The following is a 56,662-nucleotide window of genomic DNA, read 5'->3' on the forward strand; positions in this document are numbered from 1 at the left end:
GCGTCGTCGGTGGCCACCGAGCCGGAGCTCGGGCCGCTCGAGTCCGGGCCGCCGGGAGAGTCCGGGTCGAAGCCGGCCGCGCGGTACGCCCGCTGCAGCAGCGCCAGCCGAAACGCCTGCGGCGTCTGCACCGCGCGCAGGGCGGACCGGTCGGCGGTACCGATCACCGCGCCGGCCACATCGACTTCCTTGATCGTGTCGGCCACCGGCAGCACCGGGACCACGGCGTCCGCCCCACCGGCAACCGCCGCGACGAGCGCACTGACCAACGCCGGCGGCGTGAGCGAACGCGCGGCGTCATGAACCAGTACGGTGTCCGCCTCGGGATACCTGCGCGCACCGAACCACAGCGCGGCGGCCACCGAGGAACCCCGGTCCGCCCCGCCGGCGACCACCTCGATCCGGGACAGCTCACCGGACGGACGATCACCCGACCGGTCGGCGAACAACTCCCGGACATCAGCCATATCAGCTTTTCGTACCGCCACCAGGACATGGTCGACCGAGCCCGAGTCCAACAACCCTCGGACTGCGCGGACCACGAGTGGGACACCGCCGAGCTGCACCAATGCCTTTGGCATGCCCGCGCCCAGCCGAACGCCGTCGCCAGCGGCCGGGACGAGCGCGAGCACGCTCAAAGTCAGGAGGCGGTAGCCAGCACTTCGTCGAGCAGTAGTTCGGCCTTTTCCTCGTCAGTACCCTCGGCGAGCGCGAGTTCGCTGACCAGAATCTGCCGAGCCTTGGCCAGCATGCGCTTCTCGCCAGCCGAGAGGCCGCGATCCTTCTCACGGCGCCAGAGGTCACGAACGACCTCAGCAACCTTGTTCACGTCGCCAGACGCGAGCTTTTCGAGGTTGGCCTTATAGCGTCGAGACCAGTTAGTCGGCTCCTCGGTATGCGGCGCCCTGAGAACGTCGAACACCCGGTCCAGGCCCTCCTGGCCGACCACGTCGCGGACGCCGACGAACTCGGCATTGTCCGCTGGCACGCGAACCGTCAGGTCTCCCTGGGCGACCTTCAGGACGAGGTACTGCTTTTCCTCGCCTTTGATCATCCGTGTTTCGATAGCCTCGATGAGCGCAGCACCGTGGTGCGGGTAGACGACGGTCTCTCCGACCTTGAAAACCATATGTCCTCTGCCCCTTTCGGTGACTCCAGGTTAACACGCCGAGTCATGGCCAGGCTCACTGGGATGGCTCGTCCTCGCAGGTCAGGGGGTTGACATTGACGCAAGATCATGCAAGCAAGGTCAACCGACAATGGTCCGCGAGTACCGCACCGGAACACTGACGGAACACGCCGACCACCGCGATGACCAACCGGAAGTGGTCGAGGCTAGGCTTCTGGCCAGGTCATCCGGTACGCACCGGGCGACCGCACCGCACACCTAGCCGCTCACCGGCCGGACGCCACGGTCGCGCACACCGGACGAGCAGCCGCACGAAGGGACCCGCACAGTCGTGAAGCGACGCGCCGCCGCAGTAGCCACGCTCGCCCTCTCCGCCGCGCTGGGGCTCGCCACGCTGACCGGCTGCGGTGCCGGGCAGATCACCCAGACCGACACCCAGGCCTCCGCGGTGAACGGCTACCAGGGCCAGGCCGGGCGCATCATGGTGCGCAACGCCAGCATCGCCTACACCGGACAGGCGAAAACCGGGGCGATCTACACCGCCGGCGGGGCCGCCGACCTGAACATGACGCTGGTGAACGTGAGCCCGATCGCGGACCAGCTGATCTCGGTGAGCAGCCCGATCGCGGCGGCCGGGCTGATCCAGGGCGACGCGGTGATCGGCGGCGGCCGTGCGCTGCAGGTCGGCAACGGCGACTCCCCCTCCGACGCCGCGGCGCTGGCCGACAAGACGATCAGTGTCCGGCTGGTCGGGCTCAAGCAGGACATCACCGCCGGGCTGAACTACCCCGTGGTGCTCACCTTCCAGCGCGGCGGCGTCGTCAACGCCGAGATCCCGGTCGGCTACCCGACCGGCGACCTGGCCATCCGCTCCAGCTCGAACTGAAGTCGGGCGGGGCACTGAACCGGCCGGACCGCCGGGCCGGCGGCAGCCGGGGCGTGGCCACCCACCGCTGCACGGAGTGCGGCCACCAGGTCGCCAAGTGGGTCGGCCGCTGCCCCGAGTGCCAGAGCTGGGGCAGCATCGAGCAGAGCGCCGTCGTGCGGGCCCCGGACCGTCGCGTCGCCGCGGGGGCACCGGCCACCGCGGCGCTGCCGATCTCCGCCGTCGAGCTGGACTCCGCGCGCGCCAAGCCGACCGGCGTGCCCGAGCTCGACCGGGTCCTCGGCGGCGGGCTGGTGCCCGGCGTCGTGGTGTTGCTGGCCGGTGAGCCGGGCGCCGGCAAGTCCACCCTGCTGCTCGAGGTCGCCGCGCGCGCCGCGGCGAGTGGCGGGCCGGTGCTCTACGCCACCGGGGAGGAGTCGGCCGGGCAGGTACGGCTGCGCGCCGAGCGCACCGGCGCGGTGAGCGACGCGCTGTACCTCGCCGCGGAGTCCGACCTGGGCTCGATCATCGGCCATCTGGACGCGCTCAAGCCGACGCTGCTGGTGGTCGACTCGGTGCAGACGGTGTCCTCCGCCGAGGTCGACGGCGCGCCCGGCGGGGTCACCCAGGTGCGCGCGGTGACCGTCGCGTTGACGGCGCTGGCCAAGGAGCGCGGGCTGCCGGTGATCCTGGTCGGGCACGTCACCAAGGACGGCTCGGTGGCCGGCCCCCGGGTGCTGGAGCACCTGGTCGACGTGGTGCTCAACTTCGAGGGCGACCGGCACTCCACGCTGCGGCTGGTGCGCGGGATCAAGAACCGGTTCGGCCCGGCCGACGAGGTCGGCTGTTTCGAGCTGCGCGACGACGGCATCCACGGGGTGGCCGACCCGTCCGGGCTGTTCCTGGCCGACGCCTCGCTGCGGCGCAACAGGCTGGTGCCCGGTACCGCGATCACCGTGGCGGTGGAGGGCAAGCGGCCGCTGCTGGCCGAGGTGCAGGCGCTGGTGGCCGGCAAGGACATCCCGTCGCCCCGGCGCGCGGTGAGCGGGCTGGACTCGTCCCGGGTGGCGATGATCCTGGCCGTGCTGGAACGGCGGGCCCGGGTGCGCCTGGTCGACGCCGAGGTCTACACCGCGACCGTCGGCGGCATGCGGATGACCGAGCCGGCCGCCGACCTCGCGGTCGCGCTGGCTGTCGCCTCGGCGAAGCTGGACGCCCCGCTGCCGGCCGGGCTGGTGGTACTCGGCGAGCTCGGGCTGACCGGCGAGATCCGGCGCATCGCCGGCCTGGAGCGCCGGCTGACCGAGGCCGCCCGGCTCGGCTTCAGCGCCGCGGTGGTGCCCGCCGACTCCGGGCTCACCAAGCGCGACCGGAGCGGCGCGCTCGCCGGCCTGCGCATCGTCGAGGTGACCCACCTGGTCGAAGCCCTGGACCAACTGATTAGTCCGAACTGACCGGCACCGCCGAACCTCACCCCGCCACTTCCCGCGAGTCGGGGATCTCAGCACACCGAGTCGGGCCTCTCAGCACATCCGCCGACAGGCTGGCCGCCGTCCCCCGGACGGTCCGGAGGCGGCGGCCAGCCCGACGGGCCGAGTGTGACTACGACAGTGTGAACGGGGCCGGGCCACTACTCAGTGGACCGAGCTTGCCGACCAGCTGGTAGGTACCGGGGCCGACCGCCTGCCGCGTGCCACCGCAACCCGGGTGCGAGGTGCGCCCCGCCCAGCTGAGCGAGAACACCACCGGCTTGCCCGGGTCCAGCACCCGGACGTCCGGCTTGTGGTTGGCGTCGCAGTCGTTGCTCGCCCACATCTGCCCGGCCTTGCCGTTGATCACCAGACCCTGCAGCCCGGGGTCCAGGTCCCGGCTGCACGGCTTGTCTCCGATGTTGGCGATGACCAGCCGGAACATCGGCTTCTGGCCCACCTTGTAGTTCGCCGCCGCAACCTGCGAGACCAGCGCGAGGTCCTGGTCGGAGCACTTGGCGACAACAGGTACAGCATTCGGCTTCGGGCTGTGTGCGCCACCGTGTCCGGGCTTGGTGGCTCCGGAGCCGATCGCGGCGGGGTCGGTGTCGCCCGGGGCCGTTGCGTAGCCCGGGGTCGCCGCGTTGCCCGGGACCGCCGCGTGGGGGCCGTCGGGCGCCATCGGGGCGGGCGGGACGACGCTGGGCGGCGGGGCGGCGCCGACCTGTCCCCGGTTGAAGTCGCTGTTCGAGCCGGCCGGGTAGCCGGGCCTGGCCGCCGTACCAGGACTGGTCAGCGCACCGGGGCGCGCCGAACGAGGCGAGCCGGGCTGCGTGGCTCCGGGCTGCGTGGCTCCGGGCTGCGTGGCGCCGGGTTGCGTGGCGCCGGGTTGTATGGCTCCGGGCTGTGTGGCCCCGCGCTGCGTCGAGCCGGGCTGCGAGCCGGGCCGCGACCCGGGTTGCGCCGACCCGGCCCGCGACCCGGACAGGGCGGACTGCGGGGGCAGCGACGAGCCGTACGCACCGGCCGGCGGCACCGAGGCACCGCTCGGCAACGTCGAGCCGGACTGTCCCGCGGCCAGGCCGGGAGCGCCCGAACCACCGGCCGTCATCCCGGGGTTGGCGGCGTTCAGGCCGGGGTCGGAACTGGCCAGGCCGGGGTTGCCGGCGGCCAGCGTGGCATCACCGGGCGCCGCGGGTGCGCCAGGAAGCGCGGAAGGCCGCGGGGCCGCGGGGTCCAGCCCGGTACCCGGCGCCGCACCCGGCAGACCGGAACCGGGCAGGGGTGCTCCGGTCGCCAGCCCGCTCGGCAGTCCGGCGCCGGGCAGGGCGGCCTGGGACGGCGCGGGCTGCGCCGACGGTGGGGCGACCGGTTCGCCGGCCGCCGCCGGTGGTGTGAACGCGAGCGGCTCTGAGCCAGCTGTGTTCATCTCCGCGCCGGTCTGAGGCGCTGCCGGCTGGCTCGGGCCGGACACCGCCCAAACGACCAGCAGCACAACGCCGAGGACGGCCGCTACGGCAATGGCCCGCCGCCGCCAATACACCAGTTCCGCTGGGTCGATCATGCGGTGAACGTTAACTGGAGGTTGAGGGATTCTTCGGTAACCGAGCACGGCGAGTCACGAGATTCTTGCGCATCCACCCAAATGAGTCAGTCGCCCTCCGGTTCTTGCGCCCGAACGGTACCGAGGGTCTACTCATCGTGTGATGCGCATGTGCCTCGAGTTCTTCTGGCCGAGCCGCCGTGTCGCGCACTTCGACGAATTCTGTCGTCGCGCCGGCTGACACCCGGCCTCCAGCTGCTGCCCGGCCCGGGCTGTTCCAGGTCGAGTCCGCCAGCGCCGCAGTCCGCCCGCGTACCCCGCTCGACGCTGTTCGAGCTCGTCAACGCCCCTACCCCTGGGCTATCCCGAGGCCTGATCCGAAGGCCCGCTTCCGAGTCCGACCCAAGGAGACCGCTGTGTCCGTCACCGATCAGCTACTCGAGAACAACGCCGCCTATGCAGCCACCTTCGAGGGCCCGCTGCCGCTGCCACCCTCGAAGCACGTCGCCGTGGTGGCCTGCATGGACGCCCGGCTCAACGTCTACGGCATCCTCGGCCTCAATGACGGCGAGGCGCACGTCATCCGCAACGCCGGTGGCGTGGTCACCGACGACGAGATCCGCTCGCTCGCGATCAGCCAGCGGCTGCTCGGCACCGAGGAGATCATCCTGATCCACCACACCGACTGCGGCATGCTGACCTTCACCGACGACGCGTTCAAGGCGTCCATCCAGGACGAGACCGGGATCAAGCCGCCGTGGTCGGCCGAGGCGTTCCCCGACCTGGACGCCGATGTCCGGCAGTCCATCGCGCGGATCAAGGCCAGCCCGTTCGTACCCAAGACGGACGCGGTGCGCGGCTTCGTGTTCGACGTGGCCACCGGCAAGCTCAACGAGGTCGTCTAGCAGGGTGCCGAACCCAGGGCCGGGAGGCGGCCGGCACACTAGCGGCGTGGCTGCCTCCCTACCCGAACTGCTGCTGCCCTGGTTCGACGAGCACGCCCGCGACCTGCCGTGGCGCCGCCCGGGTACCACGCCGTGGGGGGTGCTGGTCAGCGAATTCATGCTGCAGCAGACGCCGGTGAGCCGGGTCGCACCGCTGTGGACGGAGTGGCTGGCGCGCTGGCCGACGCCGTCCGCGCTGGCCGCCGCGCCCCAGGCCGACGTGCTGCGCGCCTGGGGCAAGCTCGGCTACCCCCGCCGGGCACTGCGGCTGCACGCGGCCGCCACCGCGATCGCCGAGCAGCACGGCGACGTAGTGCCGGCCGATCTGGACGCACTGCTCGCGCTGCCCGGCGTCGGCGCATACACCGCCAGGGCCGTGCTGGCGTTCGGCTACCGACGCCGTGCCCCGGTGGTGGACACCAACGTCCGCCGGGTGATCGCCCGCGTGGTGCACGGCGCGGGGGACGCCGGCCCGGCCCGCACGACCGCCGACCTGGCCGACGCCGAGGCGCTGCTGCCGGCCGGGGACGCCGAGGCCGCCCGGTTCTCCGCCGCGATGATGGAGTTGGGCGCGGTGCTCTGCATCGCCGGCACGACACCCCGGTGCGGAGGCTGCCCGGCGCTGCACGAGTGCGCCTGGCACGCGAATGGCCGCCCCGCCTACACGGGTCCGGCCCGCGCGGTGCAGCGCTACGCCGGCACCGACCGCCAGGTCCGGGGACGGCTGTTGGACGTGTTGCGCGGGGCGCCGGGGCCGGTGGAGCGGACCGCGCTGGACGTGGTGTGGTCGGACGCCGTGCAGCGGGACCGGTGCCTGCTCTCGCTGCTGGAGGACGGGCTGGTCGAGCAGCTCGACGACGTGCGCTTCGCGCTACCCGGGCAGGCCTGACCCGCCTCCCCGATTACGCTCGCACGCGTGTCTGAGATCGCGCCGACGGTGCCGGAACGGCCCTCCCTGGACGGAATGGATGCCCACTGGGCGGCGCGCTGGGAGTCCGACGGCGTATACCGGTTCCGCCCGCCGGCCAGCCGGGCCGAGGTGTTCTCCATCGACACGCCGCCGCCGACGGTCAGCGGGTCGCTGCACGTGGGGCACGTGTTCTCGTACACGCACACCGACATCGTGGCGCGGTTCCAGCGAATGCGCGGCAAGCGGATGTTCTACCCGATGGGCTGGGACGACAACGGCCTGCCGACCGAGCGCCGGGTGCAGAACTACTTCGGGGTGCGCTGCGAGCCGTCGCTGCCGTATGACCCCGAGCTGCCCGTGCCCGAGCCGGCGAGCCCCAAGGCGCGCCCGGTCGACGTGTCCCGGCGCAACTTCGTCGAGCTGTGCGAGCGACTGACGGGCGAGGACGAGCTGGTGTTCGAGCAGGTCTGGCGCCGGCTCGGGCTGTCCGTGGACTGGTCGATGACGTACACCACGATCGGCCGCCCGGCGCAGCGGATCTCCCAGTTGGCGTTCCTGCGGCTGCTGGGCGCCGGCGAGGCGTACCAGGCCGAGGCGCCGACGCTGTGGGACGTCGGCTTCCGCACCGCCGTCGCGCAGGCCGAGCTGGAGGACCGCGAGTTCGCCGGGGCCTGGCACCGGATCGCCTTCCACGGCCCCGCCGGCCCGGTGTACATCGAGACCACCCGTCCCGAACTGCTGCCGGCCTGCGTGGCACTGGTCGCGCACCCGGACGACGAGCGCTACCAACAGCTGTTCGGCACGACCGTGCGCACCCCGGTGTTCGGCGTCGAGGTGCCGGTGCTGGCCCACCCGGGCGCCGAGCGCGACCGGGGCGCGGGCATCGCGATGTGCTGCACCTTCGGCGACCTCACCGACGTGCAGTGGTGGCGCGAGCTGAAGCTGCCCACCCGCACGGTGATCGGCCGGGACGGGCGTTTCCTGCCCGAACCGCCGGCCGGCCTGGACGATTCCGCCGGCCGCGCCGCCTACGCCGAGCTGGTCGGAGCCACGGTGCACACCGCCCGGGAGCGCGTGGTGGCGAAACTGCGCGAGACCGGTGACCTGGACGGCGAGCCCCGCCGCACGGTGCGCCCGGTGAAGTTCTACGAGAAGGGCGACAAGCCGCTGGAGATCGTGTCCAGCCGGCAGTGGTTCATCCGCTCGGTGGCACACCAGGACGCCCTGCTCGAGCGCGGCGCCCAGCTGGACTGGCACCCGGCCTACATGCGAGCCCGCTACGAGGACTGGGTGCGCGGCCTGAACGGCGACTGGCTGGTCAGCCGGCAGCGGTTCTTCGGCGTGCCGTTCCCGCTCTGGTACCCCCTCGACGCGGCCGGCGAGCCGGACTACACGGCGCCGATCACGCCGGCCGAGGACGCGCTGCCGGTCGACCCGTCCTCGGACACCCCGCCCGGCTACCGGGAGGACCAGCGCGGACGGCCCGGTGGCTTCGTCGGCGACCCGGACGTGATGGACACCTGGGCCACCTCGTCGCTCACCCCGCAGCTGGTCTGCGGCTGGGAGAGCGACCCGGATCGGTTCGCGCTGACGTTCCCGATGGACCTGCGCCCGCAGGGCCACGACATCATCCGCACCTGGCTGTTCGCCACCGTGCTGCGCGCCGAGCTGATCGCCGGCACGCTGCCATGGCGGCACGCGGCGCTGTCCGGCTGGATCCTGGACCCGGACCGCAAGAAGATGAGCAAGTCCAAGGGCAACGTGGTCACCCCGATGGATCTGCTCGAGCAGTTCAGCCCGGACGCGGTGCGCTACTGGGCGGCGAGTGGGCGGCCGGGCACCGACACCGCGTTCGACCAGGGCCAGATGAAGATCGGCCGGCGACTGGCCACCAAGTTGCTGAACGCCAGCAAGTTCGTGCTCAGCTTCCCGTCGCCCGCCGCTTCGGCGGCCGTTTCCGAGACGCTGGACCTTGCCGTGCTGAGCGTGCTGGACGAGGTCGTCGGGCAGGTCACCGCCGCGCTCGAGGACTTCGAGTACACCACGGCGCTGGAGCGCATCGAGCGGTTCTTCTGGATGTTCTGCGACGACTACCTGGAGCTGGTCAAGGACCGCGCCTACGGTTCGCCCGACGTCACCGAGGGAGCCACCGACTCGGCGCGGCTGACGCTGCGAACCGCGCTGTCCGTGCTGCAGCGGTTGCTGGCGCCGTACCTGCCGTTCGCCGCCGAGGAGGCCTGGTCGTGGTGGCACGACGACTCGGTGCACACCGGTGACTGGCCGGTACCGGCTCGGCCCTCGGGCGCCGGGCCCGGCGCCGAGGTGATCGCGCTGGCCAGCGGGGTGATCGGGGCGGTCCGCAAGGCCAAGTCGGACGCCAAGCGCTCGATGCGCTCCCCGGTGCGGGTTGCGCGGGTGTCCGCCCCGGCCGGGTCGCTGGCCGCGGCGCGGGCGATCAGCGCCGATCTGCGCGCCGCCGGCAACGTGGCCACCCTGCTGGTGGAACCGGCGGCGGACCAACAGCTCCGGGTCGACGTGACCCTGGCCGAGGACTGACAGCGTGGCCGAGGCGCTGGACTTCTTCGTGGACGACGCCGCGGCCAGCCAGGTGATGGAGCTGCGCGCCCGGCTGGCGCTGGCCGGCGTACCGGTGCCCTCGGCCGCCCCGTCCGTCCGGTTCGCCCGCGGCGCGGCCATCCCGGCCAAGGTGCGCGGCAAGCTGGCCGAGGACCTGCGGCTGCTGGTACTGCCGGAGCTGTGGCTGGCCACGCTCGGCACCATCCTGACCGCCGAGCCCAGGCTGGTGCTCGGCGCCGTGGTGGACACCGAGCTGCTGGCCACCCACAGCGGTGTGCACGACGCGCTGGCCGGGCGGGTGCGCGAACCGTCCGGAAGCTACCTGCCCGGCTCCTGGGTGCCGCACTGCGTACTCAGCCGCGAGCTCGGTGCCGACGCACTGCTGAGCGCCCTGGCGAGCTTGGACCCGGTCCGGCCGATCCGCGCGAAGATCGTCTCGATCGGCATCACCGACACCCGGACCGGGCAGGTCACCCCGGTAGTCCGGTGAGGAACCCGGTGACCAGCTCGCGGTAGCGCCGCGGCGCGTCGTCGTGCAGCAGGTGGCCGGTGCCCGGGACCCGGAAGTGCCGGGCGTGCGGCATCAGCTTGGCCATCGCGGCCATCTGCTCGGACGCGATCGGCGACTCCTCGGCCTCCAGCAGCAGGGTCGGGCAGTGCACCCGGGCGACCGAGTCCCAGAAGTCGCGCTCGCCCCACTCGCCGGCGATCGCGGCCGCCATGGCGTGCTCGGTGAGCAGCCGGTACCCGTCCGGTGCCTCCCGCACGCACTCCGCGATGTAGTCGCCGACGCTGGGCCGTGGCCAGCCGAACGCGTCGCGCACGGCGGCGATCGACTCATACGCCGCCGGCATCGCCTCGAACCAGGACACCCACGGCGCCGCGGTCCGACCCCGGTGATCCGGTGCCATGTCCTCCACCACCAGCGCGCTGACCAGGTCCGGGCGCGCGGCGGCCAGCTCCCAGCCGTGCAGCCCGCCCATCGAGTGCCCGATGACCACCGCCGGGCCGAGCTCCAGGGCCTCGATCACCTCGACGGCGTCGGCCACGAACCGCTCGGTCGGCCACGGGCCGGGGGTGGGCGTCGTGGTGTCGCCGTGCGCCCTGGCGTCGACGGCCACCACCCGCCCGTGGTCGGCCAACCACCGCGACGCCTGCCACCAGGTACTGGCCCGGCCCATCAACCCGTGCAGCAGCAGGATCGACCGCCCGGTACCGCCGTACCCGCGCACCGCGATGCACGCCCCGTCGGACACTGTCACGCCGCTCCGCATGCCTGTGTCGTAGCCTAGCCACATGGCTGTGGTCAAGATCAACGCAATCGAAGTTCCGGAAGGCGCTGGACCCGAGCTGGAGCGGCGGTTCTCGAACCGGCTGCACGCGGTGGACGGTCAGCCGGGTTTCATCTCCTTCGAGCTGCTCCGCCCCGTCTCCGGCGAGACCCGCTACTTCGTGCTGACCCACTGGGAGGACGAGGAGTCGTTCCAGGCGTGGCGCACCGGTCCGGCGATCGAGGCGCACGCCGGCGAGCGTGGCCGTCCGGTCGGCGAAGGACACGGGCACGGGCAGGGACCGGTCTCCACCGGCGCCAGCCTGCTCGAGTTCGAGGTGGTGCAGTTCTCCGAAGCCACCAAGTCCGCCGACTGACCGCCGCCCACCGTTCCTGACGCCGATTCCGGCGAGTCGGGGATTTTGTCAGTGCGAGTCGGGGATTTCGGCCGGGCGAGTCGGGAGATTTTGCAACGTGAGCCGTGGATTCCGTCAGCCCTGATCCGCGCGCCGAGCTGGACCGCGCGGCCGAGCTGATCGCCGGTGCCGACGCGCTGCTGTACTGCGCCGGCGCCGGGATCGGGGTCGACTCAGGGCTGCCGGACTTCCGGGGTACCGAGGGATTCTGGCGCGCCTACCCGCCGTACCAGCGGCTCGGGCTCGCCTTCGAGGAGCTCGCCGACCCGGTGCACTTCGTCGACGACCCGGAGCTGGCCTGGGGCTTCTACGGCCAGCGGCTCGCGCAGTACCGGGCGACCGTCCCGCACGCCGGCTTCGACGCGTTGCTGCACTGGGCCACCGCCGAGCGCCCGGCGCGGGTGTTCACCTCCAACGTGGACGGCCAGTTCCAGTGCGCCGGCTTCGCGGACGACTACGTCGTGGAGTGCCACGGCTCGATCCACCACCTGCAGTGCCTCTCCGGTGGCTGCCCGGAGATCTGGCCGGTCGACGACATCGAGGTACGGGTCGACGAGTCGAGCAAACGCGCGGTGCCGCCGCTGCCCAGCTGTCCCCACTGCGGCGGGCTCGCCAGGCCCAACATCCTGATGTTCGGCGACGGCGACTGGCGGTCCGCGCGCACCGACGCCGTGGCCCGACGGCACGTCCAGTGGCTGCGCGGGCTGCGGGCGGACGGGGCGCGGCTGGTCGTCCTGGAGATCGGCGCCGGTACCGCCGTGCCGACCGTCCGCCGCCACGCCGAGCTCGCGGCGGCCGGCAGCGGCGAGCTGATCCGGATCAACACCCGCGAGCCCGCCGTGCGGCACGGCCGGGGCGTGAGCATCGCAGCACCGGCCGGCCAGGCGCTCCCCGCGCTGGCCGGCCTTGTCCGGTAGTACGCCGGCCTGGTCCCGTAGTACGCCGGCGCGTGGTACGCCGATCAGCCGGCGTCGGCGATCAGCCGCCGGCGTCGGAGTGCACCGGCGGCTCCGCCGCGGAGTCCCGGGCACCGCGCCGCGTGATGAGCACGCCGACGACCACAACCGCGATGGCGATGACGGCCGTCATGGCCAGGTCCAGCTGGGAGCTGGGCCGGGTGGCCATGTACACCAGCATCACCGGGATGACGATCACCACCAGCCAGGTCAGGTACGGGAACGCCCACATCCGCACCGGCATGGCGGCCCCGGCCCGCTCCAGCTTGGCGCGCAGCCGCAGCTGGGAGATCGCGATGGTCAGGTAGACCAGCAGTGCGATCGCGCCCGAGGTGGCTAGCAGCGTGGCGAACACCTTCTCCGGGAACACGTAGTTGGCGATCACCGTGAGGAACCCGACCGCGGTCGAGGCCAGCACGGCGACCCTGGGCACGCCCTTCGAGGTGGTCCGCACGACGGCGGCCGGCGCCTGGCCCCGGCGGCCGAGGGAGTAGATCATCCGGGACGCCGTGTACAGCGACGAGTTCAGGCAGCTGGCCACCGCGACCAGCACGACCACGTCCACGATGCCCTTCGCCCCGGGCACCCCGAGCACGTCGAGCGCGGACTGGTACGAGCCGTTCTTCTTCAGCGCCGGGTCGTTCCACGGCACGATCGCCACCACGAGCAGGATCGAGGCCAGGTAGAACACCGAGATCCGCCAGATCACCGAGCGGGTGGCGCGGCCGATCTTCTCCTCCGGGTGGTCGGACTCGGCCGCGGCGATGGTCACGATCTCGGTGCCCATGAAGCTGAACATGGTGGTGAGCACCGCCGCGACCACCGCGCCGAACCCGCTGGGCAGGAAGCCGCCCGAGTCCACCAGGTGCGACACGCCGCTGACCCCGCTGCCCGGCAGCAGTCCGAAGATCGCGAGCAGCCCGAGGACGATGAAGGCGACGATGGCGACGACCTTGAGCAGCGCGAACCAGAACTCGAACTCGCCGTAGTTGGCCACGCTGAACAGGTTGGTCACGGTGAGCAACACCGTGACCACCAGCGCCCAGGTCCACTGCGGGACCGACGGCACCCAGGAGTTCAGGATCGTCGCGGCCGCCGTGGCCTCGACGGGGATGACCAGCACCCAGAACCACCAGTACAGCCAGCCGACGGTGAACCCGGCCCACGGCCCGATCGCCCGGTCGGCGTAGGTGGAGAAGGAACCGGAGTCCGGGGTGGCCGCCGCCATCTCGCCGAGCATCCGCATGACCAGGACGACGAGCAGTCCGGCGATCGCGTAGGAGATCAGCACACCGGGCCCGGCGGTGGCGATCGCGTTCGCCGAGCCGACGAAGAGGCCGGCGCCGATCACACCGGCGATGCTGATCATGGTGACGTGCCGGTCCCGCAGGCCGGCTTTCAGCTCCGTACCCGGCTGCCCCGCCCGGGCCGGTCCGTCCGTCGCACTGGTCGCCATCAGCGTTCCCCCTGATCCCGCTAACGCCTCGGCCACCCGTCGGCCGGCATCCGGGGAATCGTCACACCATCGTGGCTGAGAAACCAGGGGTAGTGGTCAACTTGCGGACACACGTTTTCCGGTTGGGTCGGACCCGCCCGGCCGGGCGACGCCCAGCCGGGCGGGCGCCCAGCCGGGCGGGCGCCCAGCCGGGCAGGGCTCAGTCGGGCATGGCTCAGTCGGGCAGGGCGCCCAGCTGGGCGGCGCCCAGTTGTCGGGCAGGCTCAGTCGGGCAGGGCGCCGGTGTCCGGCACCACGACGGCGAACAGGTCGGCCACGGCGGCCAGGCTGGCGGCCTGCATCGCGGCCGCGGAAACCGGGTCGGCGCCCAGGCCGGGCAGCGCGCGGGTCGCGGTAGCGGCGGCGACCACGGTCGGCGCGTACCCCAGGTTGAACGCCCCTCGGGCGGTGGAGTTCACACACATGTGCGTCATGAACCCCGCGAGCACGAGGTTCGACGCCTTGCCTGCCTTCAGCCGCTCGTCCAGATCGGTCTCCACGAACGAGTTCGGGTAGTTCTTCACCACCACCGGCTCGCCGTCGCGCGGCGCCACCCGGTCCACGATCGCACCGAGCTCGGCCCTGATGTCGTACAGGCCGCCCTCACCGTCGTCGTGCTGGATGTGGATGATCGGGATGCCGGCCGAACGGGCCCTATCGAGCAGCGCGGCGGCCTCGTCCAGCGCCGCCTGCACCCCCTCGAGCTCCATGACGCCCCGGGTGTACGTGTTTTGACAGTCGATCATGATCAGGGTCGACTCCGCCAGACTGACCGGCCCCACGGGCAAACCGGCCAATGTGCGCAGGGTGGTGGGCTCAGCCACAGCTACCTCCAGGTCAGGGGTCGTGAGTGGCGAGTGGTCCCGGGGGACCACTCGCCACTCACGGGGAACTCCTCAGCCGTTCAGCGCCGCTGACTCCTCGTCGCTGAACAGCCGGGATCGGATCATGAACCGCACGCCCTCCGGCGCCTCGACCGAGAACCCGCTGCCCCGGCCCTTCACCACATCCACCGTCAGATGGGTGTGCTTCCAGTACTCGAACTGCGAGCGCGACATGTAGAACCCGATCGGCGCCAACCCTTCCACAGCCAGGTCGCCGAGATGTATATCCGATCCGCCGATCTTGAAGTCACCGTCCGGATAACACATCGGCGAGCTGCCGTCACAACATCCGCCGGACTGGTGGAACATCAGCGGACCGTGGATCTCGGTCAGCTTCACCAGCCAGTCGGCGGCGGCCGGGGTCAGCGCGACCCGGGCCGTCCCCGAACCCGGCATCTCGGGCACCGGCGGCTCCGGGGCGGCGGCCGCCTCGGGAGCACTGCTCATCAGAAGAAGCCCTGTGCGTTCTGCGAGTAGCTGACCAGCAGGTTCTTCGTCTGCTGGTAGTGGTCCAGCATCATCTTGTGGTTCTCCCGACCGACACCGGACTGCTTGTAGCCGCCGAATGCCGCGTGCGCCGGGTAGGAGTGGTAGTTGTTCACCCACACCCGGCCGGCCTGGATGTCGCGCCCGGCCCGGTAGGCGGTGTTGCCGTCCCGGGACCAGACCGCCGCACCGAGGCCATAGAGCGTGTCGTTGGCCGTCTTGATGGCGTCGTCGTAATCGGTGAACCGGGCCACCGAGACGACCGGCCCGAAGATCTCCTCCTGGAAGATGCGCATCGAGTTGTTGCCCTCGAAGATCGTCGGCTGGATGTAGTAGCCGCCGGACAACTCGCCGCCGAGGTCGGCCCGCTCACCGCCGGTGAGGACCTTCGCGCCCTCCTGCCGACCGATGTCGATGTAGGACAGGATCTTCTCGAACTGGTCGTTGGACGCCTGCGCTCCCATCATCGTCTCGGTGTCCAGCGGGTGGCCCATCTTGATCTGCTCGGTGCGCTTGACGGCCTGGGCCAGGAAGTCGTTGTACATGCCGCCCTGGATGAGCGCGCGGGACGGGCAGGTGCAGACCTCGCCCTGGTTCAGCGCGAACATCGCGAAGCCCTCGAGGGCCTTGTCGTAGAAGGCGTCCTGCTGGCTGGCAACGTCGTCGAAGAACACGTTGGGGCTCTTGCCGCCCAGTTCCAGAGTAACCGGGATCAGGTTCTCCGAGGCATACTGCATGATCAGCCGGCCGGTCGTGGTCTCACCGGTGAAGGCGATCTTGCGAATGCGCTTGTTGCTGGCCAGCGGCTTGCCGGCCTCGACGCCGAAGCCGTTGACGATGTTCAGCACGCCGGGCGGAAGCAGGTCGGCGACCACGTCCATCAGCACGTGGATCGACGCCGGGGTCTGCTCGGCGGCCTTGAGCACCACGGCGTTGCCGGCGGCCAGCGCGGGCGCCAGCTTCCAGATCGCCATCAGGATCGGGAAGTTCCACGGGATGATCTGCCCGACCACGCCGAGCGGCTCGTGGAAGTGGTAGGCGACGGTGTCTTCGTCGATCTGCGAGATGTTGCCTTCCTGCGCGCGGATCGCGCCGGCGAAGTAGCGCAGGTGGTCGACGGCCAGCGGGATGTCGGCGGCCAGGGTCTCGCGGCAGGCCTTGCCGTTCTCCCAGCTCTCCGCGATGGCGATCTTCTCGAGGTTCGCCTCGATACGGTCGGCCATCTTGTTCAGGATGTTGGCGCGCTCGGTGACCGAGGTCTTGCCCCAGGACGGCGCGGCGCCCTCCGCGGCGTCCAGCGCGGCCTCGACGTCCTCGGCGGTACCCCGGGCCACCTCGGTGAACGTCTCACCGGTGATCGGGGTCGGGTTCTCGAAGTACTGGCCCTTGACCGGGGCCACGTAGTCGCCGCCGATGAAGTGGTCGTACCGGGGCTTGAACGAAACGACACTGTCCGGCTGACCGGGGGCCGCGTACTTGGCCATGATCGTCCTCTCTCAATTCGCGACTTGCTTCCGACCGTGTTGCTGTGGCTGTGACGCTAGGCACTAGGGGGTTGCAGCGGCGTTGCAACCCCAGCCGCGGATTCGGCGTCAACGGCCCGATCGGGCCGCGTCAACGGCCCGATCGGGCCGCGTCAACTGCCCTGTCGGAGGGTTGCCTCACTCAGGGCGCCCGCGCAGAATGGGAAGTCGAACTCGGCGGCGTTTCGCGGTCGCCGAGGAGGGACGTCACGGATGGGCCTACCGACGACGCGGGCCACGGATCCGGTCGCGCGAGCTCGGCTGCTCGCCCGGATCCGGGAGGCCGTGCTCAGCGGTACCCCCGCGCCCCAACAACCGCGCCAGGTGGTGTCCGAGTCCTGGCGGCGGTCGCTGGCCGCACGGGTCGACCCCGAACGCGGTACCGGGCCCCCCACGATCTTCGAGCGCGGCGAGATGAGCGAGCTCCGCGCCGAGCACCCGCTGGCCGAGACGCTGCCGCTGCTGCGCGAGACACTGGTCGCGATCGCCGACGAGGCGATGCACATGATGATCGTGACCGACGCGCAGGGACACATCCTGTGGCGCGAGGGCCAGAGCGACGTGCTGCGCCGCGCGGACAAGGTCGGGCTGATCGAAGGCACCCGGTGGTCCGAGGACTCCATCGGCACCAACGCGATGGGTACGGCGATCGCCGAGGACGTCTCGGTGCAGATCCACTCCGCCGAGCACCTGGTTCGCGCCTACCACTCATGGACCTGCGCGGCGAGCCCGGTGCACGACCCGGACACCGGTCGGATCGTCGGCGTGGTCGACGTGACCGGGCCGGTGCGCAGCTTTCACCCGTCCACGATGGCCCTGGTCGGCGCCGCCGCCAAGCTCGCCGAGTCGCACCTGCGGAACCGGATGCAGTCGCGCGACGAGGCGCTGCGGACGCGCTGGGCGCCCCAGCTGGCGGCGCTGCGCGGCGAGTACGGCGCACTGGTCGCCCCGTCCGGTCGGGTACTGGCCAGCGAGCCGCACGACTGGCTGCCGGTGCCGCGGCTGGTCCTGCCCAGCACCGCCGGCGGCACGCTGACCCTGCCGGATGGCCGGGAGGCGTACCTGGAACCGCTGGCCGAGGGCTTCCTGTTGCGTTCCGGTCGGCCCGCTCCGGCGTCGGCCTCCGCGGTTTCGGCCACCGCCGTTTCGGCCACCTCCCTTTCGGCCACCTCCCTTTCGGCCACCGCCGTTCCCGGCACCGCCGTTCCCGGCACCGCCGCAACTGCCACGGCTGCCCACCTCAGGCTGCGCTTCCTCGGCCACGCGCCCACCGCCGAGCTGAACGGCCGACGGGTACGACTCACCCAGCGGCACGCGGACATGCTCACCCTGCTCGCGCTGAACCCGTCCGGGGTGAGTGCCGAGCAGCTGGCCACCGGGGTGTACGGCGAGCGGGGCAACCCGGTGACCGCCCGCGCCGAGATACACCGGCTCCGGGTCCAGCTCGGCGCCGCGGTGGTCCGCTCCGGGCCGTACCGGCTGCACGCCGAGCTGGTGGCCGACTGGCTCACCGTGCGCGAGTCGCTGCGCGCCGGGCAGGTGCGGGCGGCCGCCGCCGCCTACCGCGGCGAGTTGCGACCCGGGTCGGAGGCGCCGGCGGTGATCGAGGAACGCGAGCTGCTGGCCGCGACCCTGCGCCGGGCGGTCCTCGATCAGGGCGACATCGAGGCGATGTGGCTGCTCGCCGACACGCCCTCCGGTGCGGACGACGTGGAGCTGGCCGAGCGGCTCACCCACGCGCTCCCCCCGTCGGATCCCCGCCACGCCGCGATGTCAGCCAGGTCCGAACGCCTCTCCCGCTAACCACTCGCCCCCGTCGGGGAACCAAGGGCGCGCTTCGTTCGGCTCGCACAGACCCCGTGTGGGCCGCACAGAGCCTGCAAGGTCTGCGCGGACGGCACCGGGTCTGTGCGAGCCCGGAAACGCTGCCTGGAGACCGGTTGTCCACAGGTATGGCGGTTGTCCACAGGTCGGGCGCGAGCTCAGCACGCTGGTCGTGAGAGGCCGGGACGCTCGGACGTATGCACCCTGAGCCCATCACGATGTACCGTCGACCCCAGCTGCTCGCCGCCGGATTCACCGACCACGAGTTGGCCCGCATGCGCCGCGCCGGTGAGCTGACCTCGGTGCGTCGCGGCGTCTACCTGGCCAGTCCCGAACCCGACGACCCCGACGGCCGACATCGGCTGCAGGTGCGCGCCGCGATGACCGAACTCGCCACCGGGGCCGTGGTCAGTCACACCTCAGCCGCCCTGCTGCACGGCCTGCCGACCTGGCGGATGCCGCTGAGCAGGGTGCAGGTGACCCGAGCGCGTCGTTCCGGCGGCCGTCGTGATCCGAGGCTGCACCTGCGGACCGCCCCCCTCCGACGAGCCGACATCACCACCGCCGACGGCCTGCCGATCACATCGGTTGCCCGTACCGTCGTCGATCTGGCGCGGTCGGCTCCTTTCGAGTCGGGCGTGGTGACCGCGGACGCCGCGCTGGCGCTCGGCCTGCTCACCTCCGAGGACCTGGAAGAGGCGCTCGCCCGGTGCAAGGGCTGGCCGGGCTGCCCCCGGGCCCGGCGGGTGGTCGCGTTCGCCGACGGCCGCTCGGAGAGCGTCGGGGAGTCACGCAGCCGTCTCGCAATCGCCAACGCCGGGCTGCCGGAGCCGGTGTTGCAGTGGGACGTGCGGGCAGCCGGCGGACGACTGGTCGGGCGGGTCGACTTCGGCTGGCCGGATGACGGGGTAGTCGGTGAGTTCGACGGCCGGCTCAAGTACGGCCGCACCATCATCGGCGATCGGGATCCGGGCGAGGTGGTGTTCGCGGAGAAGCTGAGGGAAGACGATCTCCGCGCCCAGGGACTCACGGTGATCCGCTGGACGTGGGACGACCTAGCGAAGTTCGCCCCGATCGCCGCCCGCCTCGACCGTGCACTCGCCTGACCCCCGCCCCGGTCGCGGAGCGGGGCTCGCACAGACCTGGTACCGGCCGCACAGAGCGTGCACGGTCTGCGCGGCCATCACCGGGTCTGTGCCAGCGGGTAGAGCGGTCACCATGCTGTGCGGCGGCGGCCAGCCGGAACCACCGGCCCGCACAGACCTGGTACCGGCCGCACAGAGCGTGCACGGTGGGTGCGGGCGCCACTGGGTCTGTGCCGGCGGGTACAAAGACGGCGGCGGGGCCGGCGCGTCAGCGCCGGCCCCGCCATCGAACCACTGCCTACGTGACTAGGACGTCTCCTCGCCGAGCCCGGCCGGGACGGCGTCCGGCACGCTGACCTTCGGCTTCGGCTCGCCCCGGAAGGTGAACTTGGCCTGGTCCTGCGCGGTCCGGGTGGTGTCGTCGGGGTCGAAGTTCTCCACGTCGATGATGACGATCTGACCGGCCTCGACCTCGCCGAACAGGATCTTCTCCGACAGCTGGTCCTCGATCTCGCGCTGGATCGTGCGGCGCAGCGGCCGCGCCCCCAGCACCGGGTCGAACCCGCGACGGGCGAGCAGCTTGCGCGCGTCCGGCGTGAGCTCGATCGCCATGTCCTTGTTCTTCAGCTGCGCCTCGACGCGGGTGATCATCAGGTCGACCATGGCCACGATCTGCGGCTCGGTGAGCTGGTGGAACACCACGATGTCGTCAATGCGGTTGAGGAACTCCGGCCTGAAGTGCTTCTTCAGCTCGTCGTTGACCTTCGTCTTCATCCGCTCGTAGTTCGACGCCTCGTCGTTGCCCTGCGCGAAACCGAGCCCGACCGCCTTGGAGATGTCCTGCGTGCCGAGGTTCGAGGTGAAGATGATCACGGTGTTCTTGAAGTCCACCGTGCGGCCCTGGCCATCGGTCAGCCGGCCGTCCTCGAGCACCTGCAACAGGGTGTTGTAGATCTCCTGGTGCGCCTTCTCGATCTCGTCGAACAGCACCACCGAGAACGGCTTGCGCCGCACCTTCTCGGTCAGCTGGCCACCCTCCTCGTAACCCACGTACCCGGGAGGGGCACCGAAGAGCCGAGAGGCGGTGTAGCGGTCGTGGAACTCACCCATGTCGATCTGGATGAGCGCGTCGTCCTCGCCGAACAGGAAGTTCGCCAGCGCCTTGGACAGCTCGGTCTTACCCACACCGGACGGGCCGGCGAAGATGAACGAGCCGGACGGGCGCTTCGGGTCCTTCAGGCCGGCCCGGGTACGCCGGATGGCCTGTGAGACCGACTTGACGGCCTCCTCCTGACCGATGATGCGCTTGTGGAGCTCGTCCTCCATGCGCAGCAGCCGGGAGGTCTCCTCCTCGGTCAGCTTGAACACCGGGATGCCGGTCCAGTTGGCGAGGACCTCGGCGATCTGCTCGTCGTCGACCTCAGCGACCACGTCCAGGTCACCGGACTTCCACTGCTTCTCCCGCTCGGACTTCTGGCCGAGCAGCTGCTTCTCGGAGTCGCGCAGGTGCGCGGCCCGTTCGAAGTCCTGCGCGTCGATCGCCGACTCCTTGTCCCGGCGGACATTGGCGATCTTCTCGTCGAACTCGCGCAGGTCCGGCGGTGCGGTCATCCGGCGGATCCGCATCCGGGCGCCGGCCTCGTCGATCAGGTCGATCGCCTTGTCCGGCAGGAAGCGGTCGTTGATGTAGCGGTCCGCGAGGGTCGCGGCGGCCACCAGGGCCGGGTCGGTGATCGTGACCCGGTGGTGCGCCTCGTACCGGTCGCGCAGACCCTTCAGGATCTCGATGGTGTGTGTGACGCTCGGCTCGCCGACCTGGATCGGCTGGAAGCGGCGCTCCAGGGCCGGGTCCTTCTCGACGTACTTGCGGTACTCGTCGAGCGTGGTGGCGCCGATCGTCTGCAGCTCACCCCGCGCCAGCATCGGCTTCAGGATGGACGCGGCGTCGATCGCGCCCTCGGCGGCACCCGCACCCACCAGGGTGTGGATCTCGTCGATGAACAGGATGATGTCGCCCCTGGTGCGGATCTCCTTGAGCACCTTCTTGAGGCGCTCCTCGAAGTCACCCCGGTAGCGCGACCCGGCGACGAGCGACCCGAGGTCCAGCGTGTAGAGCTGCTTGTCCTTCAGGGTCTCGGGCACCTCGCCCTTGACCACCATCTGGGCCAGCCCCTCCACGACGGCCGTCTTGCCGACGCCGGGCTCGCCGATGAGGACCGGGTTGTTCTTGGTGCGCCGCGACAGCACCTGCATGACCCGCTCGATTTCCTTCTCCCGGCCGATGACCGGATCGAGCTTGCCCTCGCGGGCCGACTGGGTCAGGTTGCGCCCGAACTGGTCGAGCACCAGCGAGCTGGACGGGGTGCCTTCACCGCGGCCGCCGGAAGCGCCCTCGGCCGGCTCCTTGCCCTGGTAACCCGACAGCAGCTGCAGCACCTGCTGGCGCACCCGGTTCAGGTCAGCACCGAGCTTGACCAGCACCTGCGCCGCGACGCCCTCGCCCTCGCGGATCAGCCCGAGCAGGATGTGCTCGGTACCGATGTAGTTGTGCCCCAGCTGCAGCGCCTCGCGCAGGGACAGCTCGAGCACCTTCTTCGCCCTCGGCGTGAAGGGGATGTGTCCGCTGGGGGCCTGCTGCCCCTGGCCGATGATCTCCTCGACCTGCTGGCGAACCCCCTCCAGGGCGATACCGAGCGACTCCAACGCCTTCGCCGCGACGCCTTCACCCTCGTGGATCAGGCCCAGCAGGATGTGCTCGGTGCCGATGTAGTTGTGGTTGAGCATCCGGGCCTCTTCTTGGGCCAGGACGACCACCCGCCGTGCGCGGTCGGTAAACCTCTCGAACATGTGCACTCCCTGACTGCTGAGCTGTGCCGACCCGCATCTCGGGGCGCGTCGGCACCGTGGGTCCACTGTATCGGCCGAACCGGCGTCGTCGCTTCGTACGCACGGTTGCAACCCGCACAACGGGGTCCAACGGATTGTCACGACCCGACATTCCATGGGGCAACCCAAGAGTATTCGCTCTGCGCGAACATCCCCGATCGGGCGTATGGATCAACTCAGAGAGCACCATCGGCGGCCGGTACCCGAGCCCCAGGAGCCCCGAAACCACGGGGCCGCCGCCTCGGCCCGGGTCAGTTCTCCTGGTGGTATGCCTCGAGCACGTCCGCCGGAATGCGACCGCGGTCGGAGACCTTCATGCCGCGCTTGCGCGCCCAGTCCCGAATCGCCTGGTTCTGCTCCCGGTCGACCGAGGGCCGCCGGGCCGCCGCCGAAGCCGCCGCGCCACCACCGGAGCGGCGCCGGCCGCCGGGCCGACGGGCCGCCGCGACAAAAGAGGCCAGCGCGTCACGCAGCTTGTCCGCATTGCTGCTGGACAGGTCGATCTCATAGCTCTTGCCGTCGATCCCGAACTCAACGGTCTCGTCGGCCTTGTCGCCGTCCAGGTCGTCAATCAGCGAAACGGTGACCTTCTGTGCCACTTTGGCAACCCTCCAGTGACTTTTCTGCGATAAGCGCGGCAGGCGGACGCGGCCGGTGAAGTACGGGAGCCGCTGAGTCTCGAAGCAAGATTAGACCCATTCACATCGCTATGTCGAGCCGACCTGCTGAGGCACACATCATTCTGGACGGACCAGTGGAAAAAGTATCGTCTCCCGGATACCGAGGCCTGTGAGCGTCATCAGCAGTCGGTCGATCCCCATTCCCATGCCGCCGCTCGGCGGCATTCCGTATTCAAGGGCACGGAGGAAGTCCTCGTCGACCTGCATGGCCTCCTCGTCACCGGCGGCGGCCATCCTGGACTGCGCCTCGAGCCGTTCCCGCTGCACAACCGGATCAACGAGCTCGGAGTATCCGGTGGCCAGCTCGACGCCGAAGACGAACAGGTCCCATGCCTCGGCCAGTCGGGGGTCATCCCGATGCTGCCTGGTCAGCGGCCGGACCTCAACCGGATAGTCACGGACGAAAGTCGGTTCGATCAAGGTGTGCTCGACGAGCTTCTCGAACAGTTCGAGGGCGATCTCACCAGCTGAGGCATTGTCCTTGAGCGGAACCTCGTGCGAGTCGGCATAGCCGCGCAACACATCCACCGGAGTGTCCAGGGTTACCTGCTCGCCGAGCACCTCGGAAACCGCCTCGTGCAGCGTGACCTCTCGCCACTTGCCACCCAGGTCGTGCTCACTCCCGTCCGAGTGACGCACGACGGTCGATCCGTACACGGCCTGCGCACTGGAGGTAACCAGCAACTGGGTGAGTTCGGCGATCGTGTCGTAGCTGCCGTAAGCCTCATACGCTTCCAGCATCGCAAACTCCGGCGAGTGTGTGGAGTCAATACCCTCGTTGCGGAAGTTTCTGTTGATCTCGAAGACCCGCTCGATACCGCCGACGACCGCGCGCTTGAGGTAGAGCTCCGGCGCGATCCGCAGGTAGAGATCGATGTCCAGCGCGTTCGAGTGCGTCACAAAGGGACGTGCCGTTGCCCCACCATGCAACAGCTGCAACATCGGAGTCTCGACTTCGGTGAATCCGGCACCGTACAAGACCTGCCGTAAGGTCCGCATGACGTCGGCTCTCATCTGTACCGTCTCACGCGCCTGTGGGCGCATGATGAGATCGACATATCGCTGCCGGACCCTGGTCTCTTCGGACAACTCCTTGTGCGCAACCGGCAACGGGCGGACCGACTTCGCGGCCATCGCCCATTCATCGGCAAGGACAGACAGTTCTCCCCGGCGCGAGGTGATGACCTCACCATGCACGAATACGTGGTCACCGAGGTCGACCTGAGCCTTCCAGCGGGCCAACTCGTCCGTTCCCACGCTGGCCACGCTCAGCATTGCCTGCAGCTCGGTGCCATCGCCGGCACGCAATGTGGCGAAGCACAGCTTGCCGGTGTTGCGCAGGAAGACCACCCGCCCGGCCACGCCGACCACATCGCCGGTCGAGGTGTCCGCCGGGAGGTCCTGGTGCGCCGCACGCACCTCACCGAGCGTGCGGGTGCGCGGCAACACCACGGGGTAGGGATCGTGCCCACCCTCGACCATGGCGGCGCGCTTGGCCCGTCGGACTCGGATCTGCTCCGGCAGCTCTGCATCGTTGGTACCGTCGTTCGGCCCGTTACCAGGCCCTTCTTTCGTCACTCCAAGACGGTACCGAGCGGTCAACCACGTAACGTCGGCGCATGGCCGATCACGAGGACCCACCACTGCCCCGGGGACGCACCTTCGGCGCCGTCGCCCAGGCCTACGCGGCCCACCGGCCGAACTACCCGGACACCGCACTGGACTGGGCGCTCGCCCCGCTCGCCGGGAGCCCGAACCCCCGGCTTCTCGACCTGGCCGCCGGCACCGGCAAGCTGACGGCGTCCCTGGTGCACCGCTCGTCGCAGGTCACCGCCGTCGAACCGGATCCCGAGATGCTCGCGGTGCTGCACGCCGAGCTGCCCGGGGTGACCGCGCTGGCCGGCACCGCCGAGGACATCCCGCTGCCAGGCGCCTCCGTGGACGCGGTGCTGGTCGGCCAGGCGTTCCACTGGTTCGACGCGGACCGGGCCGGCGCCGAGATCGCCCGGGTGCTGCGGCCCGGCGGCGTGCTGGCCGCGCTGTGGAACTACGACGACGACTCGGTGGACTGGGTGCGCGGCTACCACGAGGCGGCGTCGGAGGACCGGCAGGTGCCCGGCGTACCGAGCGGCGGCAGCCGGGCCGACCTGCCGACACTGGGCAAGTTCAGCAAGTCCGAGCACGCGGAGTTCAGCCATTCCCGGCAGCTGACCACGGACGGGCTGATCGACGTCCTCGGCACCCACTCCTGGGCGCTGCTGAGCAGCCCGGAGGAACGCGCGGCGGTGTACGACCGGATCCGGGCCTACCTGGCCAGCCGCCCGGAGCTGGGCACCGGGGCGGGCGGTTCGTTCGAGCTGCCGCTGCGCACCGCGGTGTTCCGCGCCGTCCGGCTGGCCGAACGCAGGTAGACCAGCCGCAGCCCGAGCAGGGTGAGGTCGGGGACGTGCTCGGTGATGGTCTCCGACTCGTCGACGATCAGCGGCGCGAGCCCCCCGGTGGCCAGCACGGTCACGGTCGCCGGGTCGATCTTGTAGTCGGTGCCCAACTCCACCAGGATCCGCCGCACCAGCCCGTCCACCTGCCCGGTGAAGCCGAACAGAATGCCCGCCTGCAGGCACTCGACGGTGTTCTTGCCGATCGCCGAGCGCGGCCGGACCAGTTCGACGGTGGTCAGCTGGGCGGCCCGCGCGGTGAGCGCGTCCATCGAGATCTCGATGCCGGGTGCCAGCGCGCCGCCGAGGAACTCGCCCCGGGTGGACACCACGTCGATGTTGGTCGAGGTGCCGAAGTCGACGACCACGCAGGCGGTTCCGAACAACCGGTGCGCGGCGAGCGTGTTCACCACCCGGTCGGCGCCGACCTCCTTGGGGTTGTCCACCAGGATCGGCACCCCGGTGCGCACCCTCGGCTCGACGATCAACATCGGCATCTGCTGCGGCCGGCGATCGGCGAGGAGGCGCAGCTCACGCAGTACCGGCGGGACGGTGGACAGCGCCGCCACCCCGGTGATCCGCTCGGTCAGCGAGCCGAGCATGGCGTTGATCGCCACCTCCAGCTCGTCGGCGGTGATCCGGGGGTCGGTGCGCATCCGCCACTGCCGCAGCAGCGGTGGGCGGACAGTGGACTCCAGGTCGGCACCCGGCTGCTCCGCATCGGTGGCGTAGAGCCCGAGCGCGATCTGGGTGTTGCCGACGTCGACGCAGAGCAGCACGGCGAGGCCGCGCTACACGCCGGCGACGAGTGCGCCGGAGAGCAGGCCGGAGCCGGCCGGGGCGTGCCCGGGGTCGGCGCCCAGGTCGGCGATCCGGTTGGGCCGGCCGTCCGAGCTGTCCACGAACACAATGCGAGGCTGGTAGGCCCGCGCCGTGGCGTCGTCCATCGCCGCGTAGGAGATGAGGATGACCAGGTCACCGGGGTGCACCAGGTGCGCGGCGGCGCCGTTGATGCCGATCACACCGGTGCCCCGGTCGCCGGCGATCACGTAGGTCTCCAGCCGCGCCCCGTTGGTGATGTCCACGATCGTCACCTGTTCGCCGGAGAGCAGGTCGGCCGCGTCCATCAGGTCCTCGTCCACGGTCACCGAGCCGACGTAATGCAGGTCGGCCTGGGTCACGGTCGCCCGGTGGATCTTGGACTTGAGCATCGTCCTGGTGAACGTCATGCGTAGCTCCTGGTCGGCTGGCCGAGGTTGAGCGCCATGTTGTCGATGAGTCGGGTCTTGCCCAGCCGCGCGGCGATCAGCAACCGGGCCTGGCCGCGCTCCGGTGCCGGCCCGAGCTCCGGGTCACGCAGCGCCAGGTAGTCCACGGCGATCTCCGGCTCGGTGGCCAGCACCTTCTCGGCGGCCTCCAGCACGGCGTCACCGCCACCCACGGCGGCATGCTTGCCGGCGGACAGCGCGGCGGACAGCGTGACGGCCCGCTTGCGCTCCTCCGGGCTGAGGTAGACATTGCGCGAGGACAGCGCCAGCCCGTCCGGCTCGCGGACCGTCGGCACCCCGATCACATCGACGCCGAGGTTGAGCTCGCGGGACATCCGGCGTACCAGCACCAGCTGCTGGTAGTCCTTCTCGCCGAAGTAGGCCAATTGTGGGCGGACGATGCCGAACAGCTTGGTCACCACGGTGAGCACGCCGCCGAAGTGACCCGGCCGCACGGCGCCCTCCAGCTCGTCACCGAGCGGGCCGGGATGGACGGTGACCTGCGCGTTCTCGCCGTACATGGCGGTCGCGGTCGGCGTGAAGACCAGCTCGACGCCCGCCGCCCGGCACTTGTCCAGGTCGGCTTCCAGGGTGCGCGGGTAGCGGTCCAGGTCCTCGCCGGGGCCGAACTGCAGCGGGTTGACGAAGATCGACACCGCCACCACGGTGGCACCGGGCGCGCGGCGGGCGTGCCGGACCAGCTCCAGGTGGCCGTCGTGCAGCGCGCCCATCGTCGGCACCAGGGCCACCTTGCGCCCGGCCGCCCGTAGCGTGCCGCTCAGCTCGGTGAACCGGGCCGGCTCCCCGTGCACGGTGAGCTGGCCGGCGGTGTAGGGCTTCACGGGCTGTCCTCCAGTGCGGTGTGCACTTCCTGGGCGTCGTGGCGGCGGAGCAGACCGGCGGCCTGCGCGCGCTCCGCGGTGCGCTCGGCCAGTGCGCGGTAGCTCGCGGTGACCTCGGGGGCGTGCTCGGACAGCTCGTGCAGGTGTTTGCGCAGGGTGCCGACGTCACCCCTGGCCACCGGACCGGTGAGCGCACGGTCGCCGTGCCGCAGTGCGTTGTCCAGCGCGGCGGACAGCAGTGGGGCGATCAGTCGCTCGGCCGGCCGGATACCGGCGCGCTCGAGGATGTCCACGCTGTCCCGGACGAGCGTGACCAGGTGGTTCGCCCCGTGCGCCAGCGCCGCGTGATAGAGCGGGCGGACCGCCTCCGGCACCCGGATCGGTTCCGCGCCCATCTCCACCACGAGCGCCTCGCCGACGCTCCACGCCACCTCGTCGTCGGCGGGCGCGGTGACGCCCACCGAGCAGGCGGCCAGCCGCTGCACGTCCTCGGTGCGGCCGGTGAACGTCATCACGGGGTGCAGCGCGAGCGGCAGCACCTCGTACTCGGCGGCCGGGGCCAGCACGGCCACCCCGTGCGCGCCTGAGGTGTGCGCCACAATCTGCCCCGGCCGGAAGCAACCGGCGGTTGCCAGGCCGCGGACCAGGCCGGGCAGTACGTCGTCCGGCACCGCGAGCAGCACCAGGTCGACGCGCTGCACCACCTCGTCGGGTGGCAGTAGTGGGACATCGGGCAGGAGGGCGGCGGCCCGGCTCACCGACGAGCGGGAGACCCCGGACGCCGCGACCACCTGGTGGCCGGCGGCGGCCAACGCGGCGCCGAGCACCGCACCTACTCGACCCGCGGACACGACCCCGACGGCCAACCTGGCCGGTCGAGCCGCTCCGCTCCCGGACGCGTGCACTCAGATCTCTCCGCTCGTTCCAGTCCCGCGTGGCGGGTACCAGACGTTGGCCGGGCATCCTTGCCAGGCCGGCGCCGAAACCGTAGAGCGGCGCACCTCGCGCGCGCCAGCCGGGGTGACCGGCTTCACGACCCGAACGGTGCCCGGTCATCCCCCGGGCAGTGCCCGATCATCCGCCGGGCAGCGCCCGATCACCGGCCGGGCAGCCCCGGTCACCCGCCGGGCGGCGCCCGGTCACCGGCCGGGCGGCCAGGTCGGAGGCCACCCCCTGGCAGGACCGAATCAGCTCAACCACCTCTGGTGATCAAGGGCTGGAGAACCGTCCCGATGGTCAACTCAACGTTGTTCTGGTTCGAGTCATGATCAAATCAGAACCGTGTTGCGTTGACCATGGGATCGTTGCCCACCCCGGTAACGCGTTCGCCCTCGCACGGTGCGGCTAGCCGAACGGCGGGTGCCGGGGCGGCGGGAACCGGGGGATCTGGGGCCCTGTCGGCCCCGGCGATCCGGCGAGTGCTAGCCGAACGGCGGGTGCCGGGGCGGCGGAACCGGGGGGACCTGGGGCCCTGTCGGCCCCGGCGATCCGGCCGGCCCGAAAGTGCCCGGCGGCCCCGGCGTACCCCGCTGGCCGGGCTGGCCGGGCGGCCCGGGGTACGGGCCGGGCGGCGGGTACCGACCCGGCGGCGGCAGCTGACCCGGCGGCTGTCGCGGCTGCCCCTGGGGCGGCGTGCCCTGCGGCGGCCCGGAGGGCGGCGGCCCGTGGGGCGGGCCCTGCGGCGGCCCCGAAGGCGGCGGGCCCTGCGGTGGCCCGCCCTGCTGTGGCAGCGGACCCGACGGGTGCGGCGGCCCGGACGGCGGCGTGCCCAACTGGTGCACACCGGACGTGCGGGCGTGCCGAGGCCCGGGCGCCGCCGTCCAGTTCGGCGGCGGCGGCGACCAACCGGGCGGCGGCACCCGGCGACCCCAGGCGGCGTGCAGCGCGTCCGGTGCGCCGACTGCCTTGGCCCGGCTGAGCAGCACGTCCTCCAGTAGCTCGTCGTGCCATTCCCGGGCGTGCGCGCCGAGTGCGCCTCGGGCCATCCGGTGCCGCAGGATGGCCAGCTCGGTGACCGCCGCCTGGTACTCGGACACCGCCTTGGCGACCGCCGAGCCGGACCGCCGACGCACCGCGCGCAGCCAGCCCCGCCGACCGGCCAGCGATTCGAGCAGGTGCACCTCGCTCGGCGCGATCCAGCCGGCCTCGGCGAACCCGGGCAGCTCGGCGGCGATGATGCGCTGCTCGCGTCGGCGCTGGTAGAGCACCACGAGCAGGACGAACACCAGCATCGGCAGCATGATCATCAGGTACACCGGGACCAGCGCCTCGCCGTCGGCGTAGGAGGCCGATGCGTTCCAGCAGGCGTGCAGGAAGACGGCGAGCAGGTAGCCGCCGATCGGCGCCGCGAGGCGGACCAGCACGGTGCGCGCGTTCGACGCGATACCCAGCCCGATCCCGGTCATCGAGGTGAACAGCGGATGCGCGAACGGTGAGAACAGCCCCCGCATGACCAGCACCGCCAGCACGTCGCCGCCCTGCCCGGTGGCCGCGCCGGAGGCGAACGCCTGACCGAGATACAGGATGTTCTCGGTGAACGCGAACCCGGCCGCCACCACGCCGGCGTAGACGATGCCGTCCAGGACGCCGTCGAACTCGCGGCGCCGGAACACCAGCAGCCCGAGCAGGAAGGAGCCCTTCATGAACTCCTCGACCCAGGGCGCCACGAACACCGCGGAGAACACCGAGCTCGCGTCGCCGAGCACGCTGGAGGTGGCCAGCTCGGCACTGCTGTTCAAGATCAGCGCCGCCAGCGTGGCGAAGCAGGCCCCCCAGAGGAACGCCACCAGCAACATCCGGGGCGGCTCCGGCTCCCAGCGGTCCATCCACAGGAACGCCCAGACCACCGGCCCGACCGGCAGCAGCGCGCCCAGCGTGCCCACGATCACGCCGCCGGCGCCGACGCTGTAGACCAGGATGCCGATCAGGAGCAGCCCGCAGATCCCGAGCAGCACCAGCGCGAGCACGGTCGCCAGCACGCCCCGGCGCTGCCTGCGGAGGCGGCGCCGGTACGGGTTCGCGGTGTCGGCCGGCGGCCCGAGGGCCGGCTGAAGGTACGACATCGCCGGAGCGTAGCGAGTCCCGGACCGTCAGTCGGTACGGAATCGCCGGTTCAGCGGTGGTGCTGCTGACGATCCGGGTCGTCGGAGTCCGACGGAGTGCGGCAGCAGTTCTGCAGATACATCGCGGCGGCCACCAGCGCCACCGCGCAGACCAGCCCGAGAATCGCGCCCGGCGCGTCCTGGCCGGCGGCGGCGAACAGGTGCAGCCGAGGCAACAGGTAGCCGAGCAGGCCCGCCCACACCCCGACCATCACGGCGCCGGCCAGCGCGGACGCCTTCGCCAACGCCACCGCCCTGGCCGCCACCAGAGGTTGCACCGGCTGCCCGTGGCGCCCCTCGATCCGGGCCTTCAGGGAGTAACCCATGACCGACTCGATGATCGCCAGCACGAGCAGCGTGGCGCCGGCGAACAGCGGCAGCGGCGGCATCACCCCGTAGCTCGCCCTGATGAGCAGGTAGACCACGACACCGACCACGACGGCGGTGGACAGCAGCTCGCGCCAGCCGGTCGGTTTCATACCGGCTCCAGCAGCGACAGGTCGTCCCGGCGGCGCATGCCGTCCTCGCCGAGCCCGGCGAGCAGCTCGTCAACCCGGCCCCGGCCGGGGAGCACCGCGTCCGGCTCGATGTCCAGCCAGGGGCGCAGCACGGTGTTCCGCTCGGCCGCGCCGGGGTGCGGCAGCAGCAGGTCCGGGTGCTCGCTCAGCACCGCGGCTGTGTCGGCCGTGGAGGTGTCGAACACCGCGACCACGTCGACGTCCAGGGTGCGCGGTCCCCAATGCACCTCGCGGACCCGTCCGGCGGCCTGTTCCAGCTCCTGGCCGCGGCGCAGCCAGTCCCAGGCGTCCAGCTCGGCGGACCGCACGATGATCACCGCGTTCAGGAAGTCGTCCTGCGGCACGCCACCCCACGGCGCGGTCTCGTACACCGGGGAGGCCAGCTCGAGCTCGGCGGCGAACCCGGCGACGGCCTGGCGCAGCCGAGCCAGCCGGTCGCCGAGGTTGGAGCCCAGCGAGAGCACCGCCCTAGTCACCCGCCGGGTCACCGCCCGGGTGCGGCGCGGCGGAGCGGGACCGGCGGATGGTCACCGCGACGTCGGCGAAGGTGAGCGGGATCGGGGCGGACGGCTTGTGCACCGTCACCTCGACCGCGCCGATCCGGTCGTCCGAACCCAGCGCACGGTCGGCGATCCGGGCCGCCACGGTCTCGATCAGGTCCACCGGCGGGCCGGCGACGATCTCGGCGGTGCCCTGCGCGAGCGCGCCGTAGTCCAGCGTGTCGGCGAGCTTGTCCGACTGCCCGGCCGGCGCCAGGTCCAGCCACACGGCCAGGTCGACGATGAAGTCCTGGCCGTCCCGGCGCTCGTGCTCGAACACCCCGTGGTGACCCCGGACCCGCAGCCCGGTCAGCACGATCCGGTCCGTCACGGCGACCCGACCCCGTAGCTCCACGGCGCCCCGGCCGCCCCGTTGCGCCAGGCGGCGCCGACCGCGACCGCGTCCCGGGAGCTGGCCACGTCGTGCACCCGCACCCCCCAGGCGCCCGCCGCGGCGGCCAGCGCGGAGACGGCGGCGGTGGCCACCTCACGCCCGGCGGCGGCCCGGGGCGCGCCGTCCGGCCCGGGCAGCAGCCGGCCGAGGAAGCTCTTGCGCGACACCCCGACCAGCACCGGGAAGCCGAGCCCGAGCAGTGCGTCCAGCCGGTGCAGCAGCTGCCAGTCGTGCTCGGCGCGCTTGGCGAACCCGATACCCGGGTCGATCACCAGGTTGCCCGGGTCGACGCCGGCGGCGATCGCCGCGTCCGCCCTGGCCAGCAGCTCGTCACGGACCTCGGTGACCACGTCGACGTAGCGCGCGAGCTCGCTCATCCGGTCGCTGTGGCCACGCCAGTGCATCAGGATCCAGGGCACCCCGGCCGCCGCGACGACCTTGCCCATCGCCGGGTCGGCGAGCCCGCCGGACACGTCGTTGACCACCGTGGCGCCGGCCTCCAGTGCCGCCTCGGCGACCTCGGAGCGGGTGGTGTCCACGCTGCACGCGACACCCTGGGCGGTCAGCTCCCGGATCACCGGCAGCACCCGTTCGGCTTCGGTGGGGGCCGGCACCCGGTGCGCGCCCGGGCGGGTGGACTCACCGCCGACGTCGATCAGGTCGGCGCCCTCGGCGTGCATCCGGGCGCCGTGCGCCACCGCGTCGTCGAAGTTCAGGTAGCGGCCACCGTCGGAGAACGAGTCGGGCGTGACGTTGAGCACCCCGAGCAGCACGCAGCGGCCCGGCTTGGGCAACCCGCCCACCGGGCCGTCCTGGTGCTGGTGACTCATCGGTGCCGGCTCTCGAGCACGTGACTCAACGGCCTCGGATCAGCGCGAGCGCCTCGGCGCGCGAGGAGGCATTGCCCTTGAACTGGCCGCGGACGGCGGACGTCATGGTCCGCGACCCCGGCTTGCGGATCCCGCGCATCGCCATGCACAGGTGCTCGGCCTCGAGCACCACGATCACCCCGCGCGGGGACAGCCGGCGGACCAGCGCATCGGCGATCTGCGCGGTCAACCGTTCCTGCACCTGCGGTCGCTTGGCGTACAGGTCGACCAACCGGGCGATCTTGCTCAGCCCGGTGACCCGCCCCTCGACCGACGGGATGTAGCCGACGTGCGCCATCCCGTGGAACGGCGCCAGGTGGTGTTCGCAGACGCTGTACATCGGGATGTCCTTGATCAGGATGAGTTCCTCGTGGTCCTCCGCGAAGGTCTTCGCCAGCATCTCGTCCGGGTCCTCGTACAACCCGCCGAACATCTCCTCGTACGCCTTGGCGACCCGGCGCGGCGTCTCCAGGAGACCTTCCCGCTCCGGGTCCTCCCCGATTGCGTAGAGCAGCTCGCGCACCGCTGCTTCGGCCCGTTCCCGGTCGAAACTTCCCCGACCGGGAACCGACGGCCCCCGCTCCGGCAGCAGCGGGCGCACGAGGGGATCGACGTCAGTCACGCACGTTCACCAGATGACCTCTCCGGCAGGCGCTCAGCGCCCACCGTCCTGGCCAGGCTCGGACCAACCGCCGCCTTGGGGATCGCCGGAACCGCGGCCGTCCTTGGTCTCGGTTCCGTCCCGCTCGGCATGCTTGGGCCCGTCCTGGCCGGACCACTTGGCCGGCGGCCATTCCTGGCCGTGCGGCGTGATCGCCGGCCGCCAGTTCGGCGGGGCGCCGTAGTTGGGCGGTACCGCGCCGTCCGGGCGGTCGTTCGGACCGCCGGACTGGGGCTGGTAGCTGCCGGGCGGGTGGCCCGGATCGGCCGGGCGGATGTACGGCGGGGTGCCGTTGGAACCCGGCTGTCCGCCGTTGGAGCCCGGCTGTCCGTTGGCGTTCGGGTAACCGCCGTTGGGGCTGGGCAGGGCGGGAGTGCCGCTGCCGGCACCGCCGACACCGACACTGCCCACCGGCGTGGGCTCGCGGTCCGGCTCCCGGTTCGGCGGCCACGGCTCGCCGCGCTCCTTGGCCAGCTCGGCCGGGCTCTGGATCGGCGGTTTGTCCGACGGAGTGCGCCCGCCGAAGTCGTTGAACGCGGTGATTCGGGGCCGTTTGGTCACCGTGGAGAAGATCCGTTCCAGATCCTTGCGGGTCAGCGTCTCCTTCTCCAGCAGCTCGAAGACCAGGGCATCCAGCACGTCCCGGTAGGTGTTCAGGATCTCCCAGGCCTCGGTGTGCGCCGCCTCGATGAGGGCGCGCACCTCCTCGTCGATCTCGTGCGCGACTTCGAGCGAGTAGTCCGGCGCGTGTCCCATGGACCGGCCGAGGAACGGGTCGCCCTGGTCCTGGCCGTAGCGCACCGCGCCGAGGCGGGCACTCATGCCGTACTCGGTGACCATCGCGCGGGCGATCTTGGTGGCCTGGTCGATGTCGCTGGACGCGCCGGTGGTCGGCTCGTGGAAGACCAGCTCCTCGGCGCTGCGCCCGCCCATCGCGAAGACCAGGCGGCCGATCATCTCCGAGCGGGTCATCAGGCCCTTGTCGTCCTCGGGCACGACCAGCGCGTGCCCACCGGTGCGACCCCGGGGCAGGATCGTGAGCTTGTAGACCGGCTCCAGGTCCGGCATCGCCCAGGCGGCCAGTGCGTGCCCGCCCTCGTGGTAGGCGGTGAGCTTGCGCTCCAGCTCCGAAATGATCTTGCCCTTGCGCCTCGGGCCGCCGACCACCCGGTCGACCGCCTCCTCGAGGTTCGCGGCGTTGATCAGCGTGCCGTTCTCCCGCGCGGTGAGCAGAGCCGACTCGTTGATCACGTTGGCCAGGTCGGCGCCGGACATGCCGACGGTGCGCTTGGCCAGCGAGTCCAGATCGGCGTCCGGGGCCAACGGCTTGCCCTTGGCGTGCACCTTCAGGATGGCGCGGCGACCCGCGAGGTCGGGGGCGCCGACCGGGATCTGCCGGTCGAACCGGCCGGGGCGCAGCAGCGCCGGGTCCAGGATGTCCGGCCGGTTGGTGGCCGCGATCAGAATGATGCCGCCACGCGCGTCGAAGCCGTCCATCTCGACGAGCAGCTGGTTCAGCGTCTGCTCGCGCTCGTCGTGGCCGCCGCCGAGGCCGGCGCCGCGCTGGCGGCCGACCGCGTCGATCTCGTCCACGAAGATGATGCAGGGCGCGTTCGGCTTGGCCTGCTCGAACAGGTCACGCACCCGGGAGGCGCCGACACCGACGAACATCTCGACGAAGTCCGACCCGGAGATCGAGTAGAACGGCACCCCGGCCTCGCCGGCGACCGCGCGGGCCAGCAGCGTCTTGCCGGTGCCCGGCGGCCCGTAGAGCAGCACGCCCTTCGGGATCTTGGCGCCGAGCGCCTGGTAACGGCCCGGGTTCTGCAGGAAGTCCTTTATCTCGTGCAGTTCCTCGACGGCCTCGTCGGCGCCCGCCACATCGCCGAAGGTGGTCTTCGGCATGTCCTTGGACAGCTGCTTGGCCTTCGACTTACCGAACGACAACACCCGGTTGCCGCCGCCCTGCGCGCTGTTCATCATCCAGAACAGCAGCAGCAGGACCAGCCCCAGCGGGACCATGTAGATCAACAGCTGGGTGAGGAACGACTCCTGCCGGACCTCGGTGTTGAAGTTGGTCTTGGCAGTGGTCAGGGCGGTGAAGACAGGCTCGCTGCCACCGAACGGGTACTGGGCGATGACCTTGGTGGTCTGAATCTGATCCCGGTTGCCGTTGTCAGTGGTGATGGGGGTCTTCAGATCGAGGCGGAGCTGTTGCTCCTTGTCCTCGATCACCGCGTTGGACACGTTGCCGCTGGAGACTTGGGTCAACGCCTGAGACGTCGAGACCTGGGTATATCCCCTGCTGTCGTCAAAGAACTGGCTGAAGACGACATAGAGCAGCAACGCCGCCAGAATCCAAGTCAGCGGGTTACGAAGCAGACGCTTGCGATCCATGCAGTTGCGGCCTCCGGGGCCTCGACCCTCCCTGATCGTGCCGAGCGGCCTCCACCCGCACCATCAACGTCGCGACAGCTCCTAAACACCTGTCACGTCGTCGGGCGGTGAACACCCGAGAGTACCCAGCGTACCGGGCCGACATCCAGAGCGTATGTCGGTCTGCTCACCAGGTATCGTCCGGCTCAACGCGGGAGCGGGCAAAGGAGTTCCGAAACGCCCCACGTGACGCCTAATGTTCCGGCTGTTTCGGCGATTCTGCCCGCACCCAGGGCGCCGGCTTGAGAAGATCACCGAATCGTGCGGGTATCCAGGTACTAGCCACGTCGTTAAGGCAATGACAACCTCGGGAAGAACCTCGGCGGCTGGCGACGGAGCGCGCCCGCATGTCCGATCCAGCCGGCAGGAGTGCCCATGATCCTCCGAAGCGCGATCTTCAATGGTCGCGTTCTCCGTTGCCTGGCCGCCGCCGGCCTCGTGGTTGGCGCCACGACGGTGGGTGCGGTGGCGATGCCAGGCGCGGCGCATGCCGACGACCAGGACTTCGCCCCGGCCTCGACCGCCACGATCCACCCCGGCGTGATGGTGACCAGCCCGGTCGGGCAGTGCACCGCGAACTTCGTGTTCGGCAACGGCAACAAGCTCTACCTCGGCCAGGCGGCGCACTGCACCGGCACCGGCAGTGAGAGCGAGACCGACGGCTGCAAGTCCAAGTCGCTCCCGCTGGACACCCCGATCAAGATCCAGGGCGCCAGCCAGCCGGGCAAGATGGTCTACAACTCCTGGCTGACCATGCACGAGAACGGTGAGAAGGACCCCAACACCTGCGCCTACAACGACTTCGCGCTGGTCGAGATCGACTCCGACGATGCCGGCAAGGTGAACCCGACGGTGCCGGTGTTCGGCGGCCCGACCGGGGTACGCGAGGCCGGGCTGCCGGCCGGTGCGCCGGTGTACAGCTACCAGAACTCCGGACTGCGCCAGGGCCTCGGTCTGCTCTCCCCGAAGCAGGGCCTGAACCTTGGCGACAACGCCGGCGGCTACACCCACGAGGTCGCCACCATCACCCCCGGTGTCCCCGGTGACTCGGGCAGCGGCTTCATGGATGCCGACGGCAAGGCCTTCGGCATCCTGAGCACGCTGAACCTGGAGCCGGCACCCGGCACCAACGGCGTGGGTGACCTCGGCAAGGAGATCGCCTACGCCAACAAGTACGGCGACGGCAAGGGCGACGGTGTCCGCGACATCAGCCTGCAGGACGGCACCACGGCGTTCCACCCGCCGCTGCCGCTGCCGGCGCTCGGCTCCAGCGCGCCGAGGGCCGACCAGGCCTCGGACAGCGACTCGGACAACAGCTCGGACGCAAGCACCGCCACCGACAACAACCCGGCGCAGTCCGCCGCGGAAGGCGCGCACCGGGCCACGCCGGACCGGGGCTTGTCGATCGCGCCGAGGCAGCCCGAGCCCGCTCCCGCCGGGGCACCGAAGGCACAGCCCGGCGCACTCGGCGGGCTGTAGCTCCCCGAGTTCAACAGCTCGGGAACGACGTGAGGCCCGCCCCGGATCACCGGGGGCGGGCCTCACGTTCGTTGTGGGGTCGGACCGCTCAGGCGTACACCCCTGGGTCCAGGGTGCCGATGAACGGCAGGTCCCGGTACCGCTCGGCGTAGTCCAGGCCGTAGCCGATGACGAACTCGTTGGGGATGTCGAAGCCGACGTAGCGGACCGGCACGTCCACCTTCACCGCGTCGGGCTTGCGCAGCAGCGCGCACACCTCCAGCGAAGCCGGCCCGCGCGCCTCCAGGTTCTTCAACAACCAGGACAGCGTGCGGCCGGAGTCGATGATGTCCTCGACGATCAGCACATGGCGGCCGGCGATGTCCCGGTCCAGGTCCTTCAGGATGCGCACCACGCCCGAGGACGAGGTCGCCGAGCCGTAGGAGCTGACCGCCATGAACTCCAGCTGTACCGGGATCGGCAGCGCCCGGGCGAGGTCGGTCATGAACATCACCGCGCCCTTGAGCACGCCGACCAGCACCAGGTCACTTGCCCGGCCGTTGCCCGGGCAACGCTCCGCGTAGTCCTCGGCCAGCTGCTTGCCGAGCTCAGCGATCTTCTCATCGATCTGTTGTTCAGTGACCAGGACGGATGCGATGTCACCGTCGTACAACGCGACGTGCCTCCTCATAGCTGCCGGTGTGCCTACTGTGCCCACGCGCTGGACCGCGGGCCCAACACGAGCCTTCCATGGGCGCGAGTGAGCTCCAACTCTCCCGCAAGGGCAATCCCGCCCTGTCCCCGCCACCGCCCGAGCAGTTCGTCGGCGCGGCGCAGCTGGGCGTCGGTCAACTCCGGCACCCCGCCCTCGGTCAACCAGCCGCGCAGTACCCGGCGGCGGACCGAGGCCGGATAGCCGGCGAGCTTCTTCGTCTCCAGCTCGGCGCCCCCGGCAGCGGCCGAGGTGACGTCCTCCCTGGCCAGCGCCGCCCACTCGTCCAGCGCCGCGCTGTCGTCACGCAACTGCGCCGCCGTCCGGGCCAGCGCCTCGGCCACCCCGCCGGACAGCACGTCCTCCAGCAGCGGCAGTACCTCGGTGCGCAGCCGGACCCGGGTGAACCGGGGGTCGAGGTTGTGCGGGTCGTCCCAGACAGGTACCCCCAACGCCGCGCAGGCCGCCCGGGTGGTGGCGCGGTGCACGCCGAGGAGCGGACGCAGCCACGGTTCGTCGTACCGGGTCATGCCGGCCACCGAGCGCGGCCCTGAGCCACGGCCGAGCCCGAGCAGCACCGTCTCGGCCTGGTCGTCCAGGGTGTGCCCGAGCAGCACCGGCGAGCGGTGGGACGGGCGGGCGGCGCGCAGCGCGGTGTAGCGGGCCCGGCGGGCGGCGGCCTCCAGGCCACCCGCGCCGGTCACCCGCACCGCCACCGCCTCGGCGGGTACGCCGTGCTCGGCGAGCAGCGCAACGGTGGCCTCGGCCCGTTCGGCGGAGCCGGGCTGCAGGCCGTGATCCACCACGGCGGCCCGCACCGGCCGCTCATGCCGGCCGGACTCGGCGGCCGCGGCTAGCGCGAGCGCCATCGAGTCGGCCCCGCCGGAACAGGCCACCAGCAGCGGAGTGCCCGCCGGCAGGTCCAGCTCGGTGAGCGCCTGACGCACCGCCGTCCGCACGGCGGCCACCGCCGGGTGCGGTCCGTTCATCGGGCCCTCAGCCCGCGACCCGGCGTAACCACAGATCCGGGTCGGCCAGCTCCGGGCGGGTGGGCACCGTCTCCGGCGAGGTCCACACCGCGTTGAAGCCGTCCATCCCGACCGCACCGACGACGTGTCTGGTGAACGCCGCGCCGACCGCGTACTGGCGCACCTTCGCCTCGACGCCGAGCAGTGAGCGCAGGATGCGGTCCAGCAGGCCACCGCCGCGGCGGCGCGCGGTGAACCGGGACCGGATCGTGGCCACGCTGGGCACCACCGCCGGCCCGACCGCGTCCATCACGTGGTCCGCATGGCCCTCCAGCAGCGTGGTGAGCGCGAGCAGCCGGTCCAGGTAGGCGCGCTGTTCGGGGCCCTGCAGCAGCTCGATCAGGCCCAGCGAGTCCCGGGTCTCCCGTGCCTGGGAGATCACCCCGGGCAGCCGTTCGAGGATGCCCATCGTGGTGGACTCGGTCGCCGACAGGAACTCGGTGACCTGGCTGGCGAAGTAGTCGCGCAGCCAGGGGACGGCGGTGAACTGCAGCCGGTGGGTGGCCTCGTGCAGGCACACCCACAGGGTGAAGTCGTCCAGCGAGACGTCGAGCGCCTGCTGCGCGGCCACCACGTTCGGCGCGACCAGCAGCAGCTTGCCCGCACCGTCCGCGCCACCGAACGGGTCGTACTGGCCGAGCACCCGGCTGCCCAGGTAGGACAGCACCGCGCCGGCCTGCAGACCGGCGGTGGTCGAGGTGAACTTGCGGGCCGCCGCCGGGACGGTCGGCAGCTTGGCGCCACTGGTCAGCGCGGCCATCCCGGAGGTCGCCGCGACCGCCCAGGCCGGCCGGTCCACCACGTCGGCGGGCAGCAGCGGCAGGCCGGCGCCCAGTCCGGTGACCTCGCGAACGTGTCCTTCGGCGGTGGCCCCGCCGTCGCGCAGCAGCACGACGGTCCGTCTGGCCTCGGCCCTGCTGACCACCGGGCCGGGCTGCATCAGCCGGGCGGCGGTGCGGGCGGCCAGCTTCCAGTCCACGGGCAGACCACGCTGACCGTCCCGCGCGTCGGGCTCAAGGGGTGGCGGAGCAGGCTCAGGCGGCACGCACCCACCGTACGCAACCCCGGCTCACTCCGCCCTACCGGCGAGTCAACTATCGGCCGTCCGGCTCAGGATCGCGGCCCCTGCAGCCGTCTCAGCCGCTGTCGGCCGTGCCAGCCGTGCCAGCCGTCTCAGCCGCTGTCGGCCGCGGCTCAGCCGCCGCTGTCGCTACCCCGGCAGCCGCAGCCGCGCAGCGCGGCGGCGAGCGCATCGAGCTGGGGGCGGGACTGGGACGGCGAGGTGCCGTTGGCCATCAGCGCGAAGGCCAGCAGCCGGCCGTCGGAGTCGGTGACCTGCCCGGCCAGCGCGCTGACCCCGGTCAGGGTGCCGGTCTTGGCCCGCACGAACCCCCGCCCGGCCGAGGAGTCACCGGTGGTGAAGCGGTCGTTCAGGGTGCCGTCGCCGCCGGCCACCGGCAGCCCGGACAGCAACGGCCGCAGTCGCGCCGCGCGCGGGTCCGACACCGGTCCGCTGGCGACCGCCATGATCTGGCCGAGCAGCCGGGCCGGAACCAGGTCGTCGGTGGACAGTCCGCTGCCGTCCACCATCGTCACGCCGGTCACGTCGAAACCCGCCGAGGAGAGCGTGTCCCTGACCGCGCGCGCCGCCCCGGTAAACGACGGATCAGCCCCCTTGGCCAGCGCGACCTGCCTGGCCAACGACTCGGCCAGCACGTTGTCCGAGATGCGCAGCGCGTTCTCCACCAGGTCACTGACCGGTGGCGACGCCACTTCGCCGAGCACCGCGGCGCCGGTCGGCGCTGTGCCGGTCGCGACCGAAGCCGGGTCCGCGCCCAGTCGCTGGGCCAGCGCCTTGCCGGCGTCCAGCGCCGGGCTGGCGGTGCGCGGCGGGTCCAGCTCGTCCGGCTTGGTGCGGCCGCCGTCGAGGATGAGCGGCTCGATCGGCGTGACGTTGCCGCCGGCGATGTCGCTCTCCTCCCAGCCCGACGCCATCCCGTCCCCGGTGAACCGGCTGGTGTCCACGGTCACCGTGTGGATCGGCCCGGGGTGGGCGTTGTGGACCTCCTCGGCGAGGTTGTCCAGCTTCGCCGCCCCGGGGTAGACCGAGTCGCTGTCCTTGGGCAGCGCGGACAGCGTCGGGTCGCCGCCGCCGACCAGCACGACCGAGTCCGGCGTCGGCCCGGCCACCACCCGGGTCTTGATCCGCATGGTCGGGTCCAGGCTGAGCAGGGCGGCGGCGGTGGTCAGCAGCTTGCCGGTGGAGCCGGGCTGCATCGTCTTGTCCGGGTTGCGTGACCAGAGCACCTGGTCGTCGGCCGGGTTCAGCACCACGCCGGTGAGGGTGCCCAGGTCGCTCGAGCCGGCCAGCTTGTTCAGCGCGGCGGCGACTCCGGATCGGGTCGGTGTCGGCGCGTCGCCGGCCAGCGGGCCCAGCACCAGCTTCGGCGGCGCGGCCACGGTCTCGGTGGCCGACCCGGTCAGCCCGAACCACCTGAGCAGGCCCGGCCCGGCCAGTACGGCGGTGGTGCCGAGGCCGATCACGAGCACCACGGCGACCGCGATGGTGAGAGCGGAGCGGCGACCCGACCCACGCGACCGCAACGCGCCGAGTCGCTCGCGGAGTCGCCACGCGTCGATCCGACTGCGGATCCGGTCGAGCCCGAGTCCCGGCACCTATCCTCCCCGAGCCAGCTTTGCACACCGGCGGTGGTCGGTCGCGCCTCGGGGGAGGCGGTACCGCACACTTAGGACACCAAACACGTCTAGCCATCCGCACTGCCAGCCAGATTCCGACTGATGACCGGTGAAAGGATCAGCGAGTCACGTGGACTTCGACGTCACCATCGAGATCCCCAAGGGCGTCCGCAACAAGTACGAGATGGACCACAAGACGGGCCGGATCAAGTTGGACCGGACCTTGTTCACGGCCACCCAGTACCCGGCGGACTACGGGTTCATCGACGACAGCCTCGGCGAGGACGGCGATCCGCTGGACTGCCTGGTGCTGGTCGAGGAGCCGACGTTCCCCGGCTGCCTGATCCGGGCAAGGGCGATCGGCATGTTCCGGATGCGGGACGAGAAGGGCGGCGACGACAAGGTGCTGTGCGTGCCGGCCGCCGACCCCCGCCAGGAACACCTGCGCGACATCCACCACCTCGCGGAGTTCCTCAAGCTCGAGATCGAGCACTTCTTCCGGGTCTACAAGGACCTGGAGCCGGGCAAGAGCGTGGAGGGGGCCCGCTGGGTCGGCCGGGCCGACGCCGAGCGGGAGATCCTGCGCTCCTGGGAGCGGGCCAAGGAAACCGGGTACTACGACGAGTCGGCCACCTCACACTGACCGGCTCACCGCCGAGCCGTTTCCGCTGGTCCGAGCGGCTTCGGCGGACGAGAGCAGCAACAGCTCGTTGATCTGGTCGCCGGTCAGGCCGTGCCGGATCAGCTCACGGCGCGCCTCGATCAGCGTGGCGGCGTGCTCGGTCACCTCCCAGTGGGCCCGGCGGGCGCCGTCCCTGGCGCGCTCGGCGACCGCCAGGGTGGCCAGCGCGCCGTCCAGGTCGGGTATCAGCAGGCCGAGCAACCGGTCCCGCAGCCGGTCCCGGTGCGTGGTCGCCTCGGGCGCGCCGGCCTGTGCGGGCCCTGCCACCGCCGGCGCTGCCACCGCGGGCCCTGCCACCGGGGCCAGCTCGGCGGCCAGCGTCACCTCCGCCAGCGCCGCCTCGTCGGCCCGCTGCTGCTCGAGCCCGGACACCTGCCGCAGCGTCACCCGGGGCAGGAAGGCCACCAGCACCAGCCCGATCGCCAACACCGCGGTGCCGCACAGGAACGTCAGCGACATCGCACTCGAGTAGCCCTGCAGGAACGGCAGCGCGAGCCGCTCGTCGATGTGGTTGAGGAACGAGGTGTCGGTCAGCGAGATCGTGCCCTCCGTCCCCTTGGACAGCGCGGCCAGCACGCCGGCGTCGACCGGGTTCGACTGCACCGCCGGGTCGGCCAGCGCCGCCTGCAGCGCCGGTGTCGGGGCGGCCGCCTGGAAGGCCGCCGTGATCCGGCCCGGTACCGCGCCGAACAGGATGGACAGGAACACCGCCGTGCCCAGCGTGCCGCCCATCTGGCGGAAGAACGTGGCCGATGCGGTGGCCACCCCCATGTCCCTGGCCGGCAGCGCGTTCTGCATGGTCAGAGTCATCGGCTGCATGCTCGAGCCGAGGCCCCAGCCGAAGATCAGCATGTAGATCGCGGTCAGCCAGAGCGGGGTGTCCACCCCGATGCCGGAGATCAGGATCAGCCCGACCAACATCAGGCTGACGCCCAGCACCGGCCACATCTTGAGCTGGCCGGTGCGCGAGATGACCCGGCCGGAGACGATCGACATGGACATCATGCCCAGCACCATCGGCAGGATCAGCAGGCCGGACGCGGTGGGCGTGGCGCCCTTCACGATCTGCAGGTAGAGCGGCAGCGCTGCCATCCCGCCGAACATGCCCATGCCGACCAGCAGGATGCCGCCGGTGCCGACGCTGAACGCCCGGATCCGGAACGACCGCAGTGGCAGCAGCGCGTCGTCGCCGTAGCGGTGCTCGACGTAGACGAACAGCGCGAGCCCGACGACCCCGATGCCGAAACAGCTCAGCGCGGCGGCCGAGGTCCACCCCCAGGCACGGCCCTGCTCGGCGACCAGCAGCAGGGGCACCAGCCCGAGCGCCAGCGCCAGCGCACCCGGCCAGTCCACCTTGGCGTCCCGAGCCTGGTGCGGCAGGTTCAGCACCTTGGCCACGATGACCAGTGCGACGGCGCCGATCGGCACGTTGACCAGGAACACCCAGCGCCAGCCGGTGATGCCCAGGATCTCCGACTGGCCGGCCAGGAAGCCGCCGATCAGCGGACCGAGCACGCTCGAGGTACCGAAGACGGCGACCAGGTAGCCCTGGTACTTGGCGCGCTCCCGGGGCGAGACGATGTCCCCGAGAATCGTCATCGCCAGGGAGAGCAGGCCGCCGGCGCCGAGACCCTGCAGCGCCCGGAACCCGGCCAGCTGGAACATCGACTCGGAGAACGTGCAGGCCACCGAGCCGATCAGGAAGATGGTGATCGCGATCAGGAACAGCGGCTTGCGGCCGTAGAGGTCGGACAGCTTGCCGTAGAGCGGTGTGGTGAGCGTCGAGGTGATCAGGTACGCGGTGGTCACCCAGGCCTGCAGGCTGAGCCCGTCGAGGTCGTCGGCGATCGTCCGGATGGACGTGCTGACGATGGTCTGGTCCAGCGAGGCCAGGAACATACCGGCCATCAGCCCGGCCAGGATGGCCAGGATCTGCCGGTGGCTGAGCAGTGGTTTCCGCTCGGCCGGGGCAGCCAGCGAGGTCGTCATCGGGGTCCTTTCACTAACAAAATCACTAAACGGCCGGGCCGCCGGCCCGACCTCCCGCCGGGACGGGCGTGTCGAGGAAGAAGCCCTCGAAGTCGTTGTTGAACCGCTCGAGCAGCGCGTGGAGCCGACTCCGGTCGTCGGCCGACCAGTCCGCGAGCATCTCGGTGTAGGCCTGGTTGCGCTTGCGCCGCTTGCAGTCGAGGTTCTGCCGGCCCGCCTCGGTGGCGGCCAGCGTGCTGGCCCGGCCGTCCGTCGGGTCGGGCAGCCGTTCCACCAGGCCGAGCTTGACCAGCTGGGCGACCTGGCGGCTCACCGTGGAGGCGTCCGAGTGCACCTCGTCGGCGAGCACACTGAGCCGCCGGGGCCCCTCCTTGACCAGCGTCACCAGCAGCATGTACGCGGCGCGCTCCACCCCGTCGGTCTCTCGCGAGACGCGCCGCGCGTGCACCCGCTCGGTCAGTCGGGCCAGCCGGAACACCTCCGCGTTCAGCAGGTCGTACTCCGTCAGCTCGGCCTCGCCCACGGCTGCCACCTCCCTGTCCCACGACGCTGATCTACTTGTCGTCTACAAGCAATTGTACGTTACAAGCATCTAATGTCCTTGCTCGTAGCGCGAGGTCACACCGGCGAGGGCATACCGGCCGCCACTACGCTCACCGGCATGGAGGAGTCGGATTTCTCGGACGTGCTGGCCTCGGTGCGTGAGTTCGTGCGCGAGCGGGTGGTACCGCTGGAGACGGAGATCGACGAGAAGGACGCGATCCCCGACTCGCTGCGGGACGCCTGCAAGGCGATGGGGCTCTACGGCTTCGCCATTCCCGAGGAGTACGGCGGGCTCGGGCTGCCGCTGTCGCAGGAGGTCCGGCTGGTCTTCGAGCTGGGTTACACCACGCCGGCGCTGCGGTCCATGTTCGGCACCAACAACGGCATCGCCGGGCACGTGCTGATCGAGGGCGGCACCCGGGAGCAGAAGGACGAGTGGCTGCCGAAGCTGGCCAGCGGCGAGGTGACCGCGTCCTTCGCGCTGACCGAGGCGGACGCCGGCTCCGACCCCTCGGGGCTGGCCACCACCGCGCGGCGCGACGGCGACGGTGCCGATTCCCACTGGGTACTCAACGGCTCCAAGCGCTACATCACCAACGCGCCGCTGGCCGACGTGTTCATGGTCTTCGCCCGCACCAACCCGGACGTGCCGGCGAACCGGGGCATCTCCACGTTCCTGGTGCCGCGGTCGGCGGTCGGGCTGTCGGTCGGGCCGAAGGACCACAAGATGGGCCAGTTCGGCGCCTGGACCGCGGACGTGCACCTGGACGACGTGCGGGTGCCCCCGTCGGCGCTGATCGGCGGCGAGCAGGGCGTGGACAAGGGCTTCACCACCGCGATGCGCTGCCTGGCGCACGGCCGGGTGCACATCGCCGCCATGTGCGTGGGGATGGCCGAGCGGCTGGTGGACGAGTCGGTGTCCTTCGCCCGGACCCGTGAGCAGGGCGGCCACCCGATCGGCACGTTCCAGCTGATCCAGGGGCTGGTCGCGGACTCGGTCACCGACTACCGCGCCGGGCACGCACTGGTGCTCGCCGCCGCCGCCGCGTACGACGCCGGGACGGACACCTCGGTCGGGCCGTCGGCGGCGAAGTACTTCGCCAGCGAGATGGTCGGGCGGGTCGCGGACCGGGCCGTCCAGGTGCACGGCGGCGCCGGCTACATGCGCGGGGTGGCGGTGGAGCGGTTCTACCGGGACGCCCGGCTGTTCCGTATCTACGAGGGCACCAGCCAGATCCAGCAGGTGATCATCGCCCGGGGCGTCCTCGGCCGGCTCTGACCCCGTGCTGCTCGTGAGTGGCGAGTGGCCCCAGGGGACCACTCGCCACTCACGGGTACACGGGTCAGGGCAGCGGGGTGAAGCCGCGGTCGGGCCACCACGGGTAGAAGTCCGGCAGGTCGGCGGGCACCCGGCCGGGGTACTTGGCCGGCCGCTTGGCCAGGAAGGACTCCACACCCTCCCGGGCGTCCGCACTGTTGCCCACGAAGCCCAGCGCGCGCGACTCCACCTCGTGCGCGGCCATCGGGTGGTCGGCGCCGAGCATCCGCCACATCAGCTGCCGGTTCAGCGTCACCGACACCGCCGAGGTGTTCTCCGCGATCTCCCTGGCCAGCTCCATCGCGGCCGGCAGCAGCTCGTCGGCCGGGTGCAGGCTGCGCACCAGGCCGGCCTCCAGCGCCTCGGCCGCGCCGAACACCCGACCGGTCTCGGTCCACTCCAGTGCCCGCGAGATGCCCACCACGCGGGGCAGGAACCAGCTGGCGCAGCCGTCCGCCACGATGCCCCGGCGGGCGAACACGAAGCCCATCTTGGCCGTGTCGGCGGCCAGGCGGATGTCCATCGGCAGCGTCATGGTGACACCGACGCCGACCGCCGGGCCGTTGATCGCGGCGATCACCGGCTTGCTGAGCTCGTAGGTACGCAGGTTCAGCACGCCGCCGGTGTCCCGGTGCGCCACGTCGGCAGGGTCGCGGGCGAACGTGTCGCCGGCCTTCTGCAGGTCGGCGCCGGCGCAGAAGGCGCGGCCGTTGCCGGTCACCACGATCACCCTGACGTCGTTGTCCGCGTCCGCCTCGTCATAGACCCGCAGCAGGTCGTCGAGCATGTCGAGGTTGTACGCGTTCAGCCGGTCCGGCCGGTTGAGCCGTACCAGCAGCACCGAGCCGTCCCGCTCGGTCTCGATCGTGGAGTAGGTCACCCGGGCACGTTACTTCGGCTCACCCACCGCTGCCGTACGGCCTGGTCAGGATCTCCAGAATGTGTCCGTCCGGGCTGTCGAAGTACACCCCCCGCCCGCCGTCCCTGGTGTTGATCTCACCCTCCCCGTGGTGCCCGGGGTCGGCCCAGTAGGTCATCTCGTGCTCCTGAATGCGCCCGAACACCTGGTCGAACTCTGCCTCGGTGAGCAGGAACGCGTAGTGCTGCGGGTGGATCTCCGAGCTGGTCATGAAGTCCAGGCTCACCCCGTTGGAGACCTGTACCACCTGGAACGGGCCGAACTGGCTCGGCGCGGGCAGCCCGAGCAGGTCGGCGAGCGAGGCGGCGGCGGTTTTGCTGTCCCGGCTGGCCACGATGGTGTGGTTCAGTTCGATAGCCATGCCCGCAAGCTACGCCGTGACCGGCGTCACCCGGAGCACTTTTTCCCCACCGATGAGATGCTCCGCACCGGCGCTCAGCCTGAGATGCCGCCGCACGTCCCCGGGCCCGAAAGGAATCTGAATGACCGACCGGTACGCCGCGTTCCCCAGCCTCACGTTCTCCCGCCCCGCAGAGGGCATCCTGGAGATCCTGCTGGACGGGCCGAACCTGAATGCGGTCTCCGCGCCGATGCACGCCGACCTCGGCGAGGTCTGGCCGGTGATCCACCGCGACGAGAGCGTGCGCGCGGTACTGGTCCGCGGCGCCGGCAAGGCGTTCTCGGCCGGCGGCTCCTTCGACATGATCAACGACATGATCCATGACCCGAAGGTCCGCACCAGGGTCTTCCAGGAGGCCAAGGACCTGGTGCACAACCTGGTCAACTGCGACACGCCGATCGTGTCCGCGATCAACGGACCGGCGGTGGGCGCCGGGCTGGTGGTTGCACTGCTGGCGGACGTGTCCATCGCCGGCCGCCGGGCCAAGATCGTGGACGGGCACACCCGCCTCGGCGTGGCGGCGGGTGACCACGCGGCGATCTGCTGGCCACTGCTGTGCGGCATGGCGAAGGCGAAGTACTACCTGCTCACCTGCGAGGCGCTGACCGGCGAGGAGGCGGAACGGATCGGGCTGGTCTCGTTGTGCGTGGACGACGACGAGCTCGCCGACCGTGCGTTGAGCGTGGCCAAGCGGCTGGCCGCCGGCTCGGTGACCGCGACCCGCTGGACCAAGAACACGCTGAACAACTGGTACCGCCAGGCCGGGCCGACCTTCGACGCGTCGCTGGCCATGGAGTTCTACGGCTTCGGGCTGGCCGACGTCCAGGAGGGCCTCGCCGCGCACCTGGAGAAGCGGGCACCCGACTTCGGCGCCAGCGCAGGTCCAGGCTAGTTCCGGGCGACGGCGTGGCCGGGGTGGACGACCGGGTGGTCGGTGCGGGCCACCTCGGCCTCGCCCGCCTCGGTCAGCCGCGCCGGCCACCGCCCGGTACCCGGACCGGGCTCGGCCAGCAGCCCCGCGCTGATCAGCCGGCGGCCGGCATCGGCGTCACAGAACAGCCAGCCGTCCACGAACAACACCGGCTGTGAGCCGTGCACGATCTCGCAGCGCCGGTCCGCCACCGCGTGGAGCAGTGCGACGTCGCGCCGGCTGAGCAGTCCAGTCGTCTGTGCGCCCATTTCGGGCTCCCCTCGACATGTACTCAACGAGTATCCGGCGAGGAGCGCACGGGCGATTCGTCTCAGTTGACTATCTTCGGGCGTGTCGCCTGACCCGCCAGGCGCCGATCCCGAGGCTAGGTCCGCCCGGAGTCCCGCTCCGTTCGGGCCAGCTCGGCCTCGCCGACCTCGGTCAACCGGGCCGGCCAACGACCGGTACCCAGACCCGGCTGGGCGACCAGCCCCGCACTGATCAGCCGGCGCCCGGCGTCCCCGTCACTGCACAGGCGACCGTCCACGAACAGCGCGGGCTGCGCGCTGGGCACGATCTCGCACCGGTCCTCGGCCACCGCGTGCAGCAGGGCCTGATCACGCCGATTCAACAGGTCAGTCGTATCCCCGGACATCTAGGGCTCCCCTCCCCGACAACACCTACACAGAGGTGTTCGCGGCGGACGGCCGAAGTGTTTCAGGTCACTGAGAATCAGGGTTTAAATTCTCGATAGGTCCGGCGTGTCGGTCAGCTCAGCCTCTCGAACACCGCCGCCAGCCCCTGGCCGCCGCCGATGCACATGGTCTCCAGCCCGTACCGGACCTCCCGGCGGGCCATCTCCCGAACCAGGGTGGTGAGGATCCGGCAGCCGGTGGCGCCCACCGGGTGGCCCAGCGAGATGCCCGAGCCGTTCACGTTCAGCCGCTCGTCCTGCAGCGCCTTGATGCCCCATTCCCTGGTGCAGGCCAGCACCTGGGCCGCGAACGCCTCGTTCAGCTCGATCAGGTCCATCTGGCCCAACGTCAGGTTCGCCCGGCCGAGTGCCTTGGCGACCGCCGGTACCGGGCCGATGCCCATGGTCTTCGGCGGCACCCCGGCCACCGACCAGGACACCAGCCGCGCCAGCGGCCGCAACCCCAGCTCGGCGGCCCGGTCCGGGTGGGTGACCACGCAGAGCGCGGCGCCGTCGTTCTGGCCGGAGGCGTTGCCGGCGGTGACGGTGGCCTCCGGGTCGCCCTTGCCGAGGATCGGCCGCAGCCGGCCCAGCGTCTCCAGCGAGGAGTCCGGGCGGATGTGCTCGTCGCGGTCCACCACGACGTCACCCTTGCGGCCCTTCACCGTGACCGGCGCGATCTCGTCGGCGAACCGGCCGGCGGCCTGCGCTGCGGCCGCCTTCTGGTGGCTGCTCAGCGCGAACTCGTCCTGCTCCTCGCGCGGGATGGAGTACTCGCGGCGCAGGTTCTCCGCGGTCTCCAGCATGCCGCCGGGTACCGGGTAGTTCACCCCGCCGGCGGTGACCCGCCCCCTGGCCAGCGCATCGTGCAGCTCGACGCTGGGCACGCCCTTGATCCCCCAGCGCATCGACGTGGAGTAGAACGGCGCGTTGCTCATCGACTCCGCGCCGCCGGCCAGCACCAGGTCCGAGGCACCGGTCTGCACCTGCATCGCGGCGTACAGCACGGACTGCAGCCCGGAGCCACAACGCCGGTCCAGCTGCAAACCGGTCGCCGTGATCGGCAGCCCGGCATCGAGCGCCACCACCCGGCCGAACGCCGGAGCGTCCATGGTCGGGTAGCAGTTGCCCATGATCACCTCGTCGACCGCGTCACCGGGCAGCCCGGTGCGGGACAGCAGCTCCCTGGCGACGGTGACGGCCAGCTCCTGCGCCGGCACATCCCGCAGCGAACCGCCGAACCCACCCACCGGGGTCCGCACCGGCTCACAGATCACCGCATCCCGCATCGAGCTCTCCTCATCCCATTCTGGACGGCTGGGCGGCCGGGTTCCTCCGGCCAGTTCCTACACGTAGACCCGGGTCACCCACTCGGCGACGCACGCCGGACGCTCGCTGCCCTCGATCTCCACGGTGACCTTGTTGACCACCTGCAGGGCGTCCTTCACCTCGGACACCTCGAGCAGCTCGAAGCTGCCGCGCAGCCGGCTGTTCACCGGCACCGGCGAGGTGAAGCGCACCTTGTTCAGCCCGTAGTTGATGCCCATCTTGACGTTCTCCACCTTGTAGACCTGCGCGCTGAAGACCGGCAGCAAGGACAGGGTGAGGTAGCCGTGCGCGATGGTGCCGCCGAACGGGCCGTCCTTCGCCCTCTCGGCGTCGACATGGATCCACTGGTGGTCACCGGTGGCCTCGGCGAAGGTGTCGATCTGCTTCTGCTCGACGGTGACCCAGTCACTCGTGCCGAGCTGCTCGCCGACCGCCGCCTTGAGCTCGTCCGCCCCGTTGAAGACTCGCACTGTGTATTTCTCCTTCACATGTAGCGTCCGCCGGTCACCTCGAGCACGGTGCCGGTCATGTAGCTGGACAGTTCGCTGGCCAGGAACAATGCCACGCCGGCCACCTCGGCCGGCTCGGCGGCGCGGGCCATCGGGATCTCGGCGAGCTTCGCCGCCCAGATGTCCTCCCGCAGCGCCTCGGTCATCGCGGTGCGGATCAGGCCGGGCTGGATGGCGTTGACCCGCACGCCCAGGTAGGCCAGCTCCTTGGCGGCGGCCTTGGTCAGCCCGACCATGCCCGCCTTGGCCGAGCTGTAGTTGGTCTGGCCGAGCATGCCGACCTTGCCGGAGATGGACGAGATGTTGATGATCGAGCCGCGCTTCTGCTCACGCATCACGCCCCCGGCCGCCCGGGTGCCCAGCCAGGAGCCGACCAGGTGCACGTCGAGCACGGCCCGGAAGTCCTCCAGGGTCATCTTGCGCATGGTGGCGTCCCGGGTGATGCCGGCGTTGTTCACCATCACGTCCAGCGAGCCGAACTCGGCCACCGCCCGCTGCACCAGCGCGCCCACCTCGTCCTCGGAGGTGACGTCGCAACGGGCGCCGATCGCCGCCCCGCCGTCACCGGCCGCCGCCAGCTCGGCGGCCGACTTCTCCGCCGCCTCACCGTTCACGTCACCGAGCACCACGCGGGCGCCCTCCGCCAGAAACCGCCGTGCGATTTCCAACCCGATGCCCTGCGCCGCTCCGGTGATGACGGCGACCCGCTCGTCCAGCATGCCCATGCCGATTACCCAACCACGTCAGGGCACCCTCCGCCGAGCACTGCCGAGTGTTGAATTCAACTCATCCAGTTGCTCCGAGGCGGGCCGGCGCCTCAGGTGGCGGCGAGGAGCTCGGTGGCGAGCCGGGCCAGCCTCGGCCCGTCCACCGGGCAGACGCTGACCGAGGCGCCGTCGCGGCCGGGCCGGCGCAGCTGCAGGAAGTGGCCGGCCTCGGTGCGCTGGAAGCCGATCGCCCACGGCCCGAACCGGGGTGGCCCGGCCACCGAGACGGTGCTGCCGAGCTGGCCGACCGAACGGATACCGCTGCACATCCGTACCCAGGACGCCGCGTCCAGCCGGGGCACTCCCCTGGCCACCAGCTCATCGGCCATGGTCCACAGCTTGCCGTCGGTGGTGGCCCGCTGCGCCGCGTCGAAGACACCGGCCGGGATGTTCACCGGACGGCCGAGCCCGGCTCGCATCGGCCCGATCGGCTCGATCGTCGCGGCCACCAGCTCGGCCGGCCGGATCGGGGTGAGGCGCAGCTGGTCGCCGTCCTGCACCAGTCGCACCCCACGCCCGCCGGCGACCGCCCCGATACAGATCACCGGGCCGTCCGGGCCACTGAGCCGCAGGTCGAGCTGGTAGTCCGGACGGGCCAGCAGGCGCAGCGGGCCGGCGACCGCGGCACTCGGCGCGGACCGCTCGACCAGGCCTCGGCGGGCCAGCGCGGCGAGCACTCCGGTGAGCACCAGGTGGCGTTCCGCCCACGTGCGACCGGGGCTGGGCAGCTCCAGGGTGAGCGGGGTGTCGCCGAGGCCGAGCAGTTCCCAGCACGCGTCGAACTCCACCGCGGACAGCCGCACCACCGGTGGCCGTGCCGGCTGGCTGGACGCACTGGCCACCGCCGGCGCGCTCACCAGCGCTCCCGGTCGACGGAGTAGCTGTCGGTGACCGGGGGGCTCGCGGGCCGGTCGGTCTCATCCGGAAGCCCGAGGACCGAGGGCACGTGGTCGTACCGCACCGCGAACGGCTCGTCGCCCGGGCTGACCACCGGGCTCGGGTGCTCCCGCCGGCCGTCCTGGCCGACGTTGCCCGGGTGAGGATCGTGCGCACGTACCGTCCCGTCGGCGTGGCCGGCTCCTGCACCGCCGGCTCCGGCACGGCCCGGTCCCGTGCCGGAGCTCGCGTCGGAGCTCAGCGTGCTGGTCGCGGCGGCGAGGGTGGTCGCCACCCGGGGGTCGTCCGGGATCGGAAAGGTCTCCAGCGCGGCGCGGCTGTTCGCCTCGTGTGCGTAGAGCGCGTCGTTGGCCGCCCGGTCCAGTCTCCTGTACTCGGCGAGGCGCCCTCGGTAGTCGGACTGCAATCCGGTGACCGCACCGAGGTCACCGGCCCGCGCGCCGCCGAGGCTGTCGGCCGCGCTGCCCCAGATGGAGGTCTCGCCCGCCTCGACCGGTGCCGGGATCTTGGACTTGAGTTGCGCGAACGAGTCGCCGTACGCACTGATCCCACAGCCACCGGCCGCACTCGTGGCCGCGCCGTCCTGGGCCCGGTCCGCGAGCCGGCTCAACGCGGCGGCGACCGCCTCGGCGGCGGTGCCCTCCCAGTTCACGCCCAGTTGGCCGAGCTCGGTGCGAATGGCCCGCTCGGAGTCGGCGTACGCCTTCGCCAGTACCCGCAGCAGGTCGGTACCACCGGTGACCGCTTCCGGCCCCCGCCCGTGCTGAATCCAGCCGTACTTCTGCTCGAGCGGATAACCCTCGTAGCGGTGCCCGCTGATCGAGGGCAGGCCCTCCGGCGTCGACAATGCGTCCCCCTGGTGTCGGCCTGGTGTCAGCCCGGTGTCAACGCAGCGCCGAGCCCTTGAACGACGCCTGGATCTCGGCCTCGGTGTAGCCGTAGTTCCGCGCGATCCGGTCCAGCGAGCTAGCTGCCTGCTCGAGCTGGAGCGCGTACTGCCTGCAGTGATCGACCAGTATCTGGATCCGCGCGTTGAACGCCGACGATGCCTCACCGGACACCGGGTCAGCGCCGCACAGGTCGACCCATGGCCGCTCGGACATCGGCCGGGTGACGGCGTCGAGCAACTTCTCCGCCTCGGTGAGCAGCACGGACCGCACCCGCAGCACGTTGTCCCGATCGACCTGCAGGCCCACCGAGTGCATCGCCGAACTCAGCGACCGCCGCATGTTCACCGGCGGCTCGGGCACCTGTCCGACCGCGTTCGGGCTCGACATGACCATGACGGTAACCGGGCGACATGATCGATCCCGGCGTTTCGGCGAAACCGAGTTGACCGCCCGGCGTCGCGCGACGCCGACCTGTGGACAACTCCGAGCACAGTGACCGCCGCCGCATTAGGCTCAAAAACATGCGTGGTTCTTTGATCGGTACCGAGGTCCGTCGCGTCGAGGATCCGGAGCTCATGCGCGGCGAGGGCACCTACGTCGACAACCTCGACCTGGGTGAGGGCCTCCTGCACCTGGCGTTCGTGCGCTCCCCACTTCCGCACGCCGCCATCACCGGGGTCGAGGCCGCCGCCGCCCGCTCCGCTCCCGGTGTCGTAGCCGTCTACACAGCCGACGACCTGGGGATTCCCGCCCACCACTCGTTCATGGCGGTCAACGACGTGTGTGCCCGGCCGCCGCTCGCCCAGGGCAAGGTCCGCTTCGTCGGCGACATCGTGGCCGTCGTCGTGGCCGAGTCGAAGGCCGCCGCGGTAGACGCCTTGGAGCTCGTCGAGGTCGACTACGAGCCGCTGCCGGCCGTGATCGATCCGGAGGAAGCCCTGGCCGAGGGGGCGCCGGCCCAGTTCGAGGAGCTCGGCGGCAACCTGGCGGCCGGCGTCCGCTCCGAGATCGAGGGAGATCCGCTGGCCGATGCCGAGGTGGTCGTGCGCGCCCGGATCGAGAACCAGCGTCTCGCCGTGGTGCCGATGGAGGGCAATGCGATCGCGGTGCTGCCCGGCGCGCCGGGCGAGAAGTTCGACCTGACCGTCTACGTCTCCACCCAGATGCCGCACATCTGGCGCGGGCTCACCGCGACGCTGTTCGGGCTGGACCCGGAACGCATGCGGGTGATCGCACCGCACGTGGGCGGCGGGTTCGGCGGCAAGGCCGGCATCGTCGCCGAGCACAGCGTGGCGGTAGCCGCCGCGCGCACCCTGAACCGGCCGGTCAAGTGGTCCGAGACCCGTTCGGAAAACCTGATCGGGATGCCGCACGGGCGGGCCATGGTGCAGTACGCCGAGCTGGGCCTGCGCCGCGACGGCACGATCACCGGGCTGCGCATCCGGGTGATCGGTGACGCCGGCGCCTACGCCGGCTTCGGAGGCGCGCTGGCCATGGGTCCCAGCTACTCGATGGCGCAGGGCGTCTACCGGATCCCCAAGATCGGTTACGACGTGGCGGTGGCACTGACCAACACCACGCCCGTCGGTGCGTTCCGGGGCGCCGGCCGCCCGGAGGCCAGTGCGCTGCTCGAGCGCATGATCGACCTGGCCGCCGTCGAGCTGGACATCGACCCGGCCGAGCTGCGCCGGCACAACTTCGTGGGCTCCGACGAGTTCCCGTACGAGACGGTGGTCGGCACCGTCTACGACTGCGGCGACTACCAGCGTTCGCTGGACGAGGTGCTGCGCATCTCCGACTACCCGGGGTTGCGCGCCGAGCAGGCCCGTCGCCTTGCCGAGGGCGACCGTCGGGTGCTGGGCATCGGGCTCGGCAGCTACGTGGAGATCACCGCCGGTGGCGGGGCCCAGGAGTGGGGCTCGGTGACGGTGCACGAGGACGGCACGGCCACCGCGGCGGTCGGCACCTCCGGGCACGGCCAGGGGCACGCCACGTCGTTCGCCATGTTGGTGTCCGAGCAGCTCGGCATCCCGATCGAAGCGATCAAGTTCATCCAGGCGGACACAGCGGTCGTGCCACGCGGCGGTGGTACCGGCGGGTCCCGGTCACTGCAACTCGGCGGCAGTGCCGTCTATGCGGCGGCCGGCAAGGTGCTCGAGCAGGCCCGCGAGTTGGCCGCCGAGCTGCTGGAGGCCTCGGCCGACGACATCGAGGTCACCGACGACGGCCAGGTCGGCGTAGCCGGCGTGCCGGACCGGACGCTCAGCTGGGCCCAGTTGGCGGAAGCGGCGGCAGAGGCCGGCAACCCGCTGTCCGTCGCGCTCGACATCGACCAGGGCGGCGCCACGTATCCCTTCGGCAGCCACGTCGCTGTCGTGGAGGTCGACCTCGACACGGGGTTCGTGCGGCCGCTGCGGCACTTCGCGGTGGACGACTGTGGTCGGGTGCTCAACCCGCTGATCGTGCGCGGCCAGCAGCACGGCGGCATCGCCCAAGGCATCGCCCAGGCACTGTGGGAGCACGTCACCTTCGATGCCGACGGCAACCCGACGACCGGCACGCTGGCCGACTACACCGTGCCCACCGCCGCCGACCTGCCGCCCTACGACGTGGCCAGCACTCAGACACCGACCCCGCTGAACGCGCTCGGCGCCAAGGGCATCGGTGAGGCGGCGACCATCGGGGCCACCCCGGCGGTGCAGAACGCGGTGGTCGACGCGCTGTCACACCTGGGCGTGCGGCACGTGGACATGCCGTGCACCCCGGAGCGGGTCTGGCGCGCGGTCGCGGCGGCGAGCAACGGCCGCCCGACCGACCCGTGGCGGGAGCCACCGGCGATCTTCGCCACGCTCCCGGTGCGCGGCGCCGGTGGGGAGCCGGAGACCGCCGACATCTGACCGGGTGGCCTGGGTTGG

General features: G+C 71.3%; 55 protein-coding genes (1 of these 55 cut by a window edge). 16 read left to right on the plus strand and 39 right to left on the minus strand.

Features of this window, described 5'->3' with window-relative positions; genetic code table 11:
* Positions 1 to 638, minus strand: partial view of a 2-C-methyl-D-erythritol 4-phosphate cytidylyltransferase gene (ispD, locus tag ACTXG6_RS03775; RefSeq protein WP_445186362.1) — the 5' portion only. 115 nt of this gene lie to the left of the window's left edge; the window shows 638 of its 753 coding nt (coding positions 1–638); the start codon lies at positions 636 to 638; its stop codon lies off the left edge, out of view.
* A gap of 2 nt (positions 639 to 640) precedes the next feature.
* A complete protein-coding gene (locus ACTXG6_RS03780; protein ID WP_028924515.1) occupies positions 641 to 1,129 on the minus strand; it encodes a CarD family transcriptional regulator in 489 nt (162 codons plus the stop codon).
* Between the two features lie 331 nt (positions 1,130 to 1,460).
* On the opposite strand from ACTXG6_RS03780, the gene ACTXG6_RS03785 reads away from it, so the two are divergent.
* Both ACTXG6_RS03785 and radA read left to right on the plus strand, forming a co-directional pair.
* On the plus strand, positions 1,461 to 2,015 hold the full coding sequence (locus ACTXG6_RS03785) for a hypothetical protein (protein ID WP_445186363.1): 555 nt from the start codon (positions 1,461 to 1,463) through the stop codon (positions 2,013 to 2,015).
* A gap of 53 nt (positions 2,016 to 2,068) precedes the next feature.
* Entirely contained in the window at positions 2,069 to 3,448 is a 1,380-nt protein-coding gene (radA, locus tag ACTXG6_RS03790; protein WP_445186364.1) for a DNA repair protein RadA, read from the plus strand.
* Positions 3,449 to 3,596: 148 nt separating this feature from the next.
* Here radA and ACTXG6_RS03795 read toward each other — a convergent pair whose 3' ends face one another.
* The gene (locus ACTXG6_RS03795; protein ID WP_445186365.1) at positions 3,597 to 5,027 is read right to left on the minus strand and encodes a hypothetical protein; all 1,431 of its coding nucleotides are present in this window, start codon (positions 5,025 to 5,027) and stop codon (positions 3,597 to 3,599) included.
* A gap of 395 nt (positions 5,028 to 5,422) precedes the next feature.
* On the opposite strand from ACTXG6_RS03795, the gene ACTXG6_RS03800 reads away from it, so the two are divergent.
* From ACTXG6_RS03800 to ACTXG6_RS03815, 4 genes are read left to right on the plus strand one after another with little or no spacing between them, the layout of a single operon-like run.
* Positions 5,423 to 5,911 carry a beta-class carbonic anhydrase gene (locus ACTXG6_RS03800; RefSeq protein ID WP_445186366.1) on the plus strand — a complete coding sequence of 163 codons (489 nt, stop codon included), beginning with the start codon at positions 5,423 to 5,425 and terminating at the stop codon, positions 5,909 to 5,911.
* Positions 5,912 to 5,957: 46 nt separating this feature from the next.
* Positions 5,958 to 6,839 carry an A/G-specific adenine glycosylase gene (locus ACTXG6_RS03805; protein ID WP_445186367.1) on the plus strand — a complete coding sequence of 294 codons (882 nt, stop codon included), beginning with the start codon at positions 5,958 to 5,960 and terminating at the stop codon, positions 6,837 to 6,839.
* Positions 6,840 to 6,866: 27 nt separating this feature from the next.
* Complete coding sequence (valS, locus tag ACTXG6_RS03810) at positions 6,867 to 9,416, plus strand: valine--tRNA ligase (RefSeq protein WP_445186368.1); 2,550 nt, start codon at positions 6,867 to 6,869, stop codon at positions 9,414 to 9,416.
* Positions 9,417 to 9,420: 4 nt separating this feature from the next.
* Positions 9,421 to 9,927, plus strand: a complete 507-nt coding sequence (locus ACTXG6_RS03815; protein ID WP_445186369.1) for a 2'-5' RNA ligase family protein — start codon at positions 9,421 to 9,423, stop codon at positions 9,925 to 9,927.
* Here ACTXG6_RS03815 and ACTXG6_RS03820 read toward each other — a convergent pair.
* Entirely contained in the window at positions 9,908 to 10,699 is a 792-nt protein-coding gene (locus ACTXG6_RS03820) for an alpha/beta fold hydrolase (protein ID WP_445186370.1), read from the minus strand. The genes ACTXG6_RS03815 and ACTXG6_RS03820 overlap by 20 nt on opposite strands.
* Before the next feature lie 34 nt (positions 10,700 to 10,733).
* Between ACTXG6_RS03820 and ACTXG6_RS03825 the strand changes: the two genes are divergently transcribed.
* Both ACTXG6_RS03825 and ACTXG6_RS03830 read left to right on the plus strand, forming a co-directional pair.
* Entirely contained in the window at positions 10,734 to 11,084 is a 351-nt protein-coding gene (locus ACTXG6_RS03825; RefSeq protein ID WP_445186371.1) for an antibiotic biosynthesis monooxygenase family protein, read from the plus strand.
* Positions 11,085 to 11,188: 104 nt separating this feature from the next.
* Positions 11,189 to 12,040, plus strand: coding sequence for an SIR2 family NAD-dependent protein deacylase (locus ACTXG6_RS03830; RefSeq protein ID WP_445186372.1), 852 nt, complete (start codon positions 11,189 to 11,191; stop codon positions 12,038 to 12,040).
* Between the two features lie 61 nt (positions 12,041 to 12,101).
* Here the strand turns inward: ACTXG6_RS03830 and gabP are convergent, their stop codons facing one another.
* From gabP to exaC, 4 genes are all read right to left on the minus strand, one after another.
* Positions 12,102 to 13,535 (minus strand): GABA permease, encoded by a 1,434-nt coding sequence (gene gabP / locus ACTXG6_RS03835; RefSeq protein ID WP_445186373.1) that lies wholly within the window; start codon positions 13,533 to 13,535, stop codon positions 12,102 to 12,104.
* Positions 13,536 to 13,798: 263 nt separating this feature from the next.
* Positions 13,799 to 14,398, minus strand: coding sequence for an isochorismatase family protein (locus ACTXG6_RS03840; protein ID WP_445186374.1), 600 nt, complete (start codon positions 14,396 to 14,398; stop codon positions 13,799 to 13,801).
* Between the two features lie 72 nt (positions 14,399 to 14,470).
* Complete coding sequence (locus ACTXG6_RS03845) at positions 14,471 to 14,854, minus strand: DUF779 domain-containing protein (RefSeq protein WP_445189901.1); 384 nt, start codon at positions 14,852 to 14,854, stop codon at positions 14,471 to 14,473.
* Positions 14,855 to 14,904: 50 nt separating this feature from the next.
* Positions 14,905 to 16,428 (minus strand): acetaldehyde dehydrogenase ExaC, encoded by a 1,524-nt coding sequence (gene exaC / locus ACTXG6_RS03850; protein WP_445186375.1) that lies wholly within the window; start codon positions 16,426 to 16,428, stop codon positions 14,905 to 14,907.
* A 252-nt stretch (positions 16,429 to 16,680) separates the two neighbouring features.
* Here exaC and ACTXG6_RS03855 point away from each other — a divergent pair, with 252 nt between their 5' ends.
* Positions 16,681 to 18,270, plus strand: coding sequence for a GAF domain-containing protein (locus ACTXG6_RS03855; RefSeq protein ID WP_445186376.1), 1,590 nt, complete (start codon positions 16,681 to 16,683; stop codon positions 18,268 to 18,270).
* 218 nt (positions 18,271 to 18,488) lie between these two features.
* A complete protein-coding gene (locus tag ACTXG6_RS03860) occupies positions 18,489 to 19,397 on the plus strand; it encodes a type IV toxin-antitoxin system AbiEi family antitoxin domain-containing protein (RefSeq protein WP_445186377.1) in 909 nt (302 codons plus the stop codon).
* Between the two features lie 285 nt (positions 19,398 to 19,682).
* Here the strand turns inward: ACTXG6_RS03860 and ACTXG6_RS03865 are convergent, their stop codons facing one another.
* The 3 genes from ACTXG6_RS03865 to lysS form a co-directional block, all read right to left on the minus strand.
* Entirely contained in the window at positions 19,683 to 22,223 is a 2,541-nt protein-coding gene (locus tag ACTXG6_RS03865) for an ATP-dependent Clp protease ATP-binding subunit (RefSeq protein ID WP_445186378.1), read from the minus strand.
* Positions 22,224 to 22,513: 290 nt separating this feature from the next.
* The gene (locus ACTXG6_RS03870; protein WP_445186379.1) at positions 22,514 to 22,861 is read right to left on the minus strand and encodes a histone-like nucleoid-structuring protein Lsr2; all 348 of its coding nucleotides are present in this window, start codon (positions 22,859 to 22,861) and stop codon (positions 22,514 to 22,516) included.
* 138 nt (positions 22,862 to 22,999) lie between these two features.
* Positions 23,000 to 24,520, minus strand: a complete 1,521-nt coding sequence (lysS, locus tag ACTXG6_RS03875; RefSeq protein ID WP_445186380.1) for a lysine--tRNA ligase — start codon at positions 24,518 to 24,520, stop codon at positions 23,000 to 23,002.
* Positions 24,521 to 24,561: 41 nt separating this feature from the next.
* On the opposite strand from lysS, the gene ACTXG6_RS03880 reads away from it, so the two are divergent.
* Positions 24,562 to 25,353, plus strand: coding sequence for a class I SAM-dependent methyltransferase (locus ACTXG6_RS03880; RefSeq protein ID WP_445186381.1), 792 nt, complete (start codon positions 24,562 to 24,564; stop codon positions 25,351 to 25,353).
* Here ACTXG6_RS03880 and ACTXG6_RS03885 read toward each other — a convergent pair.
* The 12 genes from ACTXG6_RS03885 to ftsH all read right to left on the minus strand — a co-directional run bounded on the left by ACTXG6_RS03885 (position 25,248) and on the right by ftsH (position 35,966).
* Entirely contained in the window at positions 25,248 to 26,156 is a 909-nt protein-coding gene (locus tag ACTXG6_RS03885) for a type III pantothenate kinase (RefSeq protein ID WP_445186382.1), read from the minus strand. The genes ACTXG6_RS03880 and ACTXG6_RS03885 overlap by 106 nt on opposite strands.
* A 12-nt stretch (positions 26,157 to 26,168) precedes the next feature.
* Complete coding sequence (panD, locus tag ACTXG6_RS03890) at positions 26,169 to 26,606, minus strand: aspartate 1-decarboxylase (RefSeq protein WP_445186383.1); 438 nt, start codon at positions 26,604 to 26,606, stop codon at positions 26,169 to 26,171.
* A complete protein-coding gene (panC, locus tag ACTXG6_RS03895; protein ID WP_445186384.1) occupies positions 26,603 to 27,487 on the minus strand; it encodes a pantoate--beta-alanine ligase in 885 nt (294 codons plus the stop codon). Before panC ends, panD begins: the two co-directional genes overlap by 4 nt.
* Entirely contained in the window at positions 27,484 to 28,392 is a 909-nt protein-coding gene (locus ACTXG6_RS03900; RefSeq protein ID WP_445186385.1) for a Rossmann-like and DUF2520 domain-containing protein, read from the minus strand. The genes panC and ACTXG6_RS03900 overlap by 4 nt, the downstream gene beginning before the upstream one ends.
* A 169-nt stretch (positions 28,393 to 28,561) precedes the next feature.
* Positions 28,562 to 28,687 carry a hypothetical protein gene (locus tag ACTXG6_RS03905; protein ID WP_445186386.1) on the minus strand — a complete coding sequence of 42 codons (126 nt, stop codon included), beginning with the start codon at positions 28,685 to 28,687 and terminating at the stop codon, positions 28,562 to 28,564.
* A 221-nt stretch (positions 28,688 to 28,908) separates the two neighbouring features.
* Entirely contained in the window at positions 28,909 to 30,549 is a 1,641-nt protein-coding gene (locus tag ACTXG6_RS03910) for a PrsW family intramembrane metalloprotease (RefSeq protein WP_445186387.1), read from the minus strand.
* A gap of 50 nt (positions 30,550 to 30,599) precedes the next feature.
* A complete protein-coding gene (locus ACTXG6_RS03915; protein ID WP_297493864.1) occupies positions 30,600 to 31,067 on the minus strand; it encodes a DUF3180 domain-containing protein in 468 nt (155 codons plus the stop codon).
* The gene (gene folK, locus ACTXG6_RS03920) at positions 31,064 to 31,582 is read right to left on the minus strand and encodes a 2-amino-4-hydroxy-6-hydroxymethyldihydropteridine diphosphokinase (protein WP_445186388.1); all 519 of its coding nucleotides are present in this window, start codon (positions 31,580 to 31,582) and stop codon (positions 31,064 to 31,066) included. Before folK ends, ACTXG6_RS03915 begins: the two co-directional genes overlap by 4 nt.
* The gene (folB, locus tag ACTXG6_RS03925; RefSeq protein ID WP_445186389.1) at positions 31,575 to 31,976 is read right to left on the minus strand and encodes a dihydroneopterin aldolase; all 402 of its coding nucleotides are present in this window, start codon (positions 31,974 to 31,976) and stop codon (positions 31,575 to 31,577) included. Before folB ends, folK begins: the two co-directional genes overlap by 8 nt.
* Positions 31,973 to 32,869 carry a dihydropteroate synthase gene (gene folP, locus ACTXG6_RS03930; protein WP_445186390.1) on the minus strand — a complete coding sequence of 299 codons (897 nt, stop codon included), beginning with the start codon at positions 32,867 to 32,869 and terminating at the stop codon, positions 31,973 to 31,975. Before folP ends, folB begins: the two co-directional genes overlap by 4 nt.
* A gap of 25 nt (positions 32,870 to 32,894) precedes the next feature.
* Positions 32,895 to 33,497: a GTP cyclohydrolase I FolE gene (gene folE / locus ACTXG6_RS03935; protein WP_445189902.1), complete on the minus strand. Its 603-nt coding sequence runs from the start codon at positions 33,495 to 33,497 to the stop codon at positions 32,895 to 32,897.
* A 66-nt stretch (positions 33,498 to 33,563) separates the two neighbouring features.
* Positions 33,564 to 35,966 (minus strand): ATP-dependent zinc metalloprotease FtsH, encoded by a 2,403-nt coding sequence (gene ftsH / locus ACTXG6_RS03940; RefSeq protein ID WP_445186391.1) that lies wholly within the window; start codon positions 35,964 to 35,966, stop codon positions 33,564 to 33,566.
* Positions 35,967 to 36,380: 414 nt separating this feature from the next.
* Here ftsH and ACTXG6_RS03945 point away from each other — a divergent pair, with 414 nt between their 5' ends.
* Complete coding sequence (locus ACTXG6_RS03945) at positions 36,381 to 37,484, plus strand: serine protease (RefSeq protein WP_445186392.1); 1,104 nt, start codon at positions 36,381 to 36,383, stop codon at positions 37,482 to 37,484.
* Positions 37,485 to 37,572: 88 nt separating this feature from the next.
* Here the strand turns inward: ACTXG6_RS03945 and hpt are convergent, their stop codons facing one another.
* The 4 genes from hpt to dacB all read right to left on the minus strand — a co-directional run bounded on the left by hpt (position 37,573) and on the right by dacB (position 41,879).
* Positions 37,573 to 38,136: a hypoxanthine phosphoribosyltransferase gene (gene hpt, locus ACTXG6_RS03950; protein WP_445189903.1), complete on the minus strand. Its 564-nt coding sequence runs from the start codon at positions 38,134 to 38,136 to the stop codon at positions 37,573 to 37,575.
* A gap of 32 nt (positions 38,137 to 38,168) precedes the next feature.
* On the minus strand, positions 38,169 to 39,164 hold the full coding sequence (gene tilS / locus ACTXG6_RS03955) for a tRNA lysidine(34) synthetase TilS (RefSeq protein ID WP_445186393.1): 996 nt from the start codon (positions 39,162 to 39,164) through the stop codon (positions 38,169 to 38,171).
* 7 nt (positions 39,165 to 39,171) lie between these two features.
* A complete protein-coding gene (locus tag ACTXG6_RS03960; RefSeq protein WP_445189904.1) occupies positions 39,172 to 40,143 on the minus strand; it encodes a zinc-dependent metalloprotease in 972 nt (323 codons plus the stop codon).
* Between the two features lie 254 nt (positions 40,144 to 40,397).
* Entirely contained in the window at positions 40,398 to 41,879 is a 1,482-nt protein-coding gene (gene dacB, locus ACTXG6_RS03965; RefSeq protein WP_445186394.1) for a D-alanyl-D-alanine carboxypeptidase/D-alanyl-D-alanine endopeptidase, read from the minus strand.
* Positions 41,880 to 42,030: 151 nt separating this feature from the next.
* Between dacB and ACTXG6_RS03970 the strand changes: the two genes are divergently transcribed.
* The gene (locus ACTXG6_RS03970) at positions 42,031 to 42,543 is read left to right on the plus strand and encodes an inorganic diphosphatase (RefSeq protein ID WP_445186395.1); all 513 of its coding nucleotides are present in this window, start codon (positions 42,031 to 42,033) and stop codon (positions 42,541 to 42,543) included.
* Here the strand turns inward: ACTXG6_RS03970 and ACTXG6_RS03975 are convergent.
* A complete protein-coding gene (locus tag ACTXG6_RS03975) occupies positions 42,535 to 44,571 on the minus strand; it encodes an MDR family MFS transporter (RefSeq protein WP_445186396.1) in 2,037 nt (678 codons plus the stop codon). The two genes, ACTXG6_RS03970 and ACTXG6_RS03975, sit on opposite strands and share 9 nt — an antisense overlap.
* A gap of 25 nt (positions 44,572 to 44,596) precedes the next feature.
* Positions 44,597 to 45,094 (minus strand): MarR family winged helix-turn-helix transcriptional regulator, encoded by a 498-nt coding sequence (locus tag ACTXG6_RS03980; RefSeq protein ID WP_445186397.1) that lies wholly within the window; start codon positions 45,092 to 45,094, stop codon positions 44,597 to 44,599.
* Positions 45,095 to 45,232: 138 nt separating this feature from the next.
* Between ACTXG6_RS03980 and ACTXG6_RS03985 the strand changes: the two genes are divergently transcribed.
* Positions 45,233 to 46,393, plus strand: a complete 1,161-nt coding sequence (locus ACTXG6_RS03985) for an acyl-CoA dehydrogenase family protein (protein WP_445186398.1) — start codon at positions 45,233 to 45,235, stop codon at positions 46,391 to 46,393.
* Positions 46,394 to 46,457: 64 nt separating this feature from the next.
* Here the strand turns inward: ACTXG6_RS03985 and ACTXG6_RS03990 are convergent, their stop codons facing one another.
* Both ACTXG6_RS03990 and ACTXG6_RS03995 read right to left on the minus strand, forming a co-directional pair.
* On the minus strand, positions 46,458 to 47,312 hold the full coding sequence (locus ACTXG6_RS03990) for a crotonase/enoyl-CoA hydratase family protein (protein WP_445186399.1): 855 nt from the start codon (positions 47,310 to 47,312) through the stop codon (positions 46,458 to 46,460).
* Positions 47,313 to 47,331: 19 nt separating this feature from the next.
* A complete protein-coding gene (locus ACTXG6_RS03995) occupies positions 47,332 to 47,712 on the minus strand; it encodes a VOC family protein (protein WP_445186400.1) in 381 nt (126 codons plus the stop codon).
* A gap of 121 nt (positions 47,713 to 47,833) precedes the next feature.
* Between ACTXG6_RS03995 and ACTXG6_RS04000 the strand changes: the two genes are divergently transcribed.
* Positions 47,834 to 48,643: an enoyl-CoA hydratase/isomerase family protein gene (locus ACTXG6_RS04000; RefSeq protein WP_445186401.1), complete on the plus strand. Its 810-nt coding sequence runs from the start codon at positions 47,834 to 47,836 to the stop codon at positions 48,641 to 48,643.
* Here ACTXG6_RS04000 and ACTXG6_RS04005 read toward each other — a convergent pair.
* The 8 genes from ACTXG6_RS04005 to ACTXG6_RS04040 all read right to left on the minus strand — a co-directional run bounded on the left by ACTXG6_RS04005 (position 48,640) and on the right by ACTXG6_RS04040 (position 54,134).
* A complete protein-coding gene (locus tag ACTXG6_RS04005; protein ID WP_445186402.1) occupies positions 48,640 to 48,930 on the minus strand; it encodes a hypothetical protein in 291 nt (96 codons plus the stop codon). The genes ACTXG6_RS04000 and ACTXG6_RS04005 overlap by 4 nt on opposite strands.
* Positions 48,931 to 49,046: 116 nt before the next feature.
* Positions 49,047 to 49,316: a hypothetical protein gene (locus ACTXG6_RS04010; protein ID WP_445186403.1), complete on the minus strand. Its 270-nt coding sequence runs from the start codon at positions 49,314 to 49,316 to the stop codon at positions 49,047 to 49,049.
* A 113-nt stretch (positions 49,317 to 49,429) separates the two neighbouring features.
* Positions 49,430 to 50,644: an acetyl-CoA C-acetyltransferase gene (locus tag ACTXG6_RS04015; RefSeq protein ID WP_445186404.1), complete on the minus strand. Its 1,215-nt coding sequence runs from the start codon at positions 50,642 to 50,644 to the stop codon at positions 49,430 to 49,432.
* Positions 50,645 to 50,701: 57 nt separating this feature from the next.
* A complete protein-coding gene (locus ACTXG6_RS04020; protein ID WP_445186405.1) occupies positions 50,702 to 51,154 on the minus strand; it encodes a MaoC family dehydratase in 453 nt (150 codons plus the stop codon).
* A gap of 14 nt (positions 51,155 to 51,168) precedes the next feature.
* Positions 51,169 to 51,918: a 3-oxoacyl-ACP reductase FabG gene (fabG, locus tag ACTXG6_RS04025; RefSeq protein WP_445186406.1), complete on the minus strand. Its 750-nt coding sequence runs from the start codon at positions 51,916 to 51,918 to the stop codon at positions 51,169 to 51,171.
* Positions 51,919 to 52,010: 92 nt separating this feature from the next.
* Entirely contained in the window at positions 52,011 to 52,817 is an 807-nt protein-coding gene (locus tag ACTXG6_RS04030) for an ESX secretion-associated protein EspG (protein WP_445186407.1), read from the minus strand.
* A complete protein-coding gene (locus ACTXG6_RS04035; protein WP_445186408.1) occupies positions 52,814 to 53,704 on the minus strand; it encodes a hypothetical protein in 891 nt (296 codons plus the stop codon). The genes ACTXG6_RS04030 and ACTXG6_RS04035 overlap by 4 nt, the downstream gene beginning before the upstream one ends.
* Positions 53,705 to 53,741: 37 nt before the next feature.
* Positions 53,742 to 54,134 carry a WXG100 family type VII secretion target gene (locus ACTXG6_RS04040; protein WP_445186409.1) on the minus strand — a complete coding sequence of 131 codons (393 nt, stop codon included), beginning with the start codon at positions 54,132 to 54,134 and terminating at the stop codon, positions 53,742 to 53,744.
* 134 nt (positions 54,135 to 54,268) lie between these two features.
* Between ACTXG6_RS04040 and ACTXG6_RS04045 the strand changes: the two genes are divergently transcribed.
* Positions 54,269 to 56,644 carry a xanthine dehydrogenase family protein molybdopterin-binding subunit gene (locus tag ACTXG6_RS04045; protein ID WP_445186410.1) on the plus strand — a complete coding sequence of 792 codons (2,376 nt, stop codon included), beginning with the start codon at positions 54,269 to 54,271 and terminating at the stop codon, positions 56,642 to 56,644.
* Positions 56,645 to 56,662 lie beyond the last annotated feature (18 nt).

Source organism: Pseudonocardia sp. Cha107L01 (assembly GCF_052566575.1).

What these genes read in the sequence shown, in the direction of transcription:
- ACTXG6_RS03795 (WP_445186365.1), bottom strand. Translation starts at nt 5,027, where the DNA reads ATGATCGACCCAGCGGAACTGGTGTATTGGCGGCGGCGGGCCATTGCC.
- ACTXG6_RS04000 (WP_445186401.1), top strand. Translation starts at nt 47,834, where the DNA reads ATGACCGACCGGTACGCCGCGTTCCCCAGCCTCACGTTCTCCCGCCCC.
- panD (WP_445186383.1), bottom strand. Translation starts at nt 26,606, where the DNA reads ATGACGTTCACCAGGACGATGCTCAAGTCCAAGATCCACCGGGCGACC.
- ACTXG6_RS03945 (WP_445186392.1), top strand. Translation starts at nt 36,381, where the DNA reads ATGATCCTCCGAAGCGCGATCTTCAATGGTCGCGTTCTCCGTTGCCTG.
- ACTXG6_RS03880 (WP_445186381.1), top strand. Translation starts at nt 24,562, where the DNA reads ATGGCCGATCACGAGGACCCACCACTGCCCCGGGGACGCACCTTCGGC.
- ACTXG6_RS04005 (WP_445186402.1), bottom strand. Translation starts at nt 48,930, where the DNA reads ATGGGCGCACAGACGACTGGACTGCTCAGCCGGCGCGACGTCGCACTG.
- ACTXG6_RS03910 (WP_445186387.1), bottom strand. Translation starts at nt 30,549, where the DNA reads ATGTCGTACCTTCAGCCGGCCCTCGGGCCGCCGGCCGACACCGCGAAC.
- ftsH (WP_445186391.1), bottom strand. Translation starts at nt 35,966, where the DNA reads ATGGATCGCAAGCGTCTGCTTCGTAACCCGCTGACTTGGATTCTGGCG.
- ACTXG6_RS03780 (WP_028924515.1), bottom strand. Translation starts at nt 1,129, where the DNA reads ATGGTTTTCAAGGTCGGAGAGACCGTCGTCTACCCGCACCACGGTGCT.
- tilS (WP_445186393.1), bottom strand. Translation starts at nt 39,164, where the DNA reads ATGAACGGACCGCACCCGGCGGTGGCCGCCGTGCGGACGGCGGTGCGT.
- gabP (WP_445186373.1), bottom strand. Translation starts at nt 13,535, where the DNA reads ATGGCGACCAGTGCGACGGACGGACCGGCCCGGGCGGGGCAGCCGGGT.
- ACTXG6_RS04010 (WP_445186403.1), bottom strand. Translation starts at nt 49,316, where the DNA reads ATGTCCGGGGATACGACTGACCTGTTGAATCGGCGTGATCAGGCCCTG.
- ACTXG6_RS03915 (WP_297493864.1), bottom strand. Translation starts at nt 31,067, where the DNA reads ATGAAACCGACCGGCTGGCGCGAGCTGCTGTCCACCGCCGTCGTGGTC.
- ACTXG6_RS03865 (WP_445186378.1), bottom strand. Translation starts at nt 22,223, where the DNA reads ATGTTCGAGAGGTTTACCGACCGCGCACGGCGGGTGGTCGTCCTGGCC.
- ACTXG6_RS03985 (WP_445186398.1), top strand. Translation starts at nt 45,233, where the DNA reads ATGGAGGAGTCGGATTTCTCGGACGTGCTGGCCTCGGTGCGTGAGTTC.
- ACTXG6_RS03825 (WP_445186371.1), top strand. Translation starts at nt 10,734, where the DNA reads ATGGCTGTGGTCAAGATCAACGCAATCGAAGTTCCGGAAGGCGCTGGA.
- ACTXG6_RS03975 (WP_445186396.1), bottom strand. Translation starts at nt 44,571, where the DNA reads ATGACGACCTCGCTGGCTGCCCCGGCCGAGCGGAAACCACTGCTCAGC.
- ACTXG6_RS04040 (WP_445186409.1), bottom strand. Translation starts at nt 54,134, where the DNA reads ATGTCGAGCCCGAACGCGGTCGGACAGGTGCCCGAGCCGCCGGTGAAC.
- ACTXG6_RS03845 (WP_445189901.1), bottom strand. Translation starts at nt 14,854, where the DNA reads ATGCCGGGTTCGGGGACGGCCCGGGTCGCGCTGACCCCGGCCGCCGCC.
- ACTXG6_RS04045 (WP_445186410.1), top strand. Translation starts at nt 54,269, where the DNA reads ATGCGTGGTTCTTTGATCGGTACCGAGGTCCGTCGCGTCGAGGATCCG.
- folP (WP_445186390.1), bottom strand. Translation starts at nt 32,869, where the DNA reads ATGAGTCACCAGCACCAGGACGGCCCGGTGGGCGGGTTGCCCAAGCCG.
- ACTXG6_RS03860 (WP_445186377.1), top strand. Translation starts at nt 18,489, where the DNA reads ATGCACCCTGAGCCCATCACGATGTACCGTCGACCCCAGCTGCTCGCC.
- ACTXG6_RS04015 (WP_445186404.1), bottom strand. Translation starts at nt 50,644, where the DNA reads ATGCGGGATGCGGTGATCTGTGAGCCGGTGCGGACCCCGGTGGGTGGG.
- ACTXG6_RS03960 (WP_445189904.1), bottom strand. Translation starts at nt 40,143, where the DNA reads ATGCAGCCCGGCCCGGTGGTCAGCAGGGCCGAGGCCAGACGGACCGTC.
- fabG (WP_445186406.1), bottom strand. Translation starts at nt 51,918, where the DNA reads ATGGGCATGCTGGACGAGCGGGTCGCCGTCATCACCGGAGCGGCGCAG.
- exaC (WP_445186375.1), bottom strand. Translation starts at nt 16,428, where the DNA reads ATGGCCAAGTACGCGGCCCCCGGTCAGCCGGACAGTGTCGTTTCGTTC.
- ACTXG6_RS03855 (WP_445186376.1), top strand. Translation starts at nt 16,681, where the DNA reads ATGGGCCTACCGACGACGCGGGCCACGGATCCGGTCGCGCGAGCTCGG.
- ACTXG6_RS03995 (WP_445186400.1), bottom strand. Translation starts at nt 47,712, where the DNA reads ATGGCTATCGAACTGAACCACACCATCGTGGCCAGCCGGGACAGCAAA.